The organism is Xenorhabdus littoralis, assembly GCF_033949345.1.
GTDB classification, from domain to species: Bacteria; Pseudomonadota; Gammaproteobacteria; order Enterobacterales; family Enterobacteriaceae; genus Xenorhabdus; species Xenorhabdus littoralis.
Map to the genome: position 1 here is coordinate 1 of NZ_VCDP01000022.1, position 57,671 is coordinate 57,671.

Genomic DNA, 57,671 nt, shown 5'->3' on the forward strand with positions numbered 1-57,671 from the left:
TTTATCCAGAATTCAGGTTATCTAAGTATGGCTGATAAAGCGGGGCTTGGACCACCAAACTGGCAACTGTTTTCTGTGCCCACACCAACTGGTGTCAGGCATTGGTTGGCAGTGAAGCGTTTTGATTGGGTGAATAATACCGCATCAGCAGGACGCTATCATATGCACAGTGCCTGTGGATTATTAGATGCAGATTTTCGGGCACCAACATTGGATTATGAAGATTTGATTAAAGCAAGTCGTCAACTGTGTAAATCTCCTGCCGTCGGACAACTGCAATTCCGCCGTGCCATATTCAATTTATTTGCTGGTAATCAGGATGACCATAGTAAGAATTGGTCTTTTTTACAGGACGATAATGGCAATTGGAATCCTGCACCTTTTTATGATGCGACTTTTAGCCCTAGTCCGTTTGGTGAACATGCCACAGCATTTGCAGGTTTCGGTAAAAACCCGCCACTAAAAGCTATACAAAAGCTCGCTACCTGTGCAGGATTTACCGACTGGAAACTGGCGCAATTAGCCATTGGAGAAGTGGTGGAGACACTCTCTGAATTTAAGAGTATCGCGGCTCAACTAGGTGTAGAAGCACAAACGATTAAGCTGATAGGTAATCAATTAGATATTTTTTGGCAACAAAACAAACACTTGATGAAGCCGTAGTTTAGGTTTTTATCTTTGTGTTGTATTGAAAATCAAAATTTCGAATAAGAACGTCGTGAAACGTCGCTTAGTGCGTGGATTGCGTTGCTGCTTCATGCTATGCGCTATTGTGATTCACTCTGTAATACTCTGATAGTAGAAAAGCCAGATATAACAAAGTACATACTGGCTTTATGATTTTCTCTGAAATGCTGAGAATGAATTTATTCATTGGCTTCAGCTCTACCAGAATCGGGCATTCCGGCAACGCCGGGAAGCCGTTGTAATATTCGGTCATGAAAAGCGATAACTTCCTGTGCGCTGACCCATATCATCGATTTGTCAGTGCCTCTATCGTATGCCCATGACGTTGCATAATCGAATCGAACTCTGAATCCAGCTTAGCGTTTTGCCAAGCATCGAATTCAGCTCTACTGATAACGACCGCTGAACTACCGTCTCGACGAGTGATTTCAACAGGTTCGCCGTGGGCTGCTGTATCCAGTACTTCCGCGATGTTGGCACGGGCTTGAGTTGAGGTGTATGTACGCATAATATGTCTCCAAAGATGTACATATTAATTGTACATTTCTTGGGTGATTATTCAACAACGCAGATCCCGGCACGGCTCACCTTTAACGGTGACTTTTTTACATCTTCATGTAACGCAACCAATCGCACGCTAAGCTACACCTAAATCATTTCCGTGACTGCTAGATGTACACCTAGGTGTACCCGATAATCATGCGCTATTGTGATTCACTCTGTAATACTCTGATAGTAGAAAAGCCAGATATAACAAAGTACATACTGGCTTTATGAGCTACTCTGAAATTCTATGAAGCATTATTCAATATTCTGAATTTGTTCTCTCATCTGCTCAATCAGCACTTTCAATTCAATGGCAGAGTTAGTTACATCGGAATTAATTGATTTAGAGGCCAATGTATTCGATTCGCGATTAAATTCCTGCATCATAAAATCCAGTCGGCGGCCGACGGCTTCTTTTTTCTTCAGGATATTACGTGTCTCTTTGACGTGAGCGTCCAGACGATCCAGTTCTTCGGCTACATCAATGCGTTGTGCTAGTAAAAGAAGCTCTTGCTCAAGGCGGTTATTTTCCAACTGAATTTGTGCTTCTTCCAGTTTGGTTTGCAAACGTTCACGCTGCCATTGCAGGATTGTCGGCATTTGTTCACGGACTTTAGCCGCTTCTACTGTTACCGCATCCAAACGTTGTTCGATCAGAGCCTTAAGTGCCTGTCCTTCGGTCTCACGGCTTTGGATAAAGGCATCCAGTGCCAAATCCAATTCTGCCAGCAATTGTGTGCTGATGACATCCAGATCCTGCTCTTCAGCAGACATCACACCCGGCCAGCGCAGGATATCCACCGGGTTAATTTCACCTTCACCGCTTTGTTGTTTAACCCAGCTTGCTGATTCAACCAGTTGCTTTGCGAGTTTTTCATTCAACATTAAAGAACCTTGTGCACGGGCATCCAGTTCAAAACGCAGGTTACATTCCACTTTTCCGCGAGTCAGGCGGGAGCGAATGCGCTCACGGATGACAGGCTCAAGGCTTCTGAATTGTTCTGGCAGGCGAATATAGGTTTCCAGGTAACGCTGATTGACGGAACGCAGCTCCCATGCTGCATTGCCCCAATCGGCCTTGATATCTCGCCGCGCAAAAGCGGTCATACTACGGATCATAATTCGTTCTCAGTCTATAAAATGATTGGCGGATTATAACGCTCCATGTAGATGCAGGATAGGCATTCGCCGCATTACGCCGTATAATGCGCCCCCAATAATGTATTAACAACGGAGATCACACCATGAGCTTAGTAGGAAAGCGTCCAGCAGGAAGAGCAGCGGGACAGGTGCGTCCTATTAAAATGACCCGCCATTACACCAAACATGCGGAAGGCTCGGTTCTGGTGGAATTTGGGGATACCAAAGTGTTATGTAATGCCTCCGTTGAAGAAGGAATTCCACGTTTCCTGAAAGGTCAGGGACAAGGCTGGATCACGGCAGAATACGGTATGTTGCCACGGGCAACCAATAGCCGTAATGCGCGTGAGGCTGCCAGAGGTAAGCAAACCGGCCGTACAATGGAAATCCAACGCCTGATCGCTCGTTCACTGCGTGCTGCCGTGGATTTGAAGAAACTGGGTGAATTTACCATTACGCTGGATTGTGATGTGATTCAAGCAGATGGCGGTACTCGTACTGCGGCTATTTCCGGTGCTTGTGTGGCATTAGTTGATGCCCTGAATAAGCTGGTCGCTGATGGAAAGCTCAAAGAAAGCCCGCTGAAAGCAATGGTTGCAGCAGTGTCTGTCGGTATTGTTGGGGGGGAAGGGCTTTGCGATCTGGAATATGTCGAAGACTCTGCGGCTGAAACTGACATGAATGTCGTCATGATAGATGACGGCAGAATGATTGAAGTGCAGGGCACCGCAGAAGGTGAGCCGTTCAGCCATGATGAGTTGCTCTCTCTGCTCTCTCTGGCAAAAGAGGGATTGGACACTATTTTCAAAGCACAAAGAGATGCGCTAGAACAAGATCCGTTAAAATAATAAATTAATCAGGCGGCTGAATAGCCGCCTTTTTTACGTCTGTAATACAGTAATGAATGACAAAAATCAAATAGGAGAGACTCCAATGAAAGCCTATCAGCGCGAATTTATTGAGCTGGCACTGAAGAAGCAAGTGCTGAAATTTGGCGAATTTACGCTGAAATCAGGCCGTAAAAGTCCGTATTTCTTCAATGCGGGTCTGTTTAATACCGGACGTGATTTGGCGTTGATTGGTCGTTTCTACGCAGCAGCACTGTTGGATAGCGGCATTAAGTGTGATTTGCTGTTTGGGCCAGCTTATAAAGGCATCCCTATTGCGACGACTGCCGCCGTGGCTTTGGCTGAACATCATGATATCGACATGCCTTATTGCTTTAACCGCAAAGAAGCGAAAGACCATGGCGAAGGTGGTTCGCTGGTAGGCAGCCCTTTGCAAGGTAATGTCGTGGTTGTGGATGATGTTATTACGGCAGGTACGGCGATCCGTGAATCAATGGAGATTATTAAGCAGCACGGAGCAACACTGTCGGGTGTGATTTTGTGTCTGGATCGTCAGGAACGCGGACGTGAGACGCTTTCAGCCATTCAGGAAGTTGAACGTGACTATCATTGTCAGGTTTTCTCCATCATTACCTTAAATGATTTGGTGAGCTATTTGCGTGAAAATCCAGAGATGCAATCTCATTTGGAAGCAGTGGAAGCCTATCGCAAAGAATACGGTATTTGATGGTCAGCAAACGCTTTAAGATCGAGAATAGCTAAGACTGAACCAAAAAAAATCCCTCGCCCAAGTGTGGGCGGGGTGAGTAGTAGAAATGGCATCCTGCATATATATAGTAAGGATTATGAGTGTGATGCCATTATCATTGAGTTACTTGGCAGTAAGCTCAATGAGCTGAAACATGTTAACACAAATCAATAAAAAACCGTCAATAAAAAAACCGCACGTTATCATCATTCACTGCATGAAAAATGGGAATTTATTGTGCAGAGATAGTTTATTGTAATTGGGTCAATATTAGCGGCCAGCGTATATCAAACTCGGTTGTCGGGAGATAGCGAAATTCAGAGCGAACAAAGCGCGAGAGCATCCCTTCACAAAAAGCAAGTAACTGTGATGCCAACACAGTTTCGTCATAGTTGAAACCCTGCCCGTCCCGGATTTTTTTCTCTTTTAAAATTTGACGAAGTTGCACTTCAATCCGTTCAAATAGCTGATTTATACGATTTTGTAATCTGTCTTGTTCGAACATCAGGGCATGACCGGTCATGATACGGGTCAATCCGGGGTTCTTCTCGGCAAATCCCAAGATCAGGGCAAGGATTAACCGAATACGCGTAATGGTGTCTTTTTCATCTTGCAGGATCAGATTGATACGCGAGATTAAGGTGTCTTCAATAAATTCAATCAGGCTGTCAAACATCCGGGTTTTACTCGGAAAATGACGGTAAAGTGCTGCTTCAGAAACGCCAACGTTTGCAGCGAGTTTTGCAGTGGTAATGCGCTGGCTGCCATCACTGGACTCAAGCATATGGGCGAGCACCTGCAAGATTTCCTCACGCCTGTTTTTCTTTTTTGTACGTTCTTTCTCTGCCATGTCTGATAAGACCCCTGCTAAAACAGCAAAACAAATCCAGCTATTTTTGCCCACAATGTCTTAGTCGCAATAATGTCTTAGTCGCAATAATCGACAATATTGTGGGCAAAAATATGTAAGTCGGTTGACGGTATCAGGCTTTATGAAAAGTTATTGACGACCGGAATGACCAAAACCACCATGACCACGTTCGCTAGTTTCAAAATCCTCAACTAAATTAAATTCAGTTTGTACAACGGGCACAAAAACCATCTGGGCAATGCGTTCACCCGGTTCAATAATGAATGTCTTATCACCACGGTTCCAAACAGAAACCATCAACTGCCCTTGATAATCGGAGTCAATGAGGCCCACCAAATTACCTAAAACTACACCGTGTTTGTGACCCAGACCCGAGCGAGGAAGAATAACAGCAGCTAATTGTTCATCTGCGATATGGATAGCGATTCCGGTTGGCAGAAGTTCTGTCTGGCCGGGAGCCAGTTCCACTGCATTATCCAGACAAGCGCGTAAATCTAAACCCGCAGAGCCGGGTGTAGCATAAGTTGGTAAAGGAAATTCTTGCCCGATGCGGGGATCAAGGATTTTAACGTCGATTTTTTTCATCATAGCGTTTGAGTATCTCGTCTAATAAGTGGTGGCTGAGTTGTAATTTACCACTGTGGGGTAAATGAACACTACCATCATGCCAGAATAGATGTAATGCGTTGGTATCACTGTTGAAACCGTGTCCGGCCAGAGATACATCATTCGCGCAAATCAAGTCTAGATTTTTCTGCTTGAGTTTTCCGCGCGCGTATTCTTCCACATTCTGGGTTTCGGCTGCAAATCCAACGACGAATGGACGATTTTTTTTCAGGGCAGAAACGCTCGCTACAATGTCAGGATTTTTCACCAGGGTAAACGTGATTTCATCACCCTGCTTTTTAATTTTCTCAGACGAAATTTGCTTGGAACGGTAATCAGATACGGCGGCACAACCGATAAAGATACTCTGTGAGGTTACCATCGCCTGAACTTGTTCATGCATTTCCAGTGCGCTGATCACATCAATGCGTTTTACGCCTTGTGGTGTCGGAAGATTTACAGGGCCGGTAATCAATGTGACTTCTGCCCCGCGTTCGGCTGCCGCCTGTGCGATGGAAAATCCCATTTTGCCGGAGCTGTGATTGCTGATAAAACGGACGGGATCTAAGGCTTCACGGGTTGGTCCGGCAGTGATAGTAATGCGTAGACCGGAAAAGTCTTGTTTGGTGCTGAAATGTTGCGTTGCCAGCCCGACAATTGCCATGGGTTCCAGCATCCTTCCCGGCCCGATATCACCACATGCCTGACTGCCTTCATCCGGACCCCAAATCATCACATTACGCTCTTTAAGAACGTTCAGGTTATGTTGGGTTGCCTGCGCCCGGTACATTTGTTGGTTCATTGCCGGAGCAACAGCAATAGGAGCTGCTGAAGCCAGGCAAATGGTGGTCACCAAATCATTCGCCATACCTGCGGTCAGGCGGGCCAGCAAATCTGCTGTAGCGGGAGCGAGAATAATTAAATCTGCCCACTTTGCCAGTTCAATATGCCCCATGGCGGCTTCGGCCGCAGGATCCAGAAGATCATCAGAAACCGGGTGGCCTGATACAGCCTGTAACGTGAGTGGAGTGATAAAAGCTTCTGCTGCGGGTGTCATCACAACGCGTACCAGAGCACCGTGATCACGTAAACGGCGTACCAGCTCAGCCGTTTTGTAAGCGGCGATACCTCCGCTGATACCGAGGACGATTTGTTTACCAGAAAGATGATTACCAGAACATTGATTACCAGAAAATCCTGCCATTTTGATTGTCCAGATGTAAGTTGCAATTCCCTAAGATTCTACCATAAGAAAATATTGTGTTGAGAACCCTCCCTGTCCAGACAGCTAAAAATGACAAGTTTGCGAAGCGCTGCGCAAGCGATGAAAATGAAACTGGCGATGATTTTTTCATCATGGGATATTGAGCGGGCGAATATCGGATTGATGAGATCCATTGTCATGGTTCATGAACGTTGGATGCGTTATAGGGAAAAGGATATTGGGGGAGTGTGTTATGGATATCACGACAATGGAAAGAAGCGATGAATTACATACAAATCTTGCTCCCCGAGAGAAATTGCTGGCGTATGGCGCAGTTTCCCTGACGGATGCTGAATTATTGGCTATCTTTTTGCGAACGGGAACCCGGGGCGTTCCTGTCGTACAAATGGCAGATCATTTGTTGAAATCTTTTGGCTCCCTTTATCATCTGCTCTCTGCTGATTATGCCGATTTTTGCTCACATAAGGGCATGGGGCTGTGTAAATATGTTCAATTGCAGGCAGTATCTGAACTGGCGAAACGTTTTTTCTCCAGTCAGTTTATCCATGAAGATATCATGAGCAGCCCTACGATGACTCAGAGTTATTTGCAGGATTTGTTGTCCTGGCAGGACAGGGAAGTATTTGTAGTACTGTTTTTGACGAATCAGAATAAGGTCATCTGCCATGATGAGATGTTTAAAGGGACGATAAATAAAGTTGAAGTTCATCCGCGTGAAATTGTGAAACAGGCGGTGAAAGTTAATGCAGCGTCAATTATTCTTGCCCATAATCACCCTTCCGGTAACCCAGAACCCAGTCTTGCTGATAAATTGGTGACAGAAAAAATTATTGAGGCTTGTGACTTGATTGGGGTTAAGGTTTTGGATCATATAGTCATTGGTAAGCAATATTGCGTTTCATTTGTAGAAAGGGGTTGGATTTAATACGATTTTTTCGCGATCCTGTCAGATCTTAGTTGTTCGGGACTTGAGCATCGGCGAATGAGGGCGTATACTACGCCACCTTTGAGGATCTTGGGTTTGGCGAGAAGAGCCTATCTCAGTAAGTTTTTTTACTGAGAAAATGTGAGTCTTTTCAGTGACGGTCTTTTCAGTAACGAAAATGTGCTGAGATGGGCTCCTAAGCCTGACGAGGCGGCCACACCCAATAAAAAGCTCGAGCTGATTTGATTTTTGGAGATATAGACATGTCCCGAGTCTGCCAAGTTACCGGCAAGCGCCCGGTGAGTGGTAACAACCGCTCCCACGCATTAAATGCGACTAAGCGTCGTTTTCTGCCTAACCTGCACTCTCATCGTTTCTGGGTTGAGTCTGAGAAACGCTTTGTAACTCTGCGTGTATCTGCTAAAGGTATGCGTGTGATTGACAAAAAGGGTATCGATACAGTTCTTGCTGAACTGCGTGCCCGTGGTGAGAAGTTCTAAGGAGCTGAAAAATGGCTAAAGGTATTCGCGATAAAATCAAGCTAGTTTCTTCTGCTGGTACTGGTCACTTCTATACCACTACGAAGAACAAGCGTACTATGCCTGAAAAACTGGAAATGAAAAAATTCGATCCAGTTGTTCGTCAGCATGTAATGTACAAAGAAGCTAAAATTAAATAATTTTAGCGGATTAGAAAAAACCCAGCGCGTACCGCTGGGTTTTTTTATACCCGTAAATCACGTTTCAATAACGTAGACGCGGTACAGTGTTCAGCTATACTAACGCTTTTTTTATCATTGACGTCAGGCGTGACTCTGAAAATGACTAGAAAGACCTTGAATATCTTACACACAGAATCATCATGTGGCTGGGGAGGGCAGGAGATCCGTATCCTGACTGAATCTCAGGGCATGATACAACGTGGCCACCATGTTGTTATCGTATGTTGCCCGACTTCAACCCTTTACCGCGAAGCTCATCACTATGGTGTTCCTGTTGTCGCACTTCCGATTGAAAAAAAACGCCTTCCCTGCCTGCGGGCAATGCGCCGTTGGTTAAAGGCAGAAGGCCGTCAATTTGACGTTATCAATACCCATAGTTCTACCGATTCTTGGTTGGTGGCTGCGGCTTGTGCCACATTAAAAGGCATGCCTGCCGTAGTCAGAACCCGTCATGTCTCGACACATGTTTCAAAATCTATAGCAACTCGTTGGCTGTATTTGAATTCCTGTCAGCATATTGTGACAACCGGGGAGAAATTGCGTCAATATCTGCATACACATAATGCTTACCCACTTCCTCATATGACTTCGGTGCCGACAGGTATCGATCTGACGCGTTTCCATCCAGAAAATAAACAGCAAAGTCGCCAGCGCATTGGTATCAAAGATAAACCAACACTGGGTATTGTTGCGACGATGAGAACTTGGAAAGGCCATCGTTACTTGCTTGATAGTTTGCAAATTCTTCATCAGCGTTATCCTGATTGGCAGTTGCTGTTTGTGGGCGATGGCCCCCAGAGAAAAAATCTGGAGCCGAGAGTTCAGCAGGAAGGGCTGACAGAAAGCGTTATTTTCCTTGGCAACCGTCAGGATGTTCCTGACTGCTTGAATGCGATGGATATCTTTGCTTTGCCTTCATTTGGCAATGAAGGTGTACCGCAAGGTATCATGCAGGCAATGGCATGTGGATTGCCTGTGGTATCTACCTCTGTGGGAGCAATTACAGAGGCTGTGATTGATGGTGATACGGGATATATTATCGATCCCAAAAATGTTGAACAATTAACAGAAAAACTGGATCTGTTAATGAATGACGCTGAGTTGCGTTTACAAATGGGAAATGCCTCATTAAAACGAGCTACTTATTTATTTGGTATGAATAATATGTTAGATAAAATGGAGTCTATTTTTTATCAAAGCATAGAAAATAAACGGTGATATTTTGTTTATATTGAGTTAACCCATTCTCACATAAATGATTGTTGGATTTTTATATAATTTGTTTAAATACAATGGATTATATTTTTATTAGGTATGAAAACCATCTATATGGTTGATAGAACATTGAATAGCTTTACTGTATAGTGTTAAAAGACCCATTACAGGACTGATACGTTAATATTCATTATTATGCAACCCCAAAATATTTTAATCATAAATATAGCCCGTTTTGGTGATACTCTGCTGATAACGCCTGTCATTCGTGCATTGAAAGCAAAATGGCCAGAAGCAAATATTGATATATTAGTGCATAAAAGAACAAAAGAAATTCTTGAAAATATCGATTCCATTAATAAGTTGAAAGTTTTTTCAAAAGGAAAAGCTAAATGGTGCGGTTGGTTCTCGCGTCGGCATTATGACTTGGCATTGGTGTATGGTCATGATAACCCCCTGTTACACTACGCTAAACGTAAAGCAAATTTGACTGCTTATTTTTCGGATATTTCTGCCAAAAAAGCAAATGAGTATGCTGTGGCTAAACCTCCGGAACTTATGCAAGCGCAGCAGGAAAGAGCATTATTGATTAATGTGCTTGGGGTTGAAGTGCATGATTGGCGTTTGCAGTATTGCGTAAGCCAGAATGAAGAAGAATATGCCCGGGATTTTCTGCGTCAGCAGGGGCTAGAACAGCGTTTGATAATTGGATTCCAGTTACAGAGTTTCCCGGCGAAAGCCTATCGTGATTGGCCGGTGGAACATTTTTGCGAGTTAGCTCAACGTATTTATCGTAATTACCCACAGGCGCATATTTTGCTATTGGGTAGTAAAGATGGCGAAGAAAGTGCGCAAATGCTGGCAGAAAAGCTGGGAACAGACAGATGTACATCTTTGGCAGGCCGGACTACGATGCGACAGAATGCGGCCGTCATCAGCCAACTGAATTTATATGTCGGAGTCGATACCGGGACGACGCATTTGGCCGGAGCTCTGGGGATACCGATGGTTGCGTTATATCACAGTTTTCACCCTGGCCGTTTTCTTGCTCCTCAGCAGCACCCTAAATTGGCGGTAATTGAGCATCCAACAGACTATAAACAAGCAACTCGCCAAGATACCATGTCAGAAATATCGGTAGATCAAGTCTGGAATTCCGTTCAGGGCTTGCTGGAAAATGAATGAAAAGGCAATGAATAAAATGAAAATAGGATTTATCGATGTTACCGTTACCATGTCTTACGGGGGTATTCAAACCGCTGTTTGGGAGCTGGCTAAGGCATTGACAGATGCGGGGCATGAAATCCATATTTTCGGTGGAACAGGAGATGTCAGACCCGAACTGGATGAACGACATATCCATGTTCATACTTTTCCGTTTGTGCCTAGAGAGCGCGTACTGAATATCGGACGTCGTTTTCAACGTATTGTTGAACGTTACTCTTTTGCCCGCCATGCCCGCGAAACGGTTATTGCCGAAGACTTTGATTGGGTGATTTTAACGAAGCCTTTTGATTTTTTTTGGCCCAGAATGATGCCTGAAACATCCCGGACAAAGTTTTGCTATATGAGTGGTGGAACCAGTTTTTTCAAAGGGGATCGGGTATTAGGTAAGAAAATATCCGCTTGGGTTGCCTGTAGCCATTTTAATGCCTGGCAGATCCAGCACCATTTTAAGCAATTTCCTAGCGTCATCTATAATGGTGTGGATATCAATAAATTCAAACCAGCCGATTCTGATCTCCGAGCTCGCTTAGGTATTAATGAAGAAACATTTCTGCTGACGTTTGCTGGCAGATTGGTAGGTTGGAAAGGCATGAAAGTGGCTATTGATGCCATGAGTTTGCTGCGGGACAGGGATGTAAAATTATTAATTATCGGTGCGGGTGAAGACTTAACATCGCTTGAAAACCGCGCCATCGCATTGAAGTTGGAACAGTCTGTCATATTTCATCCGCCAGTTGGTCATGATCAATTACCTGAATTTTACGCTGCGGGTGACGTTGGTATTTTCCCTAGCATTGGTGATGAGGCTTTTGGCATTACTATTGCTGAGGCAATGGCGTGTGAACGTCCTGTCATTGCCAGTTATATTGGGGGAATACCCGAAGTAGTGGGTAATGAGAACCATGCGGGTATTCTGACACCTCCGGGTGATGCTGCAGCTATCGCTGATGCTGTCAATCACCTTTTGTCTCTGCCGGACAGAGGAAAAGGCATGGGCAAATATGCTCGTCAGAGGATTGAAACGATGTATACCTGGAAACATTCTGCGGACCGTTTATTGAGCGCGATAAAAAAATAATGAAAATTGCGTATATAGATCCTTATCCTGTACCAGATTATCGGGTTGCATCACTGCAAATTTTGCAGAATGTAGATGCTTTTGCCCGTCAGGGACATAGTGTCTGCCTGATCACGCCGCAGGGCCAAAGTCAGGTTGAAGAAATTATTGGCCGTTCATTGCCAGCTTCTGTGGAATTAATTGCCCTACACAATATCCGTAGAAAATGGTACTTCCCACTGAATACTCAGAAACTGTTTTATTTGCAGGTTTCTCGTTGGCTTAAAGAACATCAGGTTGATGCCATTTTTACCCGTAATATTAAAATGGCGAATTACTTGTTGTGTAAGCATCCTGATATTCCTCATTTTTTTGAAAGCCACGAAGTGTTTGCTCAATCATTTAAAGAATCCCATGATTTACTAAAACGCAAAAACCAGAACAAATATCAGAAGTTGAGGAAAATTGAACAGCAGGTTTATGATTCCTCTAAGGTTGTTTTTGCCCTGACCTCGCTGTTACGGGACGATATCTGTAAAGAATATGGTGTCAAAACACCGATCGTGGTGGCTCCTGATGGTGTTGATATGCTGGCAGTTGAATCTACGAAACAGGCACTTTCCGACAGAGAATCCAAACATGAATCTCCAATCCAGATACTTTATTTGGGGAGCCTGCATCGCTGGAAAGGTGTCCCTACTGTCATGAAAGCCATGACTTATCTTGATAACGCTGTGTTGAATATTGCTGGAGGGACGTCTGAACAAATTGAACGATTGCGGCACGTAGCTGAACAGATTGGCGTAAGTAATAAAGTAAACTTCCTTGGCTTTGTTCAACCGAAAAATCGTTTTCGGGTTATTGCTGATAATGATATCTGTGTTCTGCCATTGACGAAAACCAGTATCGGCAGTCGTTATACCTCTCCTCTCAAGCTTTTTGAATATATGGCCATGGGCAAGCCGGTGGTTATTTCTGACTTTCCTTCCATTCGTGATGCGGTTGATGAAAACGCGGTGAATTTTGCTGATAGTGAAGATGCTGAGAGTTTTGCGGAACAGATCCGATGGTTGATTCATAACCCCGATGAAATGATGGTGAAGGTTGATCACTCACTGCGATTAGTTGCGGAGCGTTTTAACTGGGATCAACGTGCAAAATTGATTACGGGCGTGATAAAGGAAAAATTGTCTTAACTAAGTATAAAGATTTTTAAAACCAGCCCAAGCTATTCGTTATTTACTTTCTTGATAGAGCACAATGGGAAAAGTGAAGCTGAATAGCAGTAATCCATTTAGGATAGGTTTGCTCATTTCTTTGAAACTCAGAGCAGGATTAATGGAAATCCCAACCGAATTTGGCTGCAAATAATACATGAAAACGGTATTGTTATCTGCTTAGATACAATGTGTAGATAACTTATTTAAGGAGTCGGTATGCCGGAGTTACCAGAGGTAGAAACCAGCCGCCGGGGAATTGAACCTCATTTGGTTGGTAATGTGATCCAATATGCCGAAGTCAGAAATTCTCGTTTGCGCTGGCCTGTTTCCGAGCAAATCATGAAACTTTCGGAGAGGCCGGTTCTCAGTGTTCAGCGACGGGCAAAGTATTTACTTCTTGAACTGCCTGAAGGATGGATAATTATTCATCTGGGAATGTCCGGTAGTTTACGCATCTTGTTGGATGAGCTTCCTCCGGAAAAACATGATCACGTCGATTTGGTTATGGCTGATGGTAAAATTCTCCGTTATACCGATCCCCGGCGCTTTGGATCATGGCTATGGAGCGACAATCTGAATGAATGCTCTGTACTGGCTCATTTAGGCCCTGAACCACTTTCTGATTTGTTTGATGGCGAATATATTTATACCCTTTCCCGCAATAAAAAAACCGCCATTAAATCTTGGTTGATGGATAATAAAGTTGTTGTTGGGGTTGGGAATATCTATGCCAACGAAGCATTGTTTGTTGCGCATATCTTGCCAGAACGCCCTGTGCATTCACTGACAGAGCAAGAGGCTCACTTACTGTCCGATACTATCAAGCAGATATTGCGGCGCTCTATTGAGCAAGGTGGTACGACGCTGAAAGACTTTCTGCAATCAGACGGCAAACCGGGATATTTTGCCCAAGAATTGTTTGTCTACGGCAAGAAAGGCGAACTTTGCTCAGTATGTGGTGAGGCAATAGAAAGTGTGAAGCTGGGGCAACGCAGTACTTTTTTCTGCCGTAACTGTCAGCATTAAGCTTATCTGGGGCGGAAATAGCTGTCTCTGTAGACAATATACTAACATTACCTGCCTAATTTCTGTCGCATCGCCCGTGCAACTGACTCTGGCAGGAATGATGAAACATCACCATCATGGAGAGCAACATCCTTGATCAAGGATGAGGAAACAAAAGACAGATCCTGAGAAGGTAATAAAAAGACACTTTCCAGTTCAGGCATAAAATGTCGGTTCATATTGGCAAGTTGCCATTCATATTCAAAATCGGAAACAGAACGTACGCCACGAATTAAGATGGTAGCCTGCTGTTTTTTGGCAAAATTAACCATTAATTCACTGAAGCCAACTATATCGATATTATCCAGATGAGCGGTCACTTCTTTTGCTAATGTGACACGCTCTTCCAAACTGAACATGGGTTTCTTTCTTTCACTATTTGCGATAGCCAGTACAACATGGTCAAACATGTTTGCAGCACGAGTAACGATATCAAGGTGACCATAAGTTATTGGGTCAAAAGTGCCGGGATAAATCGCTTTTCTTTTCATCGTTTTTTACTCTTTTTTTGAGTTAGTTCCCAAAGCGCAGCATATTTATTGAATGTGTATTGGGCATTGACAATGGCTAAGATTAACCCTTGTTTACCATCAAGAAAACCCGCTCTTAACAGCCAGGTTTTGAAAAACGCGCCTAACATATGGCTGAGAATAGAAAAGTAACGGGCTTTTTTGCCTTGTTCATGACGATGTTTTGCCCAATCTTTCGCATAATTTAATTGTTTTTGCTGGAACTCCATCAGGTTGCGGCAGGTTAAGTGACGTAAATCGCCCTTTAGTGTCACGATGGAAGCGCCGCGAGTATCAAGGGATTCATGGACCTGATTATCGTTGTATTGGTAACGTTCACGACAATAGAGACGAATAACTTTATCCGGATACCAACCGCTGTGTTTCATGAATCGCCCCATAAACAGATTGAGGCGAGCGCAGCTATAGACTTTATTATCGTCGGGATTGCCCAATACTGCTTCAATAGATGTTTTTAGTTCAGGGGTGACGCGTTCATCAGTATCAATCATGAAAATGTAATCGCCACTGGCATAGGATTGTGCGAGCTGCCGCTGACGACCGAATCCGGCCCATTGTGTATTCGTGTAGACTTTTGCACCCATCTCATTGGCTATCCGGCAAGTTGCATCTGTACTTCCTGAATCCAAAACGATGATTTCATCTGCCCAGCTTACGGAAGCCAGACAATCTGCGATCAAATCCGCCGAATTTTTGGCAATTATCACAACGGACAGGTGTTTTCTCACACGCATTAATGGCTCCGTGGCGGGAGATAAGGCTCCAGTAATTTTAGCAAGCGCAGAAGTGCCCCTTGGTTTTCATGCAGGACTTCAGCGGCATGATGGCCGTAATAACGGCGGTAGTCCTCATCTGTCAGCAGGCTGCTGATGGCTGAACTTAATGATTGGCTATCCGTGACAGTGATCAGCCCATTTGCTTTATCCAGCTTGGCACAGATATCCTTAAAATTGAATGTGTGCGGGCCCATAATAACGGGAATCGCATGGGCTGCGGCTTCCAATGGATTGTGTCCGCCACGTTCTATCAGACTACCCCCGACAAAAGCCAGATCAGCGATACCGTACAGGAGCATCAATTCGCCCATGGTATCACCAATAACCACTTGCACATTGGCGTCTGGAATAGTCCCCGCACTTCGCAATATTGAATTCAGACCTGCTTTTTGTGTCAGCTCTGCGGCTTTGCCGAAACGTTCAGGATGACGGGGCACGAGAATTAACAAGAGTTCGGGAAATTGTTTAAGTAGTTTGCAATGTGCGTCCAGAAGAATGGTTTCTTCACCATCATGGGTACTGGTTGCGATCCATACCGGGCGGTGAGGGGCCCACTGGCGGCGTAAAGTGACTGCCTTGGCTGCCAATTCCGGTGTAACGGAAATATCGAATTTAAGACTACCTGTTACGGAGAGTTGGGAGCGTCTTAATCCCAATTCGATAAAACGTTCACCGTCTTCCTGATTTTGTGCCGCAATCAGGGTGATCTTATTTAAGATAGTCTTAATAAAGCTGCTAATCTTCTGATATCCTGCCGCAGAGCGGGCAGATAACCTCGCATTGGCGATAACCAGCGGGATTTCTCGCTGACGCAACTGAATGATCAGATTTGGCCATAGTTCGGTTTCCATAATGATCACTAACTTCGGATTGACGTGATCAAGAAACCGGCTCATGGAACCCGGCAGATCGTAGGGAAGATAGACGTGGTTAACATCTGAGCCCAGTGCTGACAGGACTCTTTCAGAGCCAGTCGGCGTCATGGTAGTTATAGTAATGGGCAAAGCAGGGTAATGGTGTCGTAAGATCCTTACTAATGGAATAGCAGCCAGTGTCTCTCCGACAGAAACGGAGTGAAGTAAAATCCCACCGGGGATAACTTTTTTGGCGCAGAAGCCATAGCGTTCCCCCCAGCGTTTGCGATACGCAGGTGATTTACGGCTGCGCAGTAACAGGCGAAGCCAGATAACGGGTTGGATAAGGTAGAGAAGTACCTGATATAAGCGAAGCAACATTCTATCAAATTCACTGACATAGACTGCGGCTATAGTACCACATTGGCTTGAAGAAAGTGTGTAAAATGCGGCCTCGTTTATTCACATCCAAATATTGCCCGTCTATTCTCCTATTAATTCAAGATATTGTTTCTGTATATAGTGTGCCTCAAATTTGTCATACATCTTATCTGTGATTTGTGGCGGAGACTCATAAACAAGTTGCATTTTTTCTGCCAAAGAATCTTCATTGAGTGCTGACAGATAGTTTTTCAATTCACCTGTCATTATCTCTCTGACACCGCCGGGGCAATCAGTACTGACGATAGGGGTATGACAAATTAATGCTTCAATTAAGACAGTCGGTAATCCTTCACTGTCTGAACTGATAACAACTGCTTTTGCTTCATTGATAATAGGATGTGGATTGGAGTGAAAACCCGCCAGAATGACTTTATCACCTAAACCATGCTCGTGGATTTTGGCTTTAAGGCAGTCTTCCATTTCTTTGGAACCTTGCCCCACGATAAGCAGTTTGCATGGGATATTTGCCTTAGCAAAGGCATTTATTAACCTATCTTGGCGTTTAACTTGATGAAAACGCCCAACATGCAGAATGTAATTCAGCCCATGATAAGGGTTCTTTTCTGATGCTTTTGCTCTTATCTGCTCAAAATCAAAGGGATTGTAGATAGTTTTTATCTGTTTGGGCTGTATCGCAATATTTTTCAGCAGATCGTTGCCCACTGCGTCGGAGACACAGATGAGCTTTCTATCCTTATAAACTTTTTTTATCTTTTCTTTTTTTATCCAATAGGAAAGGCCACTTTTATTACCCAAGTATGATTGAGAAAAAATACCGTGGATACAATGCCATACATTACAATTTTTCAGTATTTTCGCTTTAACGACAATACGATCAGTTTTATGCAGATTAGAAATGACCAGCGCAGGTTTGCCTTTTTGTTGGAAAAGCTTCAATAAAACTTTGTCCATGGCTTTAGCTCTACGGTTTATCTCATTGAGTTTTCTGAGCGGCCCTTTATAGCAATCTGCACTGACGACGTAATTAATGCCTTCAGGTATGGTGTAATCCAGCTGAGTATTGAGTGAAAGTAATGAAATTTGATAGTTTGCGTTATTCAAACTCGTTGCAAGACGAAGAGTAACATTTTCAGCTCCCCCTCCAGGCAATCCATCAATAATAAAAAGAATGTGTTCTTTCACTATGCTAAAACTCGTTGATAAAGCTCAATTAATTGTTGAGATAAATTTTCTGGAGTGACTGCCATTATTTGGTTTCTGGCTGCAATCGACATCTCTGTTCCAAATATATTATCAGGGATATCATGCACAGCATCCTTTAATTTATTAATATCGAGCGCATCACAAACGAAACCGTTTTTTCCTTCGGTGATGAATTCAGCTCCTCCGCATGAAGTGCTTGTGATAACAGGTAAACCACATGCCATAGCTTCGAGAATCACATTAGGAAATGGGTCATAAAGTGTTGGCAGCAGCAATGCATCAGACAATTGATAAAAGGGCAGTGTTTCTTTTTGTAACCCCATGAATCGGATGCGATGATGACATCCTAAAGTATTTGCAAGCTGTTGGTATTTTTTTTGCTCTTTGTCTTTGCCGATAACTAAAAGGTAGCTATCTGTTTTTGCTATGGCCTGAATAGCCGCAGACAACCCTTTTCGTTCAAAGCCAGAGCCAACATAAATCAGGCACTTGGCAGTCAGGGGGATCTGGTATTGTTGCCTAAGTTGTTGTCGGTATTGCTCATCAGCAGGAAAAAACTTTGTGCTATCAATAGAATTATAGATAACGGCGATTTTATCTTCAGCTACCCCGAATTCGTCGATAATTTCCCTTTTCACCATTTCGGCATTACAGATCACTTTTTTTAATGCAGGATCTGCATACATTTCTGCCTCAGCATTCATTACGTAACGGTGATATCTATCATTTAACAGCCATTTTGCTTTCCATTTTGGCAAAATACGTGCGCGTTGCTGTAGCCAGTTTTGATGGACACCATCACCTGCCCGATAAATATCACAGCCGGCAATGCGTTCATGGCTTTGAACTAAATCAAATTGTTCTTTTTGCCATAATCTACGGGCTGATTTGGCGAAGCCACTCTCACGACTGATTCTGCCGTATTTAAAGGGATCACATAAATGAATACGCCAATTAGGATTATTTTCACCCTGCCAAGAACGAGTAATGACATTAAGTTCAAGCTGTTGATGCTCGAGAGCTTCTAAAGCCCGTGAAATAAAGCGTTCAGCACCTCCATCCGGGCGATACTTTTGACGGACAATAGCTAAACGTAATGGCCTCATGAAATGTATTTCCTTGCTGCTGAAATGACTGCGTTTACTGGTATCAGGTCTAAATAACGTTCATTTGTATGCGTTTTTATATCATCTGGATGGGGAATATTGCCATAATCACCCGCCCAAATCACTTTTCCGACAGATTGCCAAGGTTTCCAAAACGTTAGTTTAGATGGACCGAATAATGCGATGCAGGGAGTTTTGAGAGCTGCAGCCATATGCATGGGCACTGAGTCTACACCAATAAATAGCTTGGCATGATCAATCAATGCGGCAAGTTTGGGTAATGTTAATTCCCCTGCGAGAGAAAGAATGTTCCTTTTACCCTCGGGGCAGTGTGACAAGATGGTTTCTACCATCTCTAACTCCCTTTTATCTGGCCCAGAGGTCATGATAATGCTATGCCCATCTTTTTGTAGTGAAGTTATCACTTCTGCCATATTCTTTTCATCCCAGCATTTGAAAAACCATCGAGATGTAGGTTGAATAACGATGTATTGTTCTGAAAAATTGTTTTTAGTTAGCGTTTTCTTTATCCATTGTAAGTCGTTATCACTATAACTCATTGTTACTTTTGTAATACATGACATGAATTGCAATGGTTTCAGGATAGACAGATTTTGCTCCACTGTATGTAAGAATTCATGATCATCTGTAGGTATAACTTCAGTATGAAAAAAACGCCATTTCCAATTTTGTCTTTTAGGATAATCAAATGCCAAGCGAGTGGAGGCACCAGTAAAACGAGTAATAAAGGCACTTCGCCATTGATCCGCAAGATTAATAACTAAATCATAGTGTTGCTGCCGTAATACTTTTAACAAATTCCATTCATGCAATAATTTTTCCCTTGAACCTAGTTGCTTCCATTTACGGTCAATCGAAAAAATAGTGGAAATTTCTGTTAAATTTTGCAGCATAGGTGAAGTCTCCTTATAGAGGAGAACATCAATTTTTGCATCTGGATAGTGGTGACTGAGAGTGCTAATGACGGGTGTTACCAGCAGCATATCGCCATGATGTTGTAGTTTTATCACCAGAATACGTTTGATTTCATTGTTTTTTTTGGTCATGTGTTGAGTTCTTTAGAATATCAATATTATATGGCGATCCTAATGTAAAAATCATAGCGCGACATCGTTGAATGGATCATAAAACAGACTTGCAGGATATAGTTTACATCCAATTATATTGTTAGGATTCTCTAATTGCGCAATGTGTTTGCTATGCGTACCATTAAGGCTATTATTATCATAATTTGGTGAATATTGATGTCATTACCTGCTTTTATTATCACGATTGACACTGAAGGTGATGATCTGTGGCAAAACAGTGATCATATCTCGACGAAGAATACGCATTATCTACCACGGTTTCAGAATCTCTGTGAGCGTTTTGGCTTCAAACCTGTCTGGTTAACAAATTATGAAATGGCGATGGATGATAGTTATATCGAATTTGCCAAAGATGTCATTGCCAGAAACACAGGGGAAATAGGTATGCATTTGCATGCATGGAACAGCCTGCCTATTGTTCCCCTCACTGATGATGATATGCGTTATAAACCATATCTGATTGAATATCCAAAAGAGCAGATTAAAGCAAAAGTTGATTTTATGACTAATCTTTTGGAAGATAAACTCCAGATGAAGATGTTAAGTCATCGTGCTGGACGTTGGGCATTTAATGAATACTATGCGCAATTACTGGTTGAGTATGGTTATCAGGTGGATTGTTCAGTTACTCCAAAAGTGAATTGGCGTTTTACCAAAGGCAATCCTGACGGAAATGGCGGAACAGACTATAGCCGCTTTCCTGTTCATGCCTATTTTATGGATTTGCAGGATATTTCCAAAGAAGGCGACTCTTCGTTATTGCAAGTACCGATGAGTATTCAGTATAAACACTCTGCGGTTATGAACTTCATTAAGCAAAACTATGATCGCTTAAGAGGAAAACAGCGTTCTCCATCAGTTAATTGGCTACGTCCGAGAGGCGGCAATTTGGATCAGATGAAAACCGTTGTCCAACAAACTTTAGCGAGTGGTAGTGACTATGTTGAGTTCATGTTGCATTCATCTGAGTTTATGCCTGGCGGAAGTCCGACTTTCCAGAATGAAGAACAGATTGAGCAACTTTATCAAGATCTAGAGGGATTGTTTGAATTTTTGAAGCCTATGGTTCAAGGGATGACATTGGCGGAGTATTATGGGTTGAATTTGTAATCAAAATAAACTATAGAATTTTAAAATAAAAATGATCCATTTTTTAGTGAGCTATCTTATGTTTTTAGTAAATAAATTTCTTTCAAGATTTATAAATAATTTAAAATATAAAATAACTAAAACAATATATAGGAATGTATGTAATAAGAAGATGAAGCATAACATGAATTTCTGGCCACATATAAAAATATCCAGAAATGAAAATGGAAAGATAGAATTTGTCTTCTTTGGAAAACGGCAGATTGCAATTTCTGATTTTGAATTTTATTCAGGAAATCCATTGATCATAATTGCTTCTGGTCCATCAGTTAAGGATGTAAATATTGATTTTTTTGATAGTAAAAAATTTGATTTATTGGGAGTCAATGGTGCATATAGATTATCACCATCTGTAGACTTTAAATATCAAGTAATCATTGATAGGACATTCATCTTAAATAGATTTGAAATTATTCTTGATGTTTTAAAAAACAAACGATTAACGTTAATTACAACTATGGATTGCCTAAATGAAATATTAAGAAAAGATTGCTCTATTGAAATTAAATGTAAGATCATAATTATTGATGATGTTGAACAACCCGTTTATGAAAGAAAAAAAAATTTGTTTGAAATAAATAATATTAATTTGACTATAAAAAGAAATGTGGCTTTTTCTTTTGATTTAAATAAAGGTTTTTATGATGGCTGTACAGTAGCATATGTTGCTTTACAAATGGCATTCTTTTTAAATTATAAAGAAATATATTTTGCTGGGTTGGATATGAATAACTTCGATAAACCAAGATTTTATGAAAGTTCAGATGACTCTATCAGTACAGAATTAAATGAAAATTTGGATAATATAATAATTCCGTGTTTTGATTTATCTGAAGAATTGGCTAAACAAAATGGAATTATGATTTATAATTTATCAATGCATAGCACAATAGATTCATTTGAAAAAATAGAATATATTTCTGTAAAATAATCTATATTCACTTTGCTTTTTTATGGTTATTATCAGGATTGGATTGTATGAAATGTTTTTATAAAAATATTTTTGTAAGCTAGACTTGTTATTGTCAATTTTGAAGGTTAAGTATATTTAAATATTAAGGTAAATTGATTTTATGGGATTGATTGTGACGAAATTAAAATCGTTTTTTTCAGGATGGAAAGAATGTAATCTCGAACAGTATACAGAAGTACACGCTCTTTTAGGAGGATGTGTATTGACACATCCTAATATTATTTCTTTTTTGGATAAACATACTGAAGGAAGCAGCTTCTCTTTTTATATAAAAAGAAGAGGAACTTTGCTCGAAGGGGCCTTTTTTTGCGTTAACAACCAGAAAGTAGTAGAGAAAATACAAGACAAATATCCCTTACCCAGTGATGAAATTATCTTTCCGATCTTAGCAGGCGAGAGATTTATTTTGCCTGTGAAATCAAAAAGATTGTCACCTATTCATGAAAATAATTTTATCAATGCCACTTATAAGCCTCTTTTCAGTAAGCGTCAAGTTTGCCTGATAAAAGACAATTTTTCCTACAAAACTCGCCGTAACCGCAGCAATGAGATAAACCGATTCAAGCGAGCAGGAGGCGAAATCCGATCTTCGAGTGAATTCAGTGCAGAAGAATTAGTCAGTATTTATATCGATTTATATCAAAAACGTTGGAACTGCAGTCATTCACCTGAGCAAAGGCAGTCTCTGCTCGAAATATATACAGAGCTTCGTGAGCATATATTTGGCTATGTTTTGCTTATTAATGGCATTCCATGTGCGTACGATTTTGTCATGCGGGCGGATAGTCCTAAATGGATTTCCTTTGACGCCATTAATGGTGGCTATGATCCTGAGTATGCTCACCTGAGTGTTGGCAGTGTCTTGATGTGGGTAAATATCCAAGAAGCAAAAGCACTGTGTCAGCAGGGAGACAAAACTATGCGTTACTCCTTGGGTAATCCTACTTTTGAATATAAAAATCGTTGGTGTGAAACATTACCACTAGGAAAGGTGCTTTTTTAACATATCTTGCAAGAGCAGCCTAACTTCCGATGGCATAATACTTTGCATCGTATTATCCACCGATTTCAGGGAGTGCTGCTCTTTGCCATACCCGCCAATCAATCCCGGATCTGTCGGGCCAAATAGCGTGATATTGGGTCGATCAAGTGCTGCGGTAAGATGACTGAGTCCCGTATCAACAGACACCACTGCTTTTGCGCCAGCAAGCACTTGAGCGACTTCAGCAAGTGTCAGTTTTGGCAGTACATCAACATGAGTAAACCCTTCTGCCAGCCTTAATGCCCGTTGATGCTCATGTTCCGCACCCCAAGGCAGCTTGATACGCATTCCGGTTGGTTCGATTTCTGCGATAAGTTGCCGCCAATGATTTTCAGGCCAGTGTTTTTCGTCGCGGGTTGTTGCATGCAGGAAAACCAGATAATTACTTTGTTTTTCCGTCGGTTGGTTCAGAAAATGGCGGGCGATGGCATAATCACCTTGTTCTGATGGTTTTTTATAGCCCAAACTGTCAGCAAACAAGGCACGAATACGTTCAACTGCATGTTGTTGCTTGCTAATGGCGTGACGATGATCGTAAAAAAAGCTGGCGAGGGGCTCGCGGATACTTTTTTTGTCGTAACCATGTTTTGGGCCATGAGCCAGGCGAGTCACTAAAAAAGCGCTTTTTAACAGGCCTTGGGCATCAATAATGGCATTATATTGGTGCTGTTGCAGTTGTTGTCGGAACTGTGCCCGCTCTGCACGAATATCTTTTCTGAACCAATTTTTCCGCCAGCGGCGAATAGCGACAGGAATAACATTTTCGACAGCGCTGTGCCAAGCCGGAATTTGAGCAAATCCCTCTTCTACCACCCAATCAAATTGAATATCAGGAAAATGCTGTTTGGCATCTGTCAGTGCCGGCAGAGTATGCAACACATCCCCCATCGAAGACGTTTTTACCAGTAAAACGCGCATTAATGCTGGTTCTCCGCCTGTAGCAGTTTTTCTAATGAAGCGACAACCCTCTCAGGTTGAATATCAATCAAACTTTGATGATAACCACCGTCACTATCACCTTTTCTGATTTTATGGTAACCCGTAATCAGGCGAATGACTTCGGCCTTGTTTGATAACGGTGGAGTAAAATCTGGGCTACTTGGGCCATATAATGCAACTAACGGACGATTTAATGCTGCCGCGACGTGCATTAAGCCGGAATCGTTCGTGACTATGGCATCACAAGCCGCAATGATGTTGACTGCTTGTTCAAGTGAGGTTTTTCCTGCCAGATTAAGGCACTCTGCGCGGGCATCGTTGCTTAAAAGTGTGCGGATATCTTCACCCGCTTCATGATCTTTGGCAGAGCCAAACAGCAAAATTTGATAGCCTTTTTCAGTGATTAACTCTTCTGCCAATGCAGCATAGTGGTAATGTGGCCAGCGTTTAGCCGGGCCGAATTCAGCCCCCGGACAGAAGCCAATAATAGGACGATGATCGGCGATATTAAAAGCGGCAGTTGATTCCGCAATATCTTCATCATTGACGGTTAATTGCGGCCATAACAGAGGTTGGGGAAGGTCGTCGGCACTACGCATTTTTTTTGCATCATACGCGAGAGCTACATAGCGTTGAACCATGAGTGGAAATGCACTCTTATTCAAAACACGGATGTCATTCAGCAGGCCGTAGCGCATTTCACCGCGCCAGCCCGTACGCAGTGGGATATTGGCGAAAAAAGGGATCAGTGCAGATTTGAATGAGTTGGGCAGTACGTAGGTGCGGTCGTATTTATTTTCACGCAATGCGAACCCGAGGCGACGGCGCTCACCCAAAGCAAAAGCACCATGACCAAGCGGCATGGCCAGCGCTTGATTCACTTCCGGCATTTTTGCCAATAATGGACGGCACCATGCTGGCGCCATCACATCAATTTCTGCATTAGGGTACAAAGCTTTCAAAGTACGGTAGAGGCTTTGTGACATCATCATGTCACCCACCCATGATGGGCCGATCACCAATATCTTCATAGAGGTCGATTAATTATCCTGATTGAGCCATTGCATATATTCAGCAACACCTTCGGCTACCGTTTTGAACGACTGTTCATAACCAGCAGCACGGAGTTTTGTCAGGTCTGCCTGAGTAAAACTCTGATAGCGACCTTTTAATTTTTCCGGAAATTCAATGTATTCCACAACAGGCGATTTTTCTTTATGGAATCCGGTTACAGCATCAGCAACAGCCTGGAAAGATTCTGCACGGCCTGTGCCACAGTTAAAAATACCGGAAACACTGTTTTTCCAGAACCACAGATTTACCGCAGCAACATCACCGACATAAATAAAATCGCGGCGGAAGTTCTCGCTACCCGCGAATAACTTCGGGTTTTGCCCTTGGTGGATTTGGTTATTTAAATGATAGGCGACACTCGCCATGCTGCCTTTATGTCCTTCGCGCGGCCCATAAACATTGAAATAACGGAAGCCACAAATTTGGGAATCTGCATGAGGCAGAATATCGCGAACATACTGGTCAAAAAGGAACTTGGAGTAACCATAAACGTTAAGCGGTTTTTCGTACTGACGTTCTTCAATGAAATTATCACTGCGACCACCGTAAGTTGCGGCAGAAGAGGCGTATAAAAAGGGAATCTGACGGTCAAGGCAATAATGCAGTATATCTTTGGAGTACTGATAATTATTGTCCATCATATACTTACCATCCCATTCCGTTGTGGATGAGCATGCACCTTCGTGGAAAATGGCGTCAATATCACCTAAATCATCACCCGCAACGATACTGGCAATAAAATCTTCTTTATCTATATAATCGGTGATGTCCAAATCAACCAAATTGGCGAATTTCGTGCCATCTTTCAGGTTATCAACAACCAGAATATCCTTATAGCCTTCGTCATTCAGTGCCTTGACGATATTGCTGCCAATAAACCCTGCGCCACCAGTGACAATAATCATTTGGCCCACCTCATTTAAATAGTCAGTTCACTTTACTTTGGGGCGTATAATAGCACTTAACCCTATTGACGACAGCAGGTTAAACAGGGGAATATCCTGAAATATTGCCACATAGCAGGCTCTAAGCCGTGATCAGCTTTACAAAGTTGATATTATGTTTCCTGTTATGTCGTCACTGACAAGATCTATCAGTAAAATACCTCCCGCCTTTCACTTAATTGGGTACTCAGGAGAGAAAAATGTCAGCATCGTTTTACCAGAAAATCAATGAACAGTTGGAACAAACTCGTTCCGAAGGGCTATTTAAAAATGAACGTATCATTACGTCTGCCCAGAATGCCAACATTGCTGTTGCTGAAGGTAATCAAGTCACTAATTTTTGTGCCAATAACTATTTAGGTTTGGCCAATCATCCTGACCTCATCGCGGCGGCAAAAGCAGGGATGGATAGCCACGGTTTTGGTATGGCATCTGTTCGCTTTATCTGTGGTACGCAAGACTCTCATAAAGAATTAGAAAATAAGATAGCTGAATTTTTGGGTATGGAAGATGCCATTCTGTACTCTTCATGCTTTGATGCAAACGGTGGTTTGTTTGAAACATTGTTTGGGCCAGAAGATGCCATTATTTCTGATGCCTTGAACCATGCCTCCATCATTGATGGCGTCCGTTTATGCAAAGCAAAACGTTACCGTTATGCCAATAACGATATGCAAGAATTAAGAGCTCAGTTGGAGAAAGCAACAGCAGAAGGTGCGCAAAATATCCTGATCGCCACGGATGGGGTATTTTCAATGGACGGCGTAATTGCTGACCTGAAATCCATTTGCGATCTGGCTGACGAATTCGGTGCATTGGTCATGGTTGATGATTCACATGCAGTTGGCTTTGTTGGCAAAAATGGCCGTGGCACACATGAATATTGTGATGTCATGGGGCGTGTTGACATCATCACCGGTACACTCGGTAAGGCGCTGGGTGGTGCATCTGGTGGTTATACTGCGGCACGCAAAGAAGTTGTAGAGTGGCTGCGTCAGCGTTCGCGTCCTTATCTGTTCTCCAATTCACTGGCTCCTGCTATTGTCTCGGCATCCATTAAGGTGTTGGATATGCTGAAAAATGGCGATGATCTGCGTGAACGTCTCTGGAAAAACGCGGATTTGTTCCGTACAAAAATGACCGCAGCGGGCTTCACTTTAGCAGGCGCTGATCACGCCATCATCCCAGTGATGTTGGGTGATGCGAAATTGGCGCAAGAATTCGCAGCTGAACTGCTGAAAGAAGGCATTTATGTGATTGGCTTCTTCTATCCGGTTGTTCCTAAAGGTCAGGCGCGTATCCGAACCCAGATATCGGCTGCCCATACTGAAGAACAAATTGAACATGTGGTGGCCGCATTTACACGCATTGGCAAGCAATTGAACGTCATTGCATAAGGTATCACTATGAAAGCACTGTCGAAGTTAAAGTCAGAAGAAGGGATTTGGATGACGGATGTGCCCGCTCCGGAACTTGGGCACAATGATGTGATGATTAAAATCCGTAAAACGGCCATCTGCGGTACGGATGTTCACATCTATAACTGGGATGATTGGTCTCAGAAAACTATTCCCGTACCGATGGTGATAGGGCACGAGTATGTCGGTGAAGTTGTTGCGATCGGTCAGGAAGTAAAAGGATTCAAAATCGGGGACCGTGTATCCGGTGAAGGCCATATTACCTGCGGTCATTGCCGTAACTGCCGTGGCGGGCGTACTCATTTATGCCGCAATACCACGGGTGTTGGTGTGAACCGCCCGGGCGCATTTGCTGAATATCTGGTTATCCCGGCATTTAATGCCTTTAAAATTCCTGACAATATCCCGGATGAACTGGCAGCAATTTTTGATCCATTCGGTAATGCGGTACATACCGCACTGTCTTTTGATCTGGTCGGGGAAGATGTGCTGGTATCAGGCGCTGGTCCTATCGGAATTATGGCAGCTGCGGTGTGTAAACATGTCGGCGCTCGCCATGTTGTGATCACTGATGTGAACGAATATCGCCTTGAGTTGGCCCGTAAAATGGGTGTTACTCGTGCTGTCAATGTCAGCACAGAAAACCTGAGCGATGTCATGGCTGAGCTGGGTATGACAGAAGGCTTTGATGTTGGTCTGGAAATGTCCGGGGCACCACCTGCATTCCGCACTTTGCTGAATACCATGAATCATGGCGGACGCATTGCCTTGCTGGGGATTCCACCTTCAGATATGGCGATAGATTGGAATCAGGTTATTTTCAAAGGGTTATTCATCAAAGGTATCTACGGACGTGAAATGTTCGAAACATGGTACAAAATGGCAGCTTTGATCCAATCGGGTTTAGATCTGACTCCGATTATCACTCACCAATTCTCAATTGATGATTATCAGAAAGGCTTTGATACCATGCGTTCAGGGCAGTCTGGTAAAGTTATCCTGAATTGGAATTAATTCACGATTCAAAAATCAGAGCAGGTGTCTGTGTTTTTATGGGCACCTGTTTGATTCTCCTTTTTCTGTGATTGGGTTTCTCCTGCCGTTTTATCCTCTGTTGTTTGACTTATAGCTGACTTGCCCGAGATGCTGGTCGCTTCTTGTTTTTGGTTATTACCCAAGAGTCTTTGAATATGTTGGTTTAAGGTATTAACGATGACATTATTAACCGCATTGTCAGCCAATGTCTTTGCTAACATCTTGAGATAATCCAACTGAGTTGCAGGTGTGGCTTCTGATTTGCGAGGCTTTACGCACTTGCGTTCTGTTTGTCGTACATTTTGGATTTCGTTTTTGTGTGCCGGAATGGGGCTTAGTAACATACCCGGAGTTACCAGCTCAATATCACTGGGTAATGTCGCGAGTGTCTGTTGTAAAGCGCGTACAGTTGTTGGATGCGGATGCCCGATTGCAATGGCAAAACCTTTCTTACGGGCAAGGGTAATCGCGCGATTGAGTTGATGTCGTGTTTCGGCTTCAGTTTGAACATTATCCAAAAAAACATTACGGCGGATCACCGGAACCGTTGTTCCCAGCGCGGCTTTACTGACTTGCGTATTGCCTATCGTCACACTATCCAAAAAATAGAGGTGATGCTGGGATAATACTTGCATCACCTTCTCCATGCCCTTGAGGCTGGATGTCATGGCACTGCCCATATGGTTATTCATTCCAACAGCATAGGGAACTTTTTGTATCGCATCTTGAATAATGCGGCCAATTTCTTCCCCGCTCATGGCGGGATGCAGTGTATTTTTTTCCAAGGGTTGCTTGCTTAGCGGTGCCATTGGCAGGTGGATCAAAATCTCCCGTCCCTGCTGATGGGCCTTTTCCGCCATTTTCCTGCCGTGCGGTGAGTCAGGCAGTATTGCGATAGAAACCGCGACGGGCATTTGTAATATCTTGTTTTCTTCATTAACACGATAGCCGACATCATCTATGACAATGGCTAAACGTGCGGCTTGAACATTCAGGGTAAACAGCAATGTTGTGAAGAATAACGGTATCCAAAATAACATCCTATTTCCCTAACCACGGCAATGGGTTAACAGCCCGACCTTGACGGCGGATCTCAAAGTACAGTGAAGGTTGTTGTTGCCCGCCGCTGCTGCCAACCAGTGCTATCGGCTGACCAGCTTTGACTTGTTGCCCGACACGAACAAGCGAACTTTGGTTATAACCGTAAATACTCATATCACCTTTACCGTGCTCAACCACCACAACCAAACCATAACCTTGCAGCCAGTCTGCCAGTAATACACGCCCATCTGAAATGGCTCTCACTTCTGTGCCTTCCGCTGCGGCGATAACAATTCCTTTCCAGCGTAGTTCACCTTGTATTGCCTCGCCAAAACTATGGATGACACGGCCACGTACTGGCCAAATCGCCTGTCCGGCAGGCCGTCCAAGACCTCCGGTCCGCGCCATGAGAGCACGTTCATCTTCTGTCGGCTTGTAACTGGAGCCTTTTTGTTTAGCTTGCTTCTGTTTAGCCGCAACTTGGGCGCGAACACGAGCTGCTTCACGAGCTTCACGTTCGGCACGGGCTTTAGCTTCACGTTCAGCTTTAGCAATTTTATTCCTTAAGCTTGTCTCGTTTTGCCGAAGCTCGGTCAGACTTTGTTGATCCTTTTTCAATGAAGATTCCAATACCGTTAATGTTTTTTGCCGTGCGGTACGGGCAACTTCCATTTGTTGTTTTTGTTGTTTTTGGTCGGTCAGTATCTCTTTCTGTTCACTTTGTTTTTGCAGTTGCAGCTTTTTTTGTTGGTTAAGTTTTGCCGTTGTTTTTTGCAGTTTCGTTATCGTTTCCTGACGCGCCTGATTCAAGTAACTGTAATAAGCGAGAACCCGTTCTTTACGCTGATTTTCCTGACCATTGAGCAACAATTCTAATCCTTGATGACTTCCTTGCCGAAATGCGGCATCTAATTGCCCGGCAAGCAATCGGCGTTGTTCTTTTTGTTGTGTTTGCAATCGCTTGATATTTGTATTCAACGATGAAACTTCATTTTCCAGCTTATTTAGCCGAGTCTGAGTACCATGCAATGAACGCCCTACTTCTGAGATAGTGCCTTCTTGTTCTTTTAATTGATTAAGCAGATCGGTGCGTTTTTTTTGCTGCTGTTTTACGATTTTCTCTTTTTCAACAATAACTTGCTGAATGTCTTTGAGCTGGTTTTTATTCTCTGAAATTTGATTTGCGAAAGTACTTGTACTGAAACTGAAAACGGCGAACAGCAAGGCACAGAGCTGGAATACCCTGATTTCTTTTTGCCATTGATACTGTTTCTGGCGATTTATACGACTCTTTAGATCCTTATTTTCAGTCATCTTATTGAGTACCTTGCTGCTATATAGCGTTATAGCGTCCGATTATTTCATGATGAATCTCACCTGGCTAGAGAACGGTCTGTTTTTTATGATTAATATAAGTTTTAGTTAATTTAGTTCATTTATTGCCTAATATCCTGCCTCAGCTCAGTGTGACATGAAATATTTTGATGAAGCATTACAATCAGGTGATTGTTGGTGTATTTTTTATTTTTTCTCGAAACTCTCCGCAAAATCTGCACAAATGTGCATAGCGTTAGTGCTAACTGGCTGTAATTGACGCAACACATAGGTATACTCTGCTACCTTAGATATTTGTTATTAACTAACGGGAGTTGTTGCCCTCCATGCTGCAAGAAATCATGCAATTTATTAGCCGGAACACGATCCTGAGTCTTGTCTGGATTGCATTGCTGGTGGCTGTCATCGTTATGACGGCAAAAAACCTATTCACCAAGAGTAAAGAGATCCCGCGCGCGCAAGCCATCCATTTGATCAACAAGGAAGACGCTATCGTTGTGGATTTACGTTCCCGTGACGATTTCCGCAGAGGGCATATCATTGGTTCCGTTAACCTGACACCATCTGAGATTAAAGAGAATAATCTGGGTGAGTTGGAAAAACATAAAAAACAGCCTGTTATAGTTGTTTCAGCGAATGGAATGGAATCCAGAACACCAGCGGAAAATCTGGTTCGTTTCGGTTTTGAACAGGTTTATTCCCTGAAAGAAGGGATTGCTGGGTGGGCGGGTGAGAATCTGCCATTGGCCCGTGGCAAAAAATAATGACTCTGGTGCAGGTACTATGCTTGTATCCATGAAGGTTTAATAAGGACGTCTGAAAAAGGTAAACATTATTATGTCAGAACAAAACAACCCAGAAATGGCTTTCCAGATCCAACGTGTCTACACGAAAGATGTTTCTTTCGAAGCACCAAAAGCGCCTCAGATTTTCCAGCAGGAGTGGCAGCCAGAAGTTAAATTGGATCTGGATACCGCTTCCAGCGAATTGGTTCAGGGAGTCTATGAAGTCGTTCTGCGTGTCACTGTCACTGCGACATTGGAAGAAGAAACTGCATTTCTGTGTGAAGTTCAGCAGGCGGGTATTTTCTCTATTGATGGCATCGAAGGAACACAACTGGCGCACTGCTTAGGCGCATACTGCCCGAACATCCTGTTCCCATATGCCCGTGAATGCATCACCAGTCTGGTAGGCCGTGGTACTTTCCCACAACTGAATCTGGCACCAGTTAACTTTGATGCACTGTTCATGAGCTATCTGCAACAGCAGACTGAGCCCCAGTCAAACGAGGCTGAGCAGGAAGCCTAATGAATACTGCTTCTATGACAGTGATCGGTGCCGGTTCATACGGCACCGCTTTAGCTATTACGCTAGCTCGCAACGGGCATGACGTTGTGCTTTGGGGGCATAACCCCGAGCATGTCCATGTCTTGCAACAAGCGCGTTGCAACCAGACATTTCTGCCGGATGTTTCTTTTCCTGATAGTTTACTGCTTGAAGCGGATCTGAAGAATGCTGTTTCAGCCAGCCGTAATATTCTGATAGTGGTTCCCAGCCACGTTTTCGGTGATGTTTTACAGCAGATAAAGCCACATTTACAACATGATAGTCGTATTGTTTGGGCTACCAAGGGTCTTGAAGCTGAAACAGGGCGTCTATTACAAGATGTGGCCCGTGAGATATTAGGTAATGAAATCCCCTTGGCAGTAGTCTCTGGTCCGACATTCGCAAAAGAGCTTGCAGCAGGCTTACCAACAGCGATTGCAGTTTCAGCTACAACCCCTGAATTTGGTGAGGAACTCCAACAGTTTTTCCATTGTGGAAAAAGTTTCCGGGTGTACAAGAATCCAGATTTCATCGGTGTACAGCTGGGTGGCGCAATAAAAAATGTTATTGCAATTGGTGCTGGGATCTCTGATGGTATGGGATTCGGAGCGAATGCCCGCACTGCATTGATTACCCGAGGATTGGCAGAGATGAGCCGTCTGGGAGTGGCATTGGGTGCTGATCCTTCTACCTTCATGGGAATGGCCGGATTGGGTGACTTAGTTCTGACGTGCACAGATAACCAATCCCGCAACCGTCGTTTTGGTATGATGCTGGGGCAGGGTATCAATGTTGATGATGCGCAGCGTGAAATCGGGCAAGTTGTTGAAGGATACCGCAACACTAAAGAAGTTAGGGCGCTAGCGGAACGAGTTGGTGTTGAAATGCCAATCGCAGAACAGATCTACCAGATACTGTATTGCAATAAAAACGTGATTGAAGCTGCCCGGGCATTATTGGGAAGAGCTACAAGAGATGAGGGCGAAGTCTCTCAATCTTAAGCAAGATGGGAACACTGATATGTCGCGAGAAGAACTGAACGAAGTTTGGAAAAATATAAAAAACGAAGCGAAGGCATTGGCAGATTGTGAGCCTCTGTTAGCCAGTTTTTTCCACGCGACACTACTCAAACATGCAAATCTGGGTAGTGCCTTAAGCTATATGCTGGCAAATAAACTGGCATCACCGATTATGCCTCCCATTGAAGTCAGGGAAGTTGTTGAAAGCGCGTATCGCAGTGACCCTAAAATGATCGAATCAGCAGCATATGACATCAAAGCGGTTCGACTGCGAGACCCGGCTGTAGACAAATACTCGACACCATTACTTTACCTTAAAGGCTTCCATGCACTACAAGCCTACCGCATCGCACATTGGTTGTGGAAACAAGATCGCAAAGCGTTGGCTATTTACCTGCAAAACCAGATCTCAGTTTCATTTGGTGTCGATATCCATCCAGCCGCGAAAATTGGTTGCGGTATCATGCTTGACCATGCAACTGGTATCGTCATTGGTGAAACAGCGATTGTGGAAAATGATGTTTCTATTCTGCAATCCGTAACACTTGGTGGTACGGGCAAAGCAGGAGGAGATCGTCACCCGAAAGTGCGTGAAGGGGTAATGATTGGCGCAGGTTCTAAAATCCTCGGTAATATTGAAATTGGCCGTGGCGCAAAAATCGGTGCGGGATCGGTTGTATTGAGACCCGTTCCACCTCACACCACAGTGGCGGGCGTACCAGCACGGATCGTCGGAAAACCAGAAAGTGACAAACCATCACTGGATATGAACCAGCATTTTAATGGCATCAACAATGGATTTGAGAATGGGGATGGGATTTGAAAACCTGTTTTCTTCTTATAATCAATAGATAGAACATTCAGCGCGGATTAGGCGCTGAATGTTACCTATCAATTAATCCCGCAATAACGCACCCGGATAACCCAGTTGCCGCCATGCTTCAAACACAACCACAGAAACGGAATTAGAAAGATTCATGCTACGACTATCCGGCAGCATAGGAATCCTGATTTTCTGTTCAGGTGGCATGTTGTCTAATACATAAGGCGGTAACCCACGGGTTTCCGGGCCAAACATGAGATAATCACCATCACGATAACTCACATTACTGTGTGCTGGGGTGCCTTTTGTGGTTAAAGCAAACAGACGGGCTCCGGAAGGGGATTGTGAATTAACAGAACTGAGGCCTTCACTTTCCAAGAAAGCATTATAGTCATGGTGCTGCTTGATATTGGCGAACTCATGATAATCCAACCCAGCGCGCCGCAGACGTTTATCATCCCATGTGAAACCTAACGGTTGAATGAGATGAAGCTGACAGCCAGTGTTAGCGCAAAGACGAATGATATTGCCTGTGTTAGGCGGGATTTCTGGTTCGAATAGGACGATGTTTAGCATTTTTAACAATAATAGGTGATAAAATTTAGGATTAAACAAATATATAGGGATTAACTAGAAGTCAGTATTTCTAATAATCTTTCACAAAACACATTTTCATCGAAACGCTCGACTGCTAATTTTCTACTTGCTAATCCCATAGAGTTTAATAAATCAGGATTGTTTAAAAATTGAATCATTTTGTTGGCTAATGCCTTAGAATTATATGGGGGAACTAAAAATCCATTGTAACCATCAATAACAGTGTCTCTGCATCCAGGAACATCGGTAGTAAGTATTGCTCTTCCAATCGCCATTGCCTCTTGTGTGCTTCGAGGAACCCCCTCTCTGTAAGATGGTAGTACAAAAACACTGCTATCTATTAGAAAATCTTTAATATTTGATATTTGTCCTTTGAATGTAACAATATTTTCTCTTTGCCAAAGCTCCAACTCTGTAGATGTTATTCCTCCTGGATTATCATCTACAGAGCCAGCAATGCTAAATTCTACAAAAGGATAATCTTGTTTGACAATTTTAGCCGCTTCGATAAATTCTCTAACTCCTTTTTCTACTAATAGTCTGGAAACCATAGAAAAATGTATTTTTCTGGTAGAAGAGATCGGGGTATAAGTAAATTCATTTATATCAACACCGATACCACCGATGACAGATGAGGTTTTAACAAAAACTTTATGGTTACTAATTATTTCATTTTGGTCATCTTTATTTAGAAAAAGAACTTTATTGGATAGAGGTAATGATATTTTATAAAGTAAAATCTGTAATTTTTTTATTATTGTCTTTTTTATATTGATTCTATTATTGGTTTCGGTGAAGGTATACCCAAGTCCTTCAAATAGAGAATAAATTTTAGTTACTTGTGCTATCTTAGATGCAATGCTACCAAATATAATTGGTTTCGGGAAGAAACAAAGAACAATGTCTGGATTTATTTCTTTTATTTTTTTACTAAGTCTTATTGTATTTATAATATCAGAGATAGGATTTATGCCTGAACGGGAGAACTTATATTGTTCAGGATGTGCTCCTAATGATTTTATACGTTCAAAGTTACCCTTATTAAAGTCCATTGTTAGGGTATGAACAATTATTTTTTTTTGTATCATCAATTTAATAAAATTTTTACGGAACAGAATAATTGTATTTGATTGATTTCCAATAAGTAATATTTTCATGTTATATTGTTACTGTAATATATATTAACTTAACTGTTTTAATAAATAGAGTATCATAATAGTGAGACTCTCTGCGATAAAAATTCTGAACATTCTTATAAAACGATTTAATTATGTTTTTCAGTATATGTGTCAAATTAGTTCTTCATGATTTTTTATCGAGAGTAGATAGAAAATTGCTCTTCTTAATCAGTCGTTTTATATAGATACGCCGATTGCTATCAATTTTTTTTATCTGTTGGATGAAATTTTATTCAACAAATATTTTTCTGTCTCGATTTTTCTGGTATAACACCCCTACAGTCATCGATCACGATTAAGCGAATGTGAAAAGGTACCAATAAGGTGAGCAATTTTTGGTAGGTTGTATTGGTCTAGAAGCATAAGAATATCAAATTAATACTTTTAAGTTATAATCATGGAAGTTCATTTTTTGGTCTTGATTTCATATTGATTAATATACAGATATAAATGTCCTTTGGGTTATATCTCATGATAAAATAGTGATTTATCCTAATGAAGAGGTTGTTATGTTTTTTTCTATCCATTATCTACGTGGAATAGCTGCGTTATTTGTAGTATTTTACCACTTTAGATTTACAATTAATAATGTATATTCAGAGAAAGATTTGGGTGACCTATTATTTGATTTTGGTTACTTTGGTGTTGATTTGTTTTTTATGATTAGTGGCTTTGTTATGGTACTTTCGACAAAAGAAAATACCTCAAAAATGTCATTTTTTATGAAAAGATTTTTCAGGATTTATCCTTTGTATTTTTTTGTTTTGATTTTATTTTTGTTAACATCAAATAATGACTACAATATTGTTAGTATAATAAAGTCATTCTTATTGGTTCATCTTAATTATGACTCCATGGCTCCTTTTTTTAGTTATTCTATCATTGACTCTGCTTGGACTTTAACTTATGAGGTGACTTTTTATTTTTTATTAGCATGCTTTTTTCAAAAAAGCATATAGGTCTTTATTGTTCAATTTTGATTTTATTAATTTATTTTTCTATAAATCTATATTTTGAAAATCCATATATGTATAGCGCATATTATGCCTTTGATTATAATGGTTATTTAAAACCTTTAATTAAATTGTTATCTTCACAAATGATGATTGAGTTTGTGATTGGGATGATGGTCTGCGAGATTACCTTAAAGGTAAAGAGTAATCTACATATTAAAAATACAAGAGTGTTATATATATTAAATACATTTTTTCTAATGATTTCCATAGTGATGATTGTATCTCCGCCTATTTATGGTCATGGATTGTTTAATGTTGGGGTTGGTACTTTTTTATTGTTTTTATCATCAGTGATATATGAGATTATTGGTGAGGTGAAAAAAGTTAAATTGCTTATTTTTTTAGGGGATATATCATATTCATTATATATATCTCATTTGCTGGTGTTTAATTTAATAAACAAAGAAAATGGATTTTTTGTATACATAAATAAAATGAATGGCTTTTCGAAGTTATTATTTCTCACTATAGTTTCTGTTTTATTTGCATATATTATACATTTATTAATAGAAACCAAGTCAGCAAGACTAGGTAGAAGAATACTAAAAAATAAAACGATTATAAAAAATGGATGATGATTTAGTTATATTCAATAAAGTTGAATATTTTTGGTGAGTTTGTTCTACTACATTATTCATAATATACAAAGGTTGTATAATAAATAATAGTGCATTTAGTTCAGAAAACCACCTTGCTCCTTGCCTCGCGAGGAGTAAGGTGGTGATCTAATACCTTGAATTCTTATTCATATTCTTTGTCTTTCAAGTTTCAGCTCATCGGCGAAGAAACAGTATAGATAGTATTGGGGGAATAATAACACCAGAAGCTGATGCAGCTATGGTATTTCTGGTTACTAAAAACATGAGTGTCAATTATCTTCGAGCGAGATTTCTGATATGTCAGAGTCAGAGTTGATTCTTCTTCTAACCCACAAAAAATTTTTAACAATGTACTTCAATGATGGAGTGTTATGTCCACGGGGTGTCATTGGCAATTAGTGTTTTGAGGATTGAGGAGCCTCTAACATGTTTCCTGCGTTGCTCTCGTAGGTACGTTCAGTAGATGTGTAATATCAAGGGTACAGGAGAGCTGTTTATCGTCAGATTCATACAATTTATTCTTTAATGGTCGCCTTTCTGGAACTATGGGATATTCCGACTGAAAGGCCTGACCTCACGATAAGCATAATTTATTTTATGCCATATCCTTTAACTTTTTCTACTTTTTAATAATAATGGCACAAATGTCAAAACTTCAGCCACTTTTTGCAAGGAATAAAGAAAGGCGTTTATCATAGCAATTGATCTTTAATATAATATTGCTTATACCATAGCATGAATTCTTTTACACCATCTTTTACTTTAATGGAAGGTTTATATTTAGTTACTTTAAATAGTTCTTCTGTATTTGCCCATGTAGAATACACATCACCAGGTTGCATTGGAAGCATGTTTTTAATTGCTTTAATACCTAGGCTGTTTTCTAAGGCATTAATGTAATCCATTAAATCTACAGGAGTACCATTGCCGATATTATATATTTTATAAGGTGCGGAACTATTTGCTGGACTTCCTGATTTAGGTGTCCATAATTCATTATAAACAGGTGGAATATCAGAGACTCTTATTATACCTTCAATAATATCGTCTATATAAGTAAAATCGCGGCTTAGTTGACCATTATTATAGACATCTATTGGTTGATTATTTAAAATTGCTTTTGTAAATTTAAACAAAGCCATGTCAGGTCTCCCCCATGGTCCATAAACGGTAAAAAATCTGAGACCAGTTGTTGGGATACCATAAAGGTGAGAATAACTGTGAGCCATTAACTCATTAGATTTTTTTGTTGCAGCATAGAGTGAAACTGGATGATCGACTGAGTCTGAAGTTGAAAATGGAGTTTTCTCATTTAGTCCATAAACAGAACTTGATGAAGCATATATTAAGTGGTTGATATTATTATGGCGACAACCTTCGAGGATGGTTAAAAAACCGGATAAGTTACTATCAGAATAGGAGTAAGGATTAATTAAAGAATAGCGAACACCTGCTTGAGCAGCCAAATGAATAACACGCTCAAATTTTTCATAATTAAATAATTTATTAATGGATTCTCTATCAGAGATATCCATGAAAATAAATTTGAAGTTTTTAAGGTTTAATAATATATCGAGTCTGGCCTCCTTTAGATGAACATCATAATAATCGTTGATATTATCAATCCCAACAACATAGTGCCCATCCTTAATTAATCTTTTTATTAAATGAAAGCCAATAAAGCCTGCTGCACCCGTAACTAAATATTTCATAAATGTTCCAAATTTATTTTTTAATTAAATAAATTAATCTTTCCCAAAGATGTCTCGAGAGTATACTTTTGATTCTACATCTTGTAAATCTGAGGTTATGCGGTTTGAAATGATAACATCAGATATAGATTTAAACTTATCCAAATCATGAATCACTTTGGAGTTGAAAAATGTTTTTTCTTTCATCTCTGGTTCAAAAATGATCACTTTAATACCTTTGGCTTTGATTCTTTTCATTATTCCTTGAATTGAAGAGGATCTAAAGTTGTCGGAGTCAGATTTCATAATAAGGCGGTAGACACCAACTATTTTAGGTTTCTTGCTAAGAATAGAGTCAGCAATAAAATCTTTACGAGTACGATTTGCTTCAACTATAGCACTAATAATATTATTAGGTACTTCCTGATAGTTTGCTAGTAATTGTTTAGTGTCTTTTGGTAGGCAATAACCACCATACCCGAAAGATGGATTATTATAGTGATTACCAATTCGTGGGTCTAGGCATACTCCTTCAATTATTTGACGTGAATTTAGTCCTTTAGCTTCAGAATAGCTATCTAATTCATTAAAGTAGGCTACTCGCATTGCAAGATAAGTATTAGAAAAGAGTTTGATAGCTTCGGCTTCGGTAGAATCAGTGAAAAGTACAGGAACATCTTTCTTGATTGCACCTTCTATCAAAAAATTGGCAAATATTTTTGCACGCTCTGAATATTCTCCAACAATAATCCTAGATGGATAAAGGTTGTCATAGAGTGCTCGACCTTCCCTTAGAAACTCGGGTGAGAATATGATATTATCGGTATTATATTTTTCTCTCATTTTTTTGGTAAAACCAACTGGAATAGTTGACTTTATTATCATTGTTGCAACTGGGTTGTGTTCTAATACATCTACAATAATAGACTCTACTGAATGTGTATTAAAATAATTTGTTTTGGGATCATAATCTGTTGGAGTCGCAATAATAACAAAATCAGCTTCTTTATATGCAATCTCTTTATCAAGTGTTGCTGTAATATCTAACTTTTCCTCAGTTAAATATTTTTCTATCTCAGTATCAGAAATTGGTGATTTTTTTTCATTAAGTAAATTGACTTTTTCCTTGTCAATATCTAAGGCGATAACTCTATGCTTTTTGGCAAGTAATACTCCATTGGACAAACCTACATAACCTATTCCAGAAATTGTGATTTTCAAGATTAATCCCTTTACTAATTAAATTTTTAATATGTTTATTAACTATGGATTCTGTGGTTTTAATTATTATATATAGATTGCTGAATATTTATTTGAAATTTTTGGGTTTGTTAGAATCTTTTTTTATAATTGACATTTTATCATGATTTTTATACTAAGAATTAAAAAGTTTATTAATATTAAAAAGTATAATATTGTTAACAAATTAAATTCATTTATCATTAATATCCCATGCTTGTATGTATCTATTGAACATTGTTGCTATACTAAATCTTTCTTTTATCGAATTAGAACAATTGTTACATCTTATTAGCCATTTATCTTTGTTTAGTGAAAATTCATTATATGCTTTTTCTAAAGCATCTTCTAATTGTTGAACATTGTCATTGCTATTTATTATCCAACCATTTTTATCAATTATAAGGCTTGCATCTCCAATATTTGTTGCAATACATGGGGTTTTTGCTACCATTGCTTCTGCTATAACATTTGGAAATCCCTCACCAAAAGAACTTGATAATACATGTAGATCAATCATATTCATAAAGTTAGGTATGTCGTTTCTTTGCCCTAATAGTATAACTTTATCTTTTATACCTAGTTCATCAATTAATTCATATAGTTCATTATTTTTATTATCTATGTTTTTACCGACTAATAATAACTTTGTTCTTTCATCTTTATATTTTGTGAATCTTTCAAATGAAGTTAATAGTAACTCATGGTTTTTTTGGGGATCATATCTAGCTACCATGCCGATTAGAAAAATATCAGACTCTAATTTTAACTCATCTTTTAATTTATTTTTATCCTGTTCTGTATGTTTGAATGTGCTTAAATCGTAGCCATTTTGGATTACTGTGAGTTTATCATGGGCATACCCTAATTCTTTATGAGTATTTAATGATGAGTATGCACAGCAAATTATCTTTTTCGGAATTTTATTGCTTAATAATGCACATAATTTTGCAATAAGTATGGTCGTTTTTTTGGAGTGTGTTAGATGTAGATCTGTATGCCTGATATTCCAAAAAATATTTTTTATACCAGCTAATTTAGCAATTATACCTCCAATTAAATCAGCATGATACATCCAAGTTTGAACTAAATCTGGATCTTCTTTTTTTATTGTTTTAAATAGAGTTATAAATGAATAAAATGATTTTATATTTTTATTCATATTTAGAGTATATACTTTTATTCCTTCATCTTCTAACAGTGTTCCATATTTTCCTATGGAAGTTAATGAAATAATTATATGTGTATTTTTACTATCATATTTACAAAGCCTATATAATACACCTTCAGCTCCGCCATTACCTAGGCCTGATATTACATGCATTATTTTCTTTCTTTCTTTCATGATATTCTCATTTTCTAACGGATGTTTTTGTATTTTCTTCAAGCCAAGCTTGAAACATTAAAACACTCCATAAACGGTATGAGTGGTCTTTGGTTCCTTTTATATGTTGTTTCCATGCATTATTAACAATATCAGAATTTAGAAAACCTTCATCACTCAGCCTGTTACTATTTAATAAAGTATCAGCCCATTCTTTTAATGGTCCTTTTAACCATTGTCCGATTGGTATAGAAAAACCTTTTTTCGGTCTCTCTATTAAATTTTTAGGAACATGCCTATAAAGTACTTCTCTTAAAATCCATTTTGAATTATTTTTCCTTATTTTCATAGATAGAGGTAATTGCCAGGCAAATTTAATTATATTAGGATCTAACAGTGGTATCCTAGTTTCTAAGCTATTAGCCATAGCTGCACGATCCACTTTTACTAATATATTATCAATCATATATTGTTTAGTATCAATTGCCATCATCCAATGTTCAAAGGAATCGGTTATAGGCCAGCTGTTTACATTTGTCATGAAAGTTAATGGAGTTGATGAGCCTATAACTAAATTTTCAGAATTTTGCCAATGACTCATTAAAATGGAATAAAGTTGTTCTCGATTATTCGAAGGTAATACACTTAATAATTTATTAATTTTGTCAGGTAAAGGAAAGTCAGAGAGGAGGGAAACAGCTAATTTTCGTAATGAAATAGGCAGCTTACTTATTTTATTCCAAATATTAGGTGCAAATTGGTATGGAGTATAACCACCAAAAAGTTCATCTCCAGCATCGCCGCTTAATGCTACTGTTACATGTTGTTTAGCGAGTTGACTGACTAGGTATGTTGGGATTTGGGAACTATCTGCAAATGGTTCACAATAAATTTTTGGTAATTTAGGAATTACTGATAATGCATCTTGAGCATTTACATAAAGTTCTGTGTGATCTGTACCTAAGTAATCAGCTACTTCTCTAGCATATATTGCTTCATTATATTTTTGTTCATCAAAGCCTATTGCGAAAGTTTTTATAGGATTGCGACTATATTGTTGCATTATAGAAACTATAGTACTACTATCTATTCCTCCACTTAAAAATGCTCCAATAGGAACATCTGAAATCATTTGTGAAGAGACACTATTTTTAATTAAATATTCTAGATGATTTATTGCTTCATTATTTGATCCTACAAATGGGTTTGATATACCATCTTCGGCTATTTCATTAAAATTCCAGTAGGGTTTAGAAATTATATCTTGAGGATTTTGATTTTGTCTGATAACAATATAATGACCAGCATGTAATTTATTAATACCTTGGTAAATGCTATATGGTGCAGGGATATAATTATGACGGAAATAAAGTGTTAAAGCATTTCTATCTATTTCTGCATTAAATGCCGGGTGTTGCTTTAATGCTTTAATTTCTGAACCAAAAAGTAATGTATTATTACACCAGCCCCAATATAATGGTTTTTCTCCCATGCGATCTCTTGCTAGCATTAAAGTTCTTTCATGGGTATCCCAGAGAGCTATAGAAAACATGCCTATTATATTCTTTAATGTTTTTTCTATTCCCCAGAAAGAAAGACATTCTAATAAAGTTTCTGTATCTGAATGGCTTTTCCATAGTATTGTTGAAACTTCAGATTCTAGCTGTTTGCGTAAATTAAGATGATTATAGATTTCACCATTAAAAACTATAACATAGCGCCCAGATTGTGAGCGCATTGGTTGGCTTCCAGCGGAAGATAAATCAAGAATAGATAAACGTCTATGTACAAGTAGTATACCTGCTGACTCATCATGCCATTGGCCTATAGCATCAGGACCTCTATGAAACAAAGAATTTCCCATGAGTTCAGAGATATATTTTTGGGGCTTATAATTTGTCGATAAAGCACCGGCAATTCCACACATTAGCATACCTTTAAATTATATGATTATTTTGATTTCTTTCTATTGAAAATCACTTGTCTTTTTAAATAAAAAGAAAATCTATATATTAGAATAATAAAAACACTATAAAGCAAAATATTAAAATATGCGCCAAACCAACCATGAAAAAGATATATGAGGGAAAAGCATGCTATAGTTGTGAGTAAGCGAGAGTCGGCCTTTCTTGATATATAATAAAATTGCATAGTGACGAATAAAAATAAGTATAAAACTAAAAAGAAAAATTTATCTTGTAAGATGAAGAACCATCCTGATAATCCAGGATTTATGTTCCAGCTTGGATTTTTTATGTTGTAAAATTCTGTTACTATATAACTACTTAAGCTAATGTATTTTTCATCTGATATTTTTAGTATCGTTTGCTGAGGTAGACCCTCCCACCAATATGAGACAAAATGATCAGAAATATATTTTTGATATAAATTATCTGAGTTTTCTAATAATAATGCAACGTGACCAATATGTTGAAATCTATTTAATATATAATAAATGCTTTGTTTATATCTAGTTGTTTCAAATGAATCACTTATTCCATAAATAAACTCTGTTAGAGACATACCTGTTCGCATAGCCCATTTGGCATCAATTATCATGGGGAGAAGTAAGAAAGCAATGAGAATAAATAAAAAAACATAAATTAAATTTTTCAAAGAAATTTTGCTTGGATTATATCTAAATAGGATAGTGAAAAAAACTATAAAAACTCCCCCCATCCAGCCTCTTAAAAACATAGATAACAAATATATACTGGTGTTTGCGAAGAATAGTCTATTTGAAGATAGATGAATACCAATAATTATATATAGAATATCAGGTTGTAATAGAATGAAAAGATAATTTAATAATGATCCTTCACTAAGTCTTGTGCTATCACCGGCAATATTCACTCCCATTGATTTGTTAAAAATAATATAGGATATTTGGACTAATAACAGCGTTACTCCAATAATTCTTCTAAATTCAAATTTGTGTTTTTTTGTCTTTTTATTGAAGTAATTATATAATACTATTATGAATAGAATAAGAATTGCTTGCATCAAAAATGCATATATGAGGCTTTCTTCTTTTAGAGAAAAATATTTTCCTTCTAATATAAGTCCACCGTCATATATACCGGTTAGCATAGCTATAAAGTTAGTAAAAAAGTAAAGCAAGGCTAGTATGTAGACTGGATTTATTATCATGTTGATAAATTGTGATTTATTGATTATAATATTTTATAGCCACGAAGCTTTGCCCGTAGTTGACAAATTACTATGGCTATAAATGGAATGTATCTTAGAAAATAAAAAATTTTTTGTATAATCGAATATTTGACTATTTCACAGGAAGTTTTTATATATTTATTGAAGTCGTCTTTGTTGCCAAAGACGGCACTTTGATATGCATAATTAAATATAGATTTAGCGTAACAATATTTTATAAACTCTTTATCTATTTTATTATCTAGTAGTGCCTCATTAAAGATTCTTTGATTGCCTTCAATTAATATAGGATTAACTCGTTTATTTTTGGAGGAAACACCAGTTAGATAACGATAGGCTCCTAATTGAGTATCTAGATGGTAAATGCTCCCTTTATTTGCTTGAGCTATATGAACTTCAATATCAAGAGTATTAGGGTGCATATTAATCCAAAATTCATTACTTAGATCATTAATGAACATTTTTGATGAATGACAAAAAAAAGGTAAATTTTCATATAAGTCTCTTATATCGTGCTCTCCTTCTTCATAACTTATAAAGTTTGATTTTATTTTTTTGCCATGTTGATTTACTATATACATGTCATGTGAACAAATAACACAGTCTGGATTATTTTCTAATGCTTGCACTTGCTTAGATAGTTTATTAGGAAATGCATAATCATCGCCATCTATGTGAGCAATATATTTACCACGTGCTAATTTATATACGGAAAGGATATTGCCAACCGTACCAATATTTTCTTTATGATAAATTTTCTTAATTCTATCTGGATATTCATCAGAAACTTTATCAATTATTATTCTTGTCTCGTCTGTTGATGAGTCATCACCTATAATTATCTCATATTTGAAATTGCAATCTTGATTAATCAAACTTTTTAAACATGTTTCAATATATTTTTCTTGATTGTAAGTTATGATGCAAACAGATACTTTAATATCATCTGTATTTGTTTTCATTTCTCTTCATTTCTCTTGATGAAATTAATGCTATTAGGAGTGTTATTATTGCAATTCCACTTGTATATAGAAAAGCCAGATATCGATTTTTTAGATCAATTGGAAAGAATGATAATATAATACAAGTTAGTATGATTGGTATATAAATTCTTAAAATATCTTTTATAAACCATTTATAATGTAGCCCAGGTTCTAATTTGTGATGAATAAATGTAACCCAACATAATAAAAATAAGCTATTTATTGTGACCCATACATATCCGGCACCAAGGCTACCATAATGATTAGAAAAATAAATAATTGTTGGTATTAATGTGATTGCCATTAATATATTACCAATAAAATGGTAACGAAGGTTGCCTTTTGCATATTGTAGATAATAAGGAAATGAACAAAGTGTTAAAATACCATTACCGATAGCATATAAACAAAGGATTGGAGCAGCATGGGATGCAAGTATAGGATCCCCAGTCCAGGCAAATAATAATGGTTCGGCACATAGTGAGATGGTTGCTGCTGCTGAACCTGCAATTATGCAAACTAATTGTGTAGAATTACGATATAGTTGTATGATTTCATCATGCTTTCCTTCAGCATGCAACCTTGCCATTCTAGGCATAATAGTAGCACTAATTGGCCCACTTATTATTAGAATTCCACTAGCGACAAGTACTGCAAGAGTAAAATAACCATACTCTGAAAGTGAGAGAATTCCGGACAAGATAAGCTTATCCGTTTGCGTGACAAAAATCCAAATCGATGAAGTAAACGCGATAGTTAATGCAAATTTTAAAATAGGTTTTACTGGTTTGAATGACCAACCAATTGGCGAATTTAATTGAGTTTTTGAGGGAATTATTTTTATAGCGTAAAAAAATAATATTATTATTTCAAAAATAGCGATAAAAAGTTGGTGTATAAAAAAAACATATGGTGTGAAACCATAAAGCCACATACTGATAAATACAGCAACAAAGCGTAATGTAGCAATAATGACATTGAACCCACTAAGCCAAACAAATTTTTCTGAGCCACTTATAATTCCCTTATAAAGACCGCCTATCCATCGTAAAGAAATACTAATTGCCATTATTTTAATAGAAAAAATGACTTGATCTATTGATAAATAATTTGTTTTTAGCCAAATAGTTGCTATTTTTCCAGAAAAAATCCATAAACCAGCTCCTCCAATAAAGGCTATAAGAAAAAAAATTAGACTGAGGGACCGGAAAAGTTGACTATATACAAGTGCTGATATAGAGCCTCCATGGTATCTTGCTGTTTCTCTGCTTATTGTTGGCGTTAAACCTAAATCAAGTAACCCGAACCAAGCTTGCAATATTGCAAAAAATCCGACTAGACCATAAGCTTCAGCTCCCATATATTTAATATAGAACGGCAGGATTAATATTCCCACAATAGATACATAAATTTGGCTAATGTAATTTGATACTATGTTTTTACGTAACATATAAATATTTTATGCCAAGGCTGTTATTTATAAATCTTTTGTCATATATAGAGAAAATTCAGATTCAAATATTAATTTAAACCCATTTTTCTCATATAATTTTATCGCTATTTTGTTGTTTTTATATACTTCTAATGAGATTTTTTTAAAGTTGTCTTTTTTTAGTTTATTTTCGGCTTGTAACAATAATTTATTTGCTATCCCACTGTTTCTACAAGACGGATGAACAGCAAGAATTGATAAATATGCAGTCAGAGTGTTATAGTCATTGGCGTACATAGCACAACAAGATAAAATTTTTTCTTTATCAGCAGTATAAAAAAATAATGCTTTTTCAATTAATTTTCTTGCATATAAGGTGATGTTTATTTTATTGTTTAATGGTGGAGTGAACTCATGATTTATCTTATTAAGAAATCTTATTAGATCTTTTTCTGTTGGTTTATTTTCTTTGTTCATTAAAGAATGCCTCAATGTTATTACATAGTTTAATAATATCCTCTTTTGTAGTATCTTGATGAACAGGAAGGTTTAATATCTCGTTAGAGATTTTTTCTGAAAAGACGAATTTTTTCAAATCAATCTCATCTATTAATCTATAATACAATGAAATTGTTGGTAGGTTATTTTTTAATAAATAAAAGTATAATTTTTCTCTTAACTCATTTTTTATTCTAATAGGAAAGGATTGAGGTATATCATCATGATCTAGTTTGAATATTATTTCTAAATTTTTATTATTATTTAATAGAGCTGAATAATAATTGAAATTTTTTCTTCTGGAGTTTCCTATTTTTTTAAAATCCGAATTGGAATAAATTTTTAAGGCTTGTAATGATATGTCTTCCTCAGAGGATGGGGGGGCTATATTGTATTTATTGTTATTTTTTTTTAGTATTCCTCCTGACTCTGTCGCTAGATATTTATGTATAGAATAAAAGCTGAAATCGCCGTAATTTCCTATTAATTGTTTTTCTTTTCCTAAGTGGAATGCGTGAGCACAATCCTCAACCAAAATAACATTGTTTTTATCACAAATGTTTCTTATTTTTATCATATCACTACGACAAAAACCAAAATAGTGAATAATTAATGCTAAATTAATATTATTTTCTAATATAGATTTTTCAAAATCTATTATATCAACCTCTAGTTGATTACCTATTTTATAAAAGCTTGATGTTATATTATGATTTAATACTGCGTCATATACACCAGAGCCTTCTTTATCATTTCTTCCAATATAGGAGGGTAATAGAAGATTTAATTCTCTTTCGCTTTTTAGTGAGTGGAGGATTAGATTCCAAGCTGTACGTGCATTTTTCGTAAATATTAAATTTAATGAACAATTATTAGGATTGTGAGCTGATTTTGTGATCATAATATTTTCTTGATAATTTAATTTGATGTAATAGTAGTCAAATAACTAGCATTTATCATATTCATAGCTTCAATTGGTTTGTTGAACATTAGAACATCTATTATTGACAAACCAGGCTCAAATTCTTTTTCTATTTGTTTATACTGTATCAAAGGTTGTTCTATAAAAAATAGATTTACATTCCCTTCTTTATATTTCTCATAATTAAAAAAAGATTTTCCACCAATTGCATTGATATACGTGTTGGCTCCTAATGATTTACAAATATTTAAAGCCCATTCATCAGGTGAGTTTACGTTATCTATTATTTTATCAAACTTTGAATATATGCAAATTTCTGTTTTTATATCTAAATAATCACATATTTTTCTTAAAATATTTTCATTTAATTCTGATATGCTATCATGATGTTCAGATAAGCAATGTTTAACTAGTTCTATTGTCTCTTTAAAGTAAGGAGCTCTTTTTCTATATATATCCAATTGAGATATGATTTGGTTCTTCCATTGAATATCGTTATTAATTTTTATTTCTTTTATAGATGTATCTAAAGGAGATTTCATAAGAGGAACTTTTATATAGACACTTCCTCCTCCTAATTTTAAAATCCTATTTCTTGCTATCCAGCTTTTTCTCATAAACTGTGGTGTATCGAATATAATGAATTTATCAGCTTTTGCTATTAGGCTAAAATAACCAATATATGGAAAAAAATAAGGTTGCATTATAGATAATTTCATTATTTAACCTTCAATAAACTAATTATTTTGTTTTGAACGATTTTTTCTAAGTCGGAATAAATAGGTAAGCATAATATTTTATTGGAAATGTTTTTAGCATTTGTCAGATTTTTCGATGCTGTTAATCCTCTATACATTGGCATATCACTTATTAAAGGGTAAAAATACTTCCTAGATAAAATATCATTTTCTTTTAATTTAGAATACAATTCATCTCTTGATAGAGGATAATCTTTTTCTATTAGTATAGGGAAGTATGAAAAATTTCTTGTTGAATACTCAGATAATTCTGGGATAGTAATTCCTTTGATCTTTTTTAACTCTTTCCTATAATAAGCGTCGACTTTTTGTCTTTTCCTTATTGCCTCTTGAACATATTTTAATTGTAATAATCCAAAAGCAGCATTTATCTCGCTCATTTTTCCGTTAATACCTGGAGCGGTAACAGTAACCTCATCTGCAAAACCGAAATTTTTTAGGTAGTCAATACGCTGTTTTGTTTTAGCATCTGGACAAATTATCGCTCCACCTTCAAATGTATTAAATACTTTTGTAGCATGGAAACTTAGGATTGATAAATCACCATGGTTTAATAAACTTTCACCTTTATAATCAATACTAAATGCATGGGCTGCATCATATATGATTTTTAATCCATATATATCCGCTATTTTTTGTATCGCTTCAACATCACAAGGGTTCCCATAACAATGAACTGGCATTATAGCTGTTGTTTTCGGTGTGATGGCTTGTTCGATTCTTTTAGGATCTAAATTGAATGTTTTTGGATCTATATCCACAAAAACAGGTGTTAAATTATTCCAAATAATTGAGTGTGCAGTTGCAACAAATGAATATGGAGTTGTAATAACTTCACCACTAATCCTGAGAGCTTGTAATGCTGTGACGAGTGCTACAGTAGCATTGGTGAATAATGATATATGCTTAACACCAAGATAATCACATAGTTCTTTTTCTAACTCTTGATGAAATGGTCCATTGTTTGTTAACCATTTATTTTCCCATATTTTTTCAAGATATGGAATAAATTCTTCAATAGGTGGCAGATATGGTTGAGTGACAGGTATTTTTTTCATTTTTTAATCTTATTACTGAGTTTTTAATTGTTCGGTTAATGATAATAGATATTTACCATAGCTATTTTTTGACATAGATTTAGCTTGTTTTTTTAAAGTGCTTATATCTAGCCAATTATTTCTGTAGGCTATTTCTTCTAAGCATGCGATTTTAAAACCCTGTCTTTTTTCTATTGTTTCAACAAAGGTTGCAGCTTCGAGTAAGCTATCATGTGTACCTGTATCCAACCATGCAAAACCACGCCCTAGAAGCTCTACTTCTAAGGATTCATCTTCAAGATACATTTGATTAATAGATGTAATTTCTAATTCACCTCTATGTGAGGGTTTTACTTTTTTGGCAAAATTAACTACTCTATTATCGTAAAAATATAAACCAGTGACTGCATAGTCTGATTTAGGATGACTAGGCTTTTCTTCGATCGAAATTGCTTTCATGTTTGAGTCGAATTCCACAACTCCGAATCTTTCAGGATCTTTTACTTGGTAGCCAAAAATAGTTGCTCCATTATTTATCGAAGATGCTCTTTGTAATTTAGGAGAGAAACCTTGTCCCCAAAAAATATTATCACCAAGTATTAGGCATACTGGAGAATTCCCAATAAATTCTTCACCAATTAAAAACGCTTGTGCTAGTCCTTCAGGTTTTTCTTGTATCGCATATTGCAAATTAATTCCTAAATTACTACCATCATTTAATAATCTTTTGAAATGGCTTTGATCTTCTGGAGTGGTAATAATAAGAATATCCTTTATTCCTGCGAGCATAAGCACAGAAAGAGGATAATATATCATTGGCTTATCGTATACTGGGAGCAATTGTTTGGATATTCCCAGAGTAATAGGATAAAGCCTTGTTCCGGAACCACCAGCTAAAATTATACCTTTTCTCATTTTTTTTACCATAATATCGTATGTTATATATTGATTTATTTTTATGCTTTTTTATGAAACATTTTTAGGTAAGATTGGTGTTTATATTTTTTATCCATTTCTTGTGATTTAGGTACCACTCAACAGTTTTCTTAATGCCTGATTCAAAAGTCTCAAGTGGAATCCAATCTAATTCAGCTTTAATTTTTGCTGCATCAATAGCATAGCGGCGATCATGTCCGGGTCGATCGGAAACAAATTTAATTTGTTCTTTGTAAGGTACTTCTTTAGGTACTAGCTCATTTAAAATCTGGCAAATTGTCTCGACGACTTCGAGATTAGTTTTTTCGTTATGGCCACCAATATTATAAGTTTCGCCATTTTTACCAGTGCTAACAACTAAATGTAGTGCTCTGGCATGATCTTCAACATATAACCAATCGCGAATTTGATCGCCTTTACCATAGATTGGCAAAGATTTCCCTTCTAATGCATTCAGAATAACAAGAGGTATTAGTTTTTCCGGGAAATGATAAGGCCCATAATTGTTGGAACAATTGGTCACTATTGTTGGTAGTCCATATGTTCTATGCCATGCCCTAACTAAATGATCGCTGGATGCTTTTGATGCTGAGTAAGGGCTACTTGGAGCATAAGCCGTTTTTTCGGTAAATAAAGGAAGGGGAGAACTATCTGGGAATTGATCTGGGTGAGGTAAATCACCATATACTTCATCAGTTGAAATATGGTGAAAAATGAATTTGTTTTTTTTGCCTTCAGGTAGTTGTTGCCAATAATTTCTTGTAGCTTCAAGAAGAGTATAAGTACCAATAATATTCGTTTCAATAAAATCACTGGGACCACTGATTGATCGATCAACATGGCTTTCAGCAGCTAAATGCATAATAGCGTCAGGCTGGTACTGCTCTAAGATGCTATCTAATCTGTTTCGATCACAAATATCTGCTTTTTCAAAAGAATAGCGCGGACTGCTGTCGATTTCTTTGAGTGATTCTAAATTGCCTGCATAAGTGAGTTTATCAACGTTAATAACGCTATCATTAGAATGGTTGATAATATATCGAATTAATGCAGAACCAATGAAACCCGCGCCACCAGTAACCAGAATTTTCATTTTTGAGTTTTTCAGTTGATTTTAAGATTGATGAAAAATTAGAAAGGAATTTTTATGGAATATATATTGCTATGCTTAACCAAAGCTACCGCACTAGGTTATGGCTCCCAGAGTGCCTGTTACGTCCCATGATTTTACTTATCCAATTAATATAAAAGGATTTTTCCATTTAATAAAAACTATCATATCAACTATTTGTGTTAAGCAGCGACGAGATTAGTACCTCGACGTCTTGAGGTCAAGTATAATAGCTTTTTTCTTTAATTGTTACATCCTGTAACTAACTAAATTTCAACACGAAAGCTGTCTACCTCCCATGTAATGGCAACCAAATCACCAACCGCAGTCCGCCCAAAGAGCTATCTTCTGCTTTTACCCAGCCTCGATGCTGGCTTACTGCCGTTTCAACAATTGCCAATCCCAATCCTGTTCCTCCAGATTCTCTATCCCTTGCTTCATCTGTACGATAAAAAGGCCGGAATATATGTTCCCGGTCTTCAGGGCTGACTCCCGGGCCATCATCATCAACGGTAATTGTTACGCCTTGGTTATCAGCTTTAAATGCAACTGCGATATGGCTGCTGGAGTAGCGGAGTGCGTTACGGACGATGTTTTCCAGTGCGCTGCCCATTGTTGCCGGGTTGCAGTAAATTACCCAAGCGCCGGGAGGGGAGACGATATCCAGCGTTTTGTGCATTTGCTCAACTTCGAATTTGGCATTTTCCAAGATGTCATGCCAGATATCGTAGGCTTTGATATTTTCGCGCAGTAGTTCGTTTTTATGTTGATTGCGGGAGAGTACTAACAGGTCATTGATCATTCCATCCAAGCGCTGGGTTTCCATTTCGATGCGCTCCAGTTCTTTGCTTTCACCATGACGGCGGCGCAGTAAGGCGGTCGCTAGTTGTAAGCGGGTAAGCGGTGTACGCAGTTCGTGGGAGATATCAGAAATCAGCCGTTGTTGAGCGGTAACCATTCTTTCCAGTGCGCTGATCATCTGGTTGAAGCTACTGCCCGTCGCCAAAAACTCTTGTGGGCCGGATTCGAGTTCAGGGTGTTGTCGTAAGTTTCCTTTTGCGACGTCATCGGCTGCATTTTTTAGCTTACGGGCGGGTTTTGCCAAACTCCATGCCAGCCATAATAGTAATGGAGCGCTGATTAACATGGTGGCCGCTGGCAGTAAAAATGGTCGGTCAAACATCAAGTTAATAAAGTCTGATTGTGGACTGCCTGCTGGTCTAACTAGGTAGAGTTGGTAGTGATCTTCACCATCGCGGATGGAAAAAGGGCCGAGGATTTCAGATCGACCATATTTTTTCTTTTTTGGATGATCTGCGTTATCGGATTGCCCGATAAAGTTACGCACGACTTGTATCTGACGAGCCGGCGTATCAATGTCAATGATACGACCTTCACTGGTGACAAGAAGCAAGCGCTGACCCGGTGGCGCCAATCGGACGATAGCGCGATCCAACCGTAGCCACCAGAATAGGTCATTTGCAGGGTAGCGTGTTAATTCTTCTTCTATTTGTTTTGCTAGTGTTGCTCCCTGCTTATATTCACTGTCCAAAAGTGGTGTAAGTTGCCGTGAATCCAATTTGGGGGCCATTAAGGCCACCATCAGGACCAGTGCAAGTGTGAGCCAGAAAATTGCAAATATGCGCGCTGTCAGGCTATTGATCATTTTACTGAAACCATTAAGTATCCACGGCCACGCAATGTTTTGAACCACGGAAGTTCGTCAGTTCGGTTTGGTAATTTACGGCGTAGGTTAGAAATGTGCATATCAATGGCACGATCAAAAGGCGTTAAGCGTTTTCCCAATACTTCCTGGCTTAAATGTTCACGGGAAACAACTTGTCCCAAATGTTGCGCTAATAAATATAGCAGAGTGAATTCTGTTCCGGTTAGATCCAGAATTACACCATCAAAGCTGGCTTCCTGACGCCCTGGATTGAGTTGTAGTTTATCGATCTCGAGTATAGGTGTTCCAATATCTGCTTGTTGTTCGCTCCAGTTGGAACGCCGTAAGATCGCACGTATACGGGCTACCAGCTCGCGATCGTTAAAAGGTTTAGAGAGATAGTCATCTGCACCCAGTTCTAATCCCAGAACACGGTCTAAATCGCTCCCACGCGCCGTTAACATGATGACGGGGGTCTGATGGTATTGCCTTAACTCTTTAAGCGTCTCAATGCCGTTTTTGCGTGGCATCATGATGTCCAGCAATAACAGGTCGATTGAAGAGTCGATATATTGTAAAGCTTGCTCGCCATCATGGGCGATAACAACATTGAATCCTTCCATCTCGAGCAATTCTTTTAATAGCGAAGTTAGCTCGCGGTCATCATCAACTAATAAGATTTTATGCATTAATTCTTCCTCCAAGAGCAAAATACGATAACAAACTACGCTATTCCATGACTTTACGTTCTTTTACACGCTCTGACGCTAGTTTGCAGCCGCAGGGTTATAGTTATCCGCACTGAATCGAATGGTGCTGTTCGAGAAAGCGGAGAATTTTAATGCGTAACATAGCAATATTGGCTTTAGCGTCAATGGTTGTTCTTGGAACAACAATGGCTTTAGCTGAAACTGCTGATACGGATAATGTTCCTGAGATTGCAAGTTCTTCGTCATCAGGTTCTTCGTCATATAGTAAGCCATGTGAGCACAAGAAGGACTCTGGTCATTACCGCAGTGATCAACATAATTACAACTATAGTTATGTCTTCGGTGGAATAACATTAACTGAGCAGCAACGCCAGCAGATGTGGGATTTAGTGAAGAAAAAGCATCTGCATGAGCAATCGCTGGTCGATATACGAGTTGAACGTCAAAAGATGTATGAACTTTTGACCGAACAGAATTTTGATGAAGCCGCAGTTAGGTTGCAGCTTGAAAAAATAGCAAAACAGAATGTTGAACTGGGCGTAGAAATTGCACGTATTCGCAACCAGATGTATCGACTGTTAACATCAGAGCAGAAAGCGCTATTACAGAAACGTTATGAAACGCGTATGGCTCATGAGATGGATTGAGTTTTGCTAGTACTTTGATGCGCATATCCTGATATATAGTCGCGTCAACAACGGTTTTCCTTGCCATAGACACCATCCCTGTCTTTCAGCCCCCTTGTGGGGCCTTTTTTTTAATTATTTCAATAACACGTGTACAGCTTACTTGCATAAATTGGCTTTTTTTTATCTAATTTGATGAATGATTCCCGCCGATTGCTTTCCTCATGAAAAAATTTGTTTTTATTGCTCCCGAATTTCATTCTATTCCACCAAACTATGCGGACGCTGTAGAATGGTGGGTCTATAATGTTGCCAAAATCAGTCAGACAAAGAATTTAATTGTCTGTAAAGGGGAAAAAACAGAGAAAAAGATAGAAGAGATCAGTGAGTACTCCACAATCCATAGAGTATATATCAGTGCAATTTACAAGCGTTTTTTCAGAAAGTGGTCTCGTTTAGATCCTTATCCTTATGCCAAAAGAGTCATGGGTTCTGTCAGGTACTACCAAGATATAAGTGGCGAGCCGCCTATCCTGATCATTCAAAATTCTATTCCACTTTATAATGCAGTGAAGAAGCTTTACCCTGAAAAAATGATGGCGCTTCATTTACATAACAAGCATAAAGCCACTGATTTAGACGCAGGGACAAAACTCATCACTCCCAGTCTTTTCTTAGCAAATTTTTTTCGTTCTGAAGCAGGAATAGAAAGTATAAAAGTCGTGCCAAATGGTATTGATAAGACATTGTATATGCAGGGAACTTGTTGGCAAAGGGAACGTTTTGGTCTGAAAGATAATGAAACCGTTATTTTGTATGCGGGTCGGTTAGATAAAGGCAAAGGTGTTATTGAACTCATGGATGCAGTGACGTTGATGCATCAAAAAGGCCAGAATATAAAGCTACTTTTGATCGGTGATCATACCACGATTAAAAAAGGTGAACGCGAAGTCTATCGGAAAAAAGTGCTGGGGAAAGCTTCTGTCATGGGGAGTATCTGCATCTTAGCGGGAAGTGTTCCTCCGGCAGATATGCATCAGGTATATTCACTTGCTGATTTAACTGTTGTTCCTTCATTGGGAGAAGAAGCGTTTTGTATGGTCGCTCTGGAATCAATGGCATGTGGAGTGCCGGTTCTGGTCAGCCCAAGGGGGGGAATAAAAGAGTTTGTGATCCCCGGAAGTACGGGATTTCTGTTGCAAGAGCCTTTATCTTCAGAAAGCATCGCCCAAGATATTGCGGATACCTTATTGCATACTGATTTGCAAGCTGTTGCTGAGCATGCCAGAGAAACAGTCTTAAACCAATACGATTGGAGTAATGTTAGTGCGTCTTTGTCAAAAGCACTTGCTGAGTGGTTTTAGTCAGTATTGAATTCATGCGGGCTATCCAAAAATGTTGAATAGCCCTTAAGATCATTAATCTTTTGTTTCTATTTTCTGTCTTTTTTCATTCCATCTTTGCTGGCACAAAGCCGTCAGCAGCCCAAGATAGATACCCAAGATGTTCAAATGAACACTTTCAAAATTTCCTCTGACAATAAAATATCCGAAGAAAGAGATGAATAAGATTAACGCAGCTTGTTTATTATAGTGACTACTTGAATTCCATTCCTGAGTTGATTGTTTCAGGTATAAGAAGACTAAAAATAAAAAGGCACCTAACCCCAATATTCCGGCCGCAAACCAAACTGTTAGGAAAATATTATGTGGGCCAAGGGAAGTTCTAAATGTCCAATCAGGGTGATTTTTGACGTTATTGTTATAGATTTGGTCATAGATTTTGTTGCCAGCGCCATAGCCTTTAATTGGATGCTCCAGAATTAAGGTGAAAGCAGTACCTTGAGTCCCATTATTATATCTATGACTACTATCAGTTTGTTCCAACTTATAACTCAAAGCAGAATCTTTGAAAAAGTAGTCAGATTTGATAGCAACTATAGCGGCACAGAGTATAACAATACTGGCAATTAAGG

General features: G+C 39.1%; 57 protein-coding genes and 2 pseudogenes (1 of these 59 running past the window's edge). 24 read left to right on the forward strand and 35 right to left on the reverse strand.

The window, feature by feature from the left end:
- A partial coding sequence (locus FE394_RS06315; RefSeq protein WP_319925554.1) for a type II toxin-antitoxin system HipA family toxin occupies positions 1 to 663 on the forward strand: 663 nt, incomplete at its 5' end.
- Between the two features lie 212 nt (positions 664 to 875).
- Here FE394_RS06315 and FE394_RS06320 read toward each other — a convergent pair.
- The 3 genes and pseudogenes from FE394_RS06320 to FE394_RS06330 all read right to left on the reverse strand — a co-directional run.
- Positions 876 to 977 (reverse strand): annotated as a pseudogene (locus tag FE394_RS06320) (type II toxin-antitoxin system death-on-curing family toxin); the annotation flags it as partial.
- Positions 974 to 1,195 (reverse strand): type II toxin-antitoxin system Phd/YefM family antitoxin, encoded by a 222-nt coding sequence (locus FE394_RS06325; RefSeq protein WP_319925555.1) that lies wholly within the window; start codon positions 1,193 to 1,195, stop codon positions 974 to 976. The gene FE394_RS06325 and the pseudogene FE394_RS06320, both read right to left, overlap by 4 nt.
- Positions 1,196 to 1,488: 293 nt before the next feature.
- Positions 1,489 to 2,352 carry a YicC/YloC family endoribonuclease gene (locus FE394_RS06330; RefSeq protein WP_319925556.1) on the reverse strand — a complete coding sequence of 288 codons (864 nt, stop codon included), beginning with the start codon at positions 2,350 to 2,352 and terminating at the stop codon, positions 1,489 to 1,491.
- A 125-nt stretch (positions 2,353 to 2,477) separates the two neighbouring features.
- Between FE394_RS06330 and rph the strand changes: the two genes are divergently transcribed.
- Together rph and pyrE are read left to right on the forward strand one after the other, a co-directional pair.
- Positions 2,478 to 3,221, forward strand: a complete 744-nt coding sequence (gene rph / locus FE394_RS06335; protein ID WP_319925557.1) for a ribonuclease PH — start codon at positions 2,478 to 2,480, stop codon at positions 3,219 to 3,221.
- 85 nt (positions 3,222 to 3,306) lie between these two features.
- Positions 3,307 to 3,948 carry an orotate phosphoribosyltransferase gene (pyrE, locus tag FE394_RS06340; RefSeq protein WP_319925558.1) on the forward strand — a complete coding sequence of 214 codons (642 nt, stop codon included), beginning with the start codon at positions 3,307 to 3,309 and terminating at the stop codon, positions 3,946 to 3,948.
- Between the two features lie 271 nt (positions 3,949 to 4,219).
- On the opposite strand, the gene slmA is transcribed toward pyrE, so the two are convergent.
- From slmA to coaBC, 3 genes are all read right to left on the reverse strand, one after another.
- Positions 4,220 to 4,819, reverse strand: coding sequence for a nucleoid occlusion factor SlmA (gene slmA, locus FE394_RS06345; RefSeq protein ID WP_319925559.1), 600 nt, complete (start codon positions 4,817 to 4,819; stop codon positions 4,220 to 4,222).
- A gap of 150 nt (positions 4,820 to 4,969) precedes the next feature.
- Entirely contained in the window at positions 4,970 to 5,428 is a 459-nt protein-coding gene (dut, locus tag FE394_RS06350; RefSeq protein ID WP_319925560.1) for a dUTP diphosphatase, read from the reverse strand.
- A complete protein-coding gene (gene coaBC / locus FE394_RS06355) occupies positions 5,406 to 6,650 on the reverse strand; it encodes a bifunctional phosphopantothenoylcysteine decarboxylase/phosphopantothenate--cysteine ligase CoaBC (RefSeq protein ID WP_319925561.1) in 1,245 nt (414 codons plus the stop codon). The genes dut and coaBC overlap by 23 nt, the downstream gene beginning before the upstream one ends.
- Positions 6,651 to 6,740: 90 nt before the next feature.
- Between coaBC and FE394_RS06360 the strand changes: the two genes are divergently transcribed.
- The 9 genes from FE394_RS06360 to mutM all read left to right on the forward strand — a co-directional run bounded on the left by FE394_RS06360 (position 6,741) and on the right by mutM (position 14,062).
- Complete coding sequence (locus tag FE394_RS06360) at positions 6,741 to 6,935, forward strand: hypothetical protein (protein WP_319925562.1); 195 nt, start codon at positions 6,741 to 6,743, stop codon at positions 6,933 to 6,935.
- Complete coding sequence (gene radC / locus FE394_RS06365) at positions 6,904 to 7,596, forward strand: RadC family protein (RefSeq protein ID WP_319925563.1); 693 nt, start codon at positions 6,904 to 6,906, stop codon at positions 7,594 to 7,596. The genes FE394_RS06360 and radC overlap by 32 nt, the downstream gene beginning before the upstream one ends.
- A 263-nt stretch (positions 7,597 to 7,859) precedes the next feature.
- The gene (gene rpmB / locus FE394_RS06370; RefSeq protein WP_047963156.1) at positions 7,860 to 8,096 is read left to right on the forward strand and encodes a 50S ribosomal protein L28; all 237 of its coding nucleotides are present in this window, start codon (positions 7,860 to 7,862) and stop codon (positions 8,094 to 8,096) included.
- Between the two features lie 11 nt (positions 8,097 to 8,107).
- Positions 8,108 to 8,275, forward strand: a complete 168-nt coding sequence (gene rpmG, locus FE394_RS06375; RefSeq protein WP_010847629.1) for a 50S ribosomal protein L33 — start codon at positions 8,108 to 8,110, stop codon at positions 8,273 to 8,275.
- A 141-nt stretch (positions 8,276 to 8,416) separates the two neighbouring features.
- Entirely contained in the window at positions 8,417 to 9,535 is a 1,119-nt protein-coding gene (locus FE394_RS06380; protein ID WP_319925564.1) for a glycosyltransferase family 4 protein, read from the forward strand.
- A gap of 192 nt (positions 9,536 to 9,727) precedes the next feature.
- On the forward strand, positions 9,728 to 10,717 hold the full coding sequence (locus tag FE394_RS06385) for a glycosyltransferase family 9 protein (protein ID WP_319925565.1): 990 nt from the start codon (positions 9,728 to 9,730) through the stop codon (positions 10,715 to 10,717).
- 16 nt (positions 10,718 to 10,733) lie between these two features.
- Positions 10,734 to 11,837, forward strand: a complete 1,104-nt coding sequence (locus FE394_RS06390) for a glycosyltransferase family 4 protein (RefSeq protein ID WP_319925646.1) — start codon at positions 10,734 to 10,736, stop codon at positions 11,835 to 11,837.
- Complete coding sequence (locus FE394_RS06395; protein ID WP_319925566.1) at positions 11,837 to 13,012, forward strand: glycosyltransferase family 4 protein; 1,176 nt, start codon at positions 11,837 to 11,839, stop codon at positions 13,010 to 13,012. The genes FE394_RS06390 and FE394_RS06395 overlap by 1 nt, the downstream gene beginning before the upstream one ends.
- A gap of 240 nt (positions 13,013 to 13,252) precedes the next feature.
- Positions 13,253 to 14,062 carry a bifunctional DNA-formamidopyrimidine glycosylase/DNA-(apurinic or apyrimidinic site) lyase gene (gene mutM, locus FE394_RS06400; RefSeq protein WP_319925567.1) on the forward strand — a complete coding sequence of 270 codons (810 nt, stop codon included), beginning with the start codon at positions 13,253 to 13,255 and terminating at the stop codon, positions 14,060 to 14,062.
- 47 nt (positions 14,063 to 14,109) lie between these two features.
- On the opposite strand, the gene coaD is transcribed toward mutM, so the two are convergent.
- The 6 genes from coaD to rfaQ form a co-directional block, all read right to left on the reverse strand.
- Positions 14,110 to 14,592 (reverse strand): pantetheine-phosphate adenylyltransferase, encoded by a 483-nt coding sequence (coaD, locus tag FE394_RS06405; protein WP_319925568.1) that lies wholly within the window; start codon positions 14,590 to 14,592, stop codon positions 14,110 to 14,112.
- Positions 14,589 to 15,365, reverse strand: a complete 777-nt coding sequence (locus FE394_RS06410) for a glycosyltransferase family 2 protein (protein WP_319925569.1) — start codon at positions 15,363 to 15,365, stop codon at positions 14,589 to 14,591. The genes coaD and FE394_RS06410 overlap by 4 nt, the downstream gene beginning before the upstream one ends.
- Positions 15,365 to 16,642, reverse strand: coding sequence for a lipid IV(A) 3-deoxy-D-manno-octulosonic acid transferase (gene waaA, locus FE394_RS06415; protein WP_319925570.1), 1,278 nt, complete (start codon positions 16,640 to 16,642; stop codon positions 15,365 to 15,367). Before waaA ends, FE394_RS06410 begins: the two co-directional genes overlap by 1 nt.
- A gap of 102 nt (positions 16,643 to 16,744) precedes the next feature.
- Positions 16,745 to 17,848, reverse strand: a complete 1,104-nt coding sequence (locus FE394_RS06420) for a glycosyltransferase (protein ID WP_319925571.1) — start codon at positions 17,846 to 17,848, stop codon at positions 16,745 to 16,747.
- On the reverse strand, positions 17,848 to 18,975 hold the full coding sequence (locus FE394_RS06425; protein WP_319925572.1) for a glycosyltransferase family 4 protein: 1,128 nt from the start codon (positions 18,973 to 18,975) through the stop codon (positions 17,848 to 17,850). Before FE394_RS06425 ends, FE394_RS06420 begins: the two co-directional genes overlap by 1 nt.
- A complete protein-coding gene (gene rfaQ, locus FE394_RS06430) occupies positions 18,972 to 20,042 on the reverse strand; it encodes a putative lipopolysaccharide heptosyltransferase III (RefSeq protein ID WP_319925573.1) in 1,071 nt (356 codons plus the stop codon). The genes FE394_RS06425 and rfaQ overlap by 4 nt, the downstream gene beginning before the upstream one ends.
- 198 nt (positions 20,043 to 20,240) lie before the next feature.
- Here rfaQ and FE394_RS06435 point away from each other — a divergent pair, with 198 nt between their 5' ends.
- The 3 genes from FE394_RS06435 to FE394_RS06445 all read left to right on the forward strand — a co-directional run bounded on the left by FE394_RS06435 (position 20,241) and on the right by FE394_RS06445 (position 23,209).
- Complete coding sequence (locus FE394_RS06435) at positions 20,241 to 21,194, forward strand: polysaccharide deacetylase family protein (protein ID WP_319925574.1); 954 nt, start codon at positions 20,241 to 20,243, stop codon at positions 21,192 to 21,194.
- A 163-nt stretch (positions 21,195 to 21,357) separates the two neighbouring features.
- Positions 21,358 to 22,164, forward strand: coding sequence for a hypothetical protein (locus tag FE394_RS06440; RefSeq protein ID WP_319925575.1), 807 nt, complete (start codon positions 21,358 to 21,360; stop codon positions 22,162 to 22,164).
- Between the two features lie 142 nt (positions 22,165 to 22,306).
- Complete coding sequence (locus tag FE394_RS06445; protein WP_319925576.1) at positions 22,307 to 23,209, forward strand: GNAT family N-acetyltransferase; 903 nt, start codon at positions 22,307 to 22,309, stop codon at positions 23,207 to 23,209.
- Here the strand turns inward: FE394_RS06445 and rfaC are convergent.
- Genes rfaC through rfaD form a run of 3 tightly spaced genes read right to left on the reverse strand, consistent with a single transcriptional unit; the run spans position 23,189 to position 26,166 of the window.
- The gene (rfaC, locus tag FE394_RS06450; RefSeq protein ID WP_319925577.1) at positions 23,189 to 24,166 is read right to left on the reverse strand and encodes a lipopolysaccharide heptosyltransferase RfaC; all 978 of its coding nucleotides are present in this window, start codon (positions 24,164 to 24,166) and stop codon (positions 23,189 to 23,191) included. The genes FE394_RS06445 and rfaC overlap by 21 nt on opposite strands.
- Positions 24,166 to 25,218: an ADP-heptose--LPS heptosyltransferase RfaF gene (rfaF, locus tag FE394_RS06455; protein ID WP_319925578.1), complete on the reverse strand. Its 1,053-nt coding sequence runs from the start codon at positions 25,216 to 25,218 to the stop codon at positions 24,166 to 24,168. Before rfaF ends, rfaC begins: the two co-directional genes overlap by 1 nt.
- A gap of 9 nt (positions 25,219 to 25,227) precedes the next feature.
- Entirely contained in the window at positions 25,228 to 26,166 is a 939-nt protein-coding gene (gene rfaD, locus FE394_RS06460) for an ADP-glyceromanno-heptose 6-epimerase (RefSeq protein ID WP_319925579.1), read from the reverse strand.
- A gap of 239 nt (positions 26,167 to 26,405) precedes the next feature.
- Between rfaD and kbl the strand changes: the two genes are divergently transcribed.
- Together kbl and tdh are read left to right on the forward strand one after the other, a co-directional pair.
- Positions 26,406 to 27,602 (forward strand): glycine C-acetyltransferase, encoded by a 1,197-nt coding sequence (gene kbl / locus FE394_RS06465; protein WP_319925580.1) that lies wholly within the window; start codon positions 26,406 to 26,408, stop codon positions 27,600 to 27,602.
- Between the two features lie 9 nt (positions 27,603 to 27,611).
- The gene (tdh, locus tag FE394_RS06470; RefSeq protein WP_319925581.1) at positions 27,612 to 28,637 is read left to right on the forward strand and encodes an L-threonine 3-dehydrogenase; all 1,026 of its coding nucleotides are present in this window, start codon (positions 27,612 to 27,614) and stop codon (positions 28,635 to 28,637) included.
- An 8-nt stretch (positions 28,638 to 28,645) separates the two neighbouring features.
- Here tdh and FE394_RS06475 read toward each other — a convergent pair whose 3' ends face one another.
- Together FE394_RS06475 and envC are read right to left on the reverse strand one after the other, a co-directional pair.
- Entirely contained in the window at positions 28,646 to 29,698 is a 1,053-nt protein-coding gene (locus FE394_RS06475) for a divergent polysaccharide deacetylase family protein (RefSeq protein ID WP_319925582.1), read from the reverse strand.
- A gap of 1 nt (position 29,699) precedes the next feature.
- Positions 29,700 to 31,013: a murein hydrolase activator EnvC gene (gene envC / locus FE394_RS06480; protein ID WP_319925583.1), complete on the reverse strand. Its 1,314-nt coding sequence runs from the start codon at positions 31,011 to 31,013 to the stop codon at positions 29,700 to 29,702.
- 347 nt (positions 31,014 to 31,360) lie between these two features.
- Between envC and FE394_RS06485 the strand changes: the two genes are divergently transcribed.
- From FE394_RS06485 to cysE, 4 genes are all read left to right on the forward strand, one after another.
- Positions 31,361 to 31,798 carry a rhodanese-like domain-containing protein gene (locus FE394_RS06485; protein ID WP_319925584.1) on the forward strand — a complete coding sequence of 146 codons (438 nt, stop codon included), beginning with the start codon at positions 31,361 to 31,363 and terminating at the stop codon, positions 31,796 to 31,798.
- A gap of 73 nt (positions 31,799 to 31,871) precedes the next feature.
- Complete coding sequence (gene secB, locus FE394_RS06490) at positions 31,872 to 32,342, forward strand: protein-export chaperone SecB (RefSeq protein ID WP_319925585.1); 471 nt, start codon at positions 31,872 to 31,874, stop codon at positions 32,340 to 32,342.
- On the forward strand, positions 32,342 to 33,361 hold the full coding sequence (gene gpsA / locus FE394_RS06495) for an NAD(P)H-dependent glycerol-3-phosphate dehydrogenase (RefSeq protein WP_319925586.1): 1,020 nt from the start codon (positions 32,342 to 32,344) through the stop codon (positions 33,359 to 33,361). Before secB ends, gpsA begins: the two co-directional genes overlap by 1 nt.
- Before the next feature lie 19 nt (positions 33,362 to 33,380).
- Positions 33,381 to 34,202, forward strand: coding sequence for a serine O-acetyltransferase (gene cysE / locus FE394_RS06500; protein WP_319925587.1), 822 nt, complete (start codon positions 33,381 to 33,383; stop codon positions 34,200 to 34,202).
- Positions 34,203 to 34,274: 72 nt separating this feature from the next.
- On the opposite strand, the gene trmL is transcribed toward cysE, so the two are convergent.
- Both trmL and FE394_RS06510 read right to left on the reverse strand, forming a co-directional pair.
- Positions 34,275 to 34,778, reverse strand: coding sequence for a tRNA (uridine(34)/cytosine(34)/5-carboxymethylaminomethyluridine(34)-2'-O)-methyltransferase TrmL (gene trmL, locus FE394_RS06505; protein ID WP_038239915.1), 504 nt, complete (start codon positions 34,776 to 34,778; stop codon positions 34,275 to 34,277).
- Between the two features lie 50 nt (positions 34,779 to 34,828).
- Positions 34,829 to 35,956, reverse strand: coding sequence for a glycosyltransferase family 4 protein (locus FE394_RS06510; RefSeq protein WP_319925588.1), 1,128 nt, complete (start codon positions 35,954 to 35,956; stop codon positions 34,829 to 34,831).
- A 530-nt stretch (positions 35,957 to 36,486) separates the two neighbouring features.
- Between FE394_RS06510 and FE394_RS06515 the strand changes: the two are divergent.
- A pseudogene (locus tag FE394_RS06515) lies at positions 36,487 to 37,568 on the forward strand (acyltransferase family protein).
- A gap of 716 nt (positions 37,569 to 38,284) precedes the next feature.
- Here the strand turns inward: FE394_RS06515 and FE394_RS06520 are convergent.
- From FE394_RS06520 to cpxR, 15 genes are all read right to left on the reverse strand, one after another.
- Positions 38,285 to 39,304, reverse strand: a complete 1,020-nt coding sequence (locus tag FE394_RS06520; protein ID WP_319925589.1) for an NAD-dependent epimerase — start codon at positions 39,302 to 39,304, stop codon at positions 38,285 to 38,287.
- Positions 39,305 to 39,337: 33 nt separating this feature from the next.
- Entirely contained in the window at positions 39,338 to 40,504 is a 1,167-nt protein-coding gene (locus FE394_RS06525; RefSeq protein ID WP_319925590.1) for a nucleotide sugar dehydrogenase, read from the reverse strand.
- 211 nt (positions 40,505 to 40,715) lie between these two features.
- A complete protein-coding gene (locus FE394_RS06530; protein ID WP_319925591.1) occupies positions 40,716 to 41,867 on the reverse strand; it encodes a glycosyltransferase in 1,152 nt (383 codons plus the stop codon).
- 7 nt (positions 41,868 to 41,874) lie between these two features.
- A complete protein-coding gene (gene asnB / locus FE394_RS06535; RefSeq protein ID WP_319925592.1) occupies positions 41,875 to 43,773 on the reverse strand; it encodes an asparagine synthase (glutamine-hydrolyzing) in 1,899 nt (632 codons plus the stop codon).
- 23 nt (positions 43,774 to 43,796) lie between these two features.
- Positions 43,797 to 44,996 (reverse strand): oligosaccharide repeat unit polymerase, encoded by a 1,200-nt coding sequence (gene wzy, locus FE394_RS06540; RefSeq protein WP_319925593.1) that lies wholly within the window; start codon positions 44,994 to 44,996, stop codon positions 43,797 to 43,799.
- Positions 44,997 to 45,019: 23 nt separating this feature from the next.
- Positions 45,020 to 45,979 carry a glycosyltransferase family 2 protein gene (locus tag FE394_RS06545; RefSeq protein ID WP_319925594.1) on the reverse strand — a complete coding sequence of 320 codons (960 nt, stop codon included), beginning with the start codon at positions 45,977 to 45,979 and terminating at the stop codon, positions 45,020 to 45,022.
- Complete coding sequence (locus tag FE394_RS06550; RefSeq protein ID WP_319925595.1) at positions 45,960 to 47,450, reverse strand: lipopolysaccharide biosynthesis protein; 1,491 nt, start codon at positions 47,448 to 47,450, stop codon at positions 45,960 to 45,962. The genes FE394_RS06545 and FE394_RS06550 overlap by 20 nt, the downstream gene beginning before the upstream one ends.
- A 27-nt stretch (positions 47,451 to 47,477) precedes the next feature.
- Positions 47,478 to 47,909: a GNAT family N-acetyltransferase gene (locus FE394_RS06555; protein ID WP_319925596.1), complete on the reverse strand. Its 432-nt coding sequence runs from the start codon at positions 47,907 to 47,909 to the stop codon at positions 47,478 to 47,480.
- On the reverse strand, positions 47,893 to 48,831 hold the full coding sequence (locus FE394_RS06560; RefSeq protein ID WP_319925597.1) for a DegT/DnrJ/EryC1/StrS family aminotransferase: 939 nt from the start codon (positions 48,829 to 48,831) through the stop codon (positions 47,893 to 47,895). The genes FE394_RS06555 and FE394_RS06560 overlap by 17 nt, the downstream gene beginning before the upstream one ends.
- A gap of 17 nt (positions 48,832 to 48,848) precedes the next feature.
- Positions 48,849 to 49,571 (reverse strand): WbqC family protein, encoded by a 723-nt coding sequence (locus FE394_RS06565; protein ID WP_319925598.1) that lies wholly within the window; start codon positions 49,569 to 49,571, stop codon positions 48,849 to 48,851.
- Positions 49,571 to 50,668: a dTDP-4-amino-4,6-dideoxy-D-glucose aminotransferase VioA gene (vioA, locus tag FE394_RS06570; RefSeq protein ID WP_319925599.1), complete on the reverse strand. Its 1,098-nt coding sequence runs from the start codon at positions 50,666 to 50,668 to the stop codon at positions 49,571 to 49,573. Before vioA ends, FE394_RS06565 begins: the two co-directional genes overlap by 1 nt.
- A 12-nt stretch (positions 50,669 to 50,680) precedes the next feature.
- Positions 50,681 to 51,562: a glucose-1-phosphate thymidylyltransferase RfbA gene (gene rfbA / locus FE394_RS06575; RefSeq protein WP_319925600.1), complete on the reverse strand. Its 882-nt coding sequence runs from the start codon at positions 51,560 to 51,562 to the stop codon at positions 50,681 to 50,683.
- Positions 51,563 to 51,626: 64 nt separating this feature from the next.
- Positions 51,627 to 52,676, reverse strand: a complete 1,050-nt coding sequence (gene rfbB, locus FE394_RS06580) for a dTDP-glucose 4,6-dehydratase (protein WP_319925601.1) — start codon at positions 52,674 to 52,676, stop codon at positions 51,627 to 51,629.
- A 307-nt stretch (positions 52,677 to 52,983) separates the two neighbouring features.
- Complete coding sequence (gene cpxA, locus FE394_RS06585) at positions 52,984 to 54,360, reverse strand: envelope stress sensor histidine kinase CpxA (protein WP_319925647.1); 1,377 nt, start codon at positions 54,358 to 54,360, stop codon at positions 52,984 to 52,986.
- The gene (gene cpxR, locus FE394_RS06590; RefSeq protein WP_319925602.1) at positions 54,357 to 55,049 is read right to left on the reverse strand and encodes an envelope stress response regulator transcription factor CpxR; all 693 of its coding nucleotides are present in this window, start codon (positions 55,047 to 55,049) and stop codon (positions 54,357 to 54,359) included. Before cpxR ends, cpxA begins: the two co-directional genes overlap by 4 nt.
- A 152-nt stretch (positions 55,050 to 55,201) precedes the next feature.
- Between cpxR and FE394_RS06595 the strand changes: the two genes are divergently transcribed.
- Positions 55,202 to 55,717 carry a Spy/CpxP family protein refolding chaperone gene (locus tag FE394_RS06595; RefSeq protein WP_319925603.1) on the forward strand — a complete coding sequence of 172 codons (516 nt, stop codon included), beginning with the start codon at positions 55,202 to 55,204 and terminating at the stop codon, positions 55,715 to 55,717.
- 203 nt (positions 55,718 to 55,920) lie between these two features.
- Positions 55,921 to 57,060: a glycosyltransferase gene (locus tag FE394_RS06600; RefSeq protein WP_319925604.1), complete on the forward strand. Its 1,140-nt coding sequence runs from the start codon at positions 55,921 to 55,923 to the stop codon at positions 57,058 to 57,060.
- Positions 57,061 to 57,114: 54 nt separating this feature from the next.
- On the opposite strand, the gene rfaL is transcribed toward FE394_RS06600, so the two are convergent.
- On the reverse strand, positions 57,115 to 57,671 hold the final stretch of the coding sequence (gene rfaL, locus FE394_RS06605; protein ID WP_319925605.1) for an O-antigen ligase RfaL. It continues 682 nt past the right edge of the window; only the last 557 of its 1,239 coding nucleotides appear in the window; its start codon lies off the right edge, out of view; it ends in the stop codon at positions 57,115 to 57,117.

Coding starts and splice junctions, on each gene's coding strand:
- FE394_RS06545 (WP_319925594.1), bottom strand. CDS start 45,979: ATGAAAACAAATACAGATGATATTAAAGTATCTGTTTGCATCATAACT.
- kbl (WP_319925580.1), top strand. CDS start 26,406: ATGTCAGCATCGTTTTACCAGAAAATCAATGAACAGTTGGAACAAACT.
- FE394_RS06560 (WP_319925597.1), bottom strand. CDS start 48,831: ATGATCACAAAATCAGCTCACAATCCTAATAATTGTTCATTAAATTTA.
- FE394_RS06440 (WP_319925575.1), top strand. CDS start 21,358: ATGAATTTCTGGCCACATATAAAAATATCCAGAAATGAAAATGGAAAG.
- cysE (WP_319925587.1), top strand. CDS start 33,381: ATGTCGCGAGAAGAACTGAACGAAGTTTGGAAAAATATAAAAAACGAA.
- rpmB (WP_047963156.1), top strand. CDS start 7,860: ATGTCCCGAGTCTGCCAAGTTACCGGCAAGCGCCCGGTGAGTGGTAAC.
- FE394_RS06390 (WP_319925646.1), top strand. CDS start 10,734: ATGAAAATAGGATTTATCGATGTTACCGTTACCATGTCTTACGGGGGT.
- FE394_RS06330 (WP_319925556.1), bottom strand. CDS start 2,352: ATGATCCGTAGTATGACCGCTTTTGCGCGGCGAGATATCAAGGCCGAT.
- vioA (WP_319925599.1), bottom strand. CDS start 50,668: ATGAAAAAAATACCTGTCACTCAACCATATCTGCCACCTATTGAAGAA.
- FE394_RS06530 (WP_319925591.1), bottom strand. CDS start 41,867: ATGAAAGAAAGAAAGAAAATAATGCATGTAATATCAGGCCTAGGTAAT.
- FE394_RS06385 (WP_319925565.1), top strand. CDS start 9,728: ATGCAACCCCAAAATATTTTAATCATAAATATAGCCCGTTTTGGTGAT.
- FE394_RS06595 (WP_319925603.1), top strand. CDS start 55,202: ATGCGTAACATAGCAATATTGGCTTTAGCGTCAATGGTTGTTCTTGGA.
- envC (WP_319925583.1), bottom strand. CDS start 31,013: ATGACTGAAAATAAGGATCTAAAGAGTCGTATAAATCGCCAGAAACAG.
- cpxA (WP_319925647.1), bottom strand. CDS start 54,360: ATGATCAATAGCCTGACAGCGCGCATATTTGCAATTTTCTGGCTCACA.
- FE394_RS06600 (WP_319925604.1), top strand. CDS start 55,921: ATGAAAAAATTTGTTTTTATTGCTCCCGAATTTCATTCTATTCCACCA.
- FE394_RS06475 (WP_319925582.1), bottom strand. CDS start 29,698: ATGTTATTTTGGATACCGTTATTCTTCACAACATTGCTGTTTACCCTG.
- FE394_RS06395 (WP_319925566.1), top strand. CDS start 11,837: ATGAAAATTGCGTATATAGATCCTTATCCTGTACCAGATTATCGGGTT.
- rfbA (WP_319925600.1), bottom strand. CDS start 51,562: ATGAGAAAAGGTATAATTTTAGCTGGTGGTTCCGGAACAAGGCTTTAT.
- FE394_RS06485 (WP_319925584.1), top strand. CDS start 31,361: ATGCTGCAAGAAATCATGCAATTTATTAGCCGGAACACGATCCTGAGT.
- FE394_RS06550 (WP_319925595.1), bottom strand. CDS start 47,450: ATGTTACGTAAAAACATAGTATCAAATTACATTAGCCAAATTTATGTA.
- coaBC (WP_319925561.1), bottom strand. CDS start 6,650: ATGGCAGGATTTTCTGGTAATCAATGTTCTGGTAATCATCTTTCTGGT.
- wzy (WP_319925593.1), bottom strand. CDS start 44,996: ATGATAATAAATCCAGTCTACATACTAGCCTTGCTTTACTTTTTTACT.
- rfaC (WP_319925577.1), bottom strand. CDS start 24,166: ATGCGCGTTTTACTGGTAAAAACGTCTTCGATGGGGGATGTGTTGCAT.
- rph (WP_319925557.1), top strand. CDS start 2,478: ATGAGCTTAGTAGGAAAGCGTCCAGCAGGAAGAGCAGCGGGACAGGTG.
- rfaQ (WP_319925573.1), bottom strand. CDS start 20,042: ATGACCAAAAAAAACAATGAAATCAAACGTATTCTGGTGATAAAACTA.
- cpxR (WP_319925602.1), bottom strand. CDS start 55,049: ATGCATAAAATCTTATTAGTTGATGATGACCGCGAGCTAACTTCGCTA.
- FE394_RS06555 (WP_319925596.1), bottom strand. CDS start 47,909: ATGAACAAAGAAAATAAACCAACAGAAAAAGATCTAATAAGATTTCTT.
- slmA (WP_319925559.1), bottom strand. CDS start 4,819: ATGGCAGAGAAAGAACGTACAAAAAAGAAAAACAGGCGTGAGGAAATC.
- waaA (WP_319925570.1), bottom strand. CDS start 16,642: ATGTTGCTTCGCTTATATCAGGTACTTCTCTACCTTATCCAACCCGTT.
- rpmG (WP_010847629.1), top strand. CDS start 8,108: ATGGCTAAAGGTATTCGCGATAAAATCAAGCTAGTTTCTTCTGCTGGT.
- FE394_RS06360 (WP_319925562.1), top strand. CDS start 6,741: ATGACAAGTTTGCGAAGCGCTGCGCAAGCGATGAAAATGAAACTGGCG.
- rfaD (WP_319925579.1), bottom strand. CDS start 26,166: ATGATTATTGTCACTGGTGGCGCAGGGTTTATTGGCAGCAATATCGTC.
- rfbB (WP_319925601.1), bottom strand. CDS start 52,676: ATGAAAATTCTGGTTACTGGTGGCGCGGGTTTCATTGGTTCTGCATTA.
- FE394_RS06380 (WP_319925564.1), top strand. CDS start 8,417: ATGACTAGAAAGACCTTGAATATCTTACACACAGAATCATCATGTGGC.
- FE394_RS06565 (WP_319925598.1), bottom strand. CDS start 49,571: ATGAAATTATCTATAATGCAACCTTATTTTTTTCCATATATTGGTTAT.
- FE394_RS06425 (WP_319925572.1), bottom strand. CDS start 18,975: ATGAGGCCATTACGTTTAGCTATTGTCCGTCAAAAGTATCGCCCGGAT.
- pyrE (WP_319925558.1), top strand. CDS start 3,307: ATGAAAGCCTATCAGCGCGAATTTATTGAGCTGGCACTGAAGAAGCAA.
- FE394_RS06520 (WP_319925589.1), bottom strand. CDS start 39,304: ATGAAATATTTAGTTACGGGTGCAGCAGGCTTTATTGGCTTTCATTTA.
- FE394_RS06445 (WP_319925576.1), top strand. CDS start 22,307: ATGGGATTGATTGTGACGAAATTAAAATCGTTTTTTTCAGGATGGAAA.
- dut (WP_319925560.1), bottom strand. CDS start 5,428: ATGATGAAAAAAATCGACGTTAAAATCCTTGATCCCCGCATCGGGCAA.
- mutM (WP_319925567.1), top strand. CDS start 13,253: ATGCCGGAGTTACCAGAGGTAGAAACCAGCCGCCGGGGAATTGAACCT.
- secB (WP_319925585.1), top strand. CDS start 31,872: ATGTCAGAACAAAACAACCCAGAAATGGCTTTCCAGATCCAACGTGTC.
- gpsA (WP_319925586.1), top strand. CDS start 32,342: ATGAATACTGCTTCTATGACAGTGATCGGTGCCGGTTCATACGGCACC.
- coaD (WP_319925568.1), bottom strand. CDS start 14,592: ATGAAAAGAAAAGCGATTTATCCCGGCACTTTTGACCCAATAACTTAT.
- FE394_RS06410 (WP_319925569.1), bottom strand. CDS start 15,365: ATGCGTGTGAGAAAACACCTGTCCGTTGTGATAATTGCCAAAAATTCG.
- asnB (WP_319925592.1), bottom strand. CDS start 43,773: ATGTGTGGAATTGCCGGTGCTTTATCGACAAATTATAAGCCCCAAAAA.
- FE394_RS06510 (WP_319925588.1), bottom strand. CDS start 35,956: ATGAAAATATTACTTATTGGAAATCAATCAAATACAATTATTCTGTTC.
- FE394_RS06325 (WP_319925555.1), bottom strand. CDS start 1,195: ATGCGTACATACACCTCAACTCAAGCCCGTGCCAACATCGCGGAAGTA.
- rfaF (WP_319925578.1), bottom strand. CDS start 25,218: ATGAAGATATTGGTGATCGGCCCATCATGGGTGGGTGACATGATGATG.
- tdh (WP_319925581.1), top strand. CDS start 27,612: ATGAAAGCACTGTCGAAGTTAAAGTCAGAAGAAGGGATTTGGATGACG.
- radC (WP_319925563.1), top strand. CDS start 6,904: ATGGATATCACGACAATGGAAAGAAGCGATGAATTACATACAAATCTT.
- FE394_RS06435 (WP_319925574.1), top strand. CDS start 20,241: ATGTCATTACCTGCTTTTATTATCACGATTGACACTGAAGGTGATGAT.
- trmL (WP_038239915.1), bottom strand. CDS start 34,778: ATGCTAAACATCGTCCTATTCGAACCAGAAATCCCGCCTAACACAGGC.